General features: G+C 65.0%; 41 protein-coding genes and 4 pseudogenes (2 of these 45 running past the window's edge). 19 read left to right on the plus strand and 26 right to left on the minus strand.

Going from position 1 to position 57,671, the window contains the following annotated elements:
• Positions 1 to 1,145, minus strand: the 5' portion of a protein-coding gene (locus tag DB459_RS26445; protein ID WP_253710199.1) for a glycosyl transferase family protein. 328 nt of this gene lie to the left of the window's left edge; the window shows 1,145 of its 1,473 coding nt (coding positions 1-1,145); its start codon is at positions 1,143 to 1,145; its stop codon lies beyond the left edge, outside the window.
• On the minus strand, positions 1,142 to 4,249 hold the full coding sequence (wecB, locus tag DB459_RS26450; RefSeq protein WP_256519237.1) for a non-hydrolyzing UDP-N-acetylglucosamine 2-epimerase: 3,108 nt from the start codon (positions 4,247 to 4,249) through the stop codon (positions 1,142 to 1,144). The genes DB459_RS26445 and wecB overlap by 4 nt, the downstream gene beginning before the upstream one ends.
• A gap of 583 nt (positions 4,250 to 4,832) precedes the next feature.
• Between wecB and DB459_RS26455 the strand changes: the two genes are divergently transcribed.
• The 4 genes from DB459_RS26455 (at position 4,833) to DB459_RS26470 (ending at position 8,889) form a co-directional block, all read left to right on the plus strand.
• Positions 4,833 to 5,234: a hypothetical protein gene (locus tag DB459_RS26455; protein WP_253710207.1), complete on the plus strand. Its 402-nt coding sequence runs from the start codon at positions 4,833 to 4,835 to the stop codon at positions 5,232 to 5,234.
• A gap of 555 nt (positions 5,235 to 5,789) precedes the next feature.
• On the plus strand, positions 5,790 to 6,794 hold the full coding sequence (gene meaB, locus DB459_RS26460) for a methylmalonyl Co-A mutase-associated GTPase MeaB (protein WP_253713708.1): 1,005 nt from the start codon (positions 5,790 to 5,792) through the stop codon (positions 6,792 to 6,794).
• The gene (locus DB459_RS26465; protein WP_253710210.1) at positions 6,791 to 7,456 is read left to right on the plus strand and encodes a pyroglutamyl-peptidase I; all 666 of its coding nucleotides are present in this window, start codon (positions 6,791 to 6,793) and stop codon (positions 7,454 to 7,456) included. Before meaB ends, DB459_RS26465 begins: the two co-directional genes overlap by 4 nt.
• Positions 7,457 to 7,533: 77 nt before the next feature.
• Entirely contained in the window at positions 7,534 to 8,889 is a 1,356-nt protein-coding gene (locus DB459_RS26470; protein ID WP_253710214.1) for a TIGR03808 family TAT-translocated repetitive protein, read from the plus strand.
• On the opposite strand, the gene DB459_RS26475 is transcribed toward DB459_RS26470, so the two are convergent.
• Together DB459_RS26475 and DB459_RS27670 are read right to left on the minus strand one after the other, a co-directional pair.
• On the minus strand, positions 8,842 to 9,243 hold the full coding sequence (locus DB459_RS26475) for a TIGR03809 family protein (protein ID WP_253710217.1): 402 nt from the start codon (positions 9,241 to 9,243) through the stop codon (positions 8,842 to 8,844). The two genes, DB459_RS26470 and DB459_RS26475, sit on opposite strands and share 48 nt — an antisense overlap.
• A 639-nt stretch (positions 9,244 to 9,882) precedes the next feature.
• Positions 9,883 to 10,269, minus strand: a complete 387-nt coding sequence (locus tag DB459_RS27670; RefSeq protein WP_371926825.1) for a hypothetical protein — start codon at positions 10,267 to 10,269, stop codon at positions 9,883 to 9,885.
• 51 nt (positions 10,270 to 10,320) lie between these two features.
• Here DB459_RS27670 and DB459_RS26485 point away from each other — a divergent pair, with 51 nt between their 5' ends.
• Positions 10,321 to 10,581: a hypothetical protein gene (locus tag DB459_RS26485; protein WP_253710221.1), complete on the plus strand. Its 261-nt coding sequence runs from the start codon at positions 10,321 to 10,323 to the stop codon at positions 10,579 to 10,581.
• On the opposite strand, the gene DB459_RS26490 is transcribed toward DB459_RS26485, so the two are convergent.
• The 6 genes and pseudogenes from DB459_RS26490 to DB459_RS26515 all read right to left on the minus strand — a co-directional run bounded on the left by DB459_RS26490 (position 10,556) and on the right by DB459_RS26515 (position 14,043).
• On the minus strand, positions 10,556 to 10,783 hold the full coding sequence (locus DB459_RS26490; protein WP_253710223.1) for a hypothetical protein: 228 nt from the start codon (positions 10,781 to 10,783) through the stop codon (positions 10,556 to 10,558). The genes DB459_RS26485 and DB459_RS26490 overlap by 26 nt on opposite strands.
• Before the next feature lie 471 nt (positions 10,784 to 11,254).
• Entirely contained in the window at positions 11,255 to 11,926 is a 672-nt protein-coding gene (locus DB459_RS26495; RefSeq protein WP_253710225.1) for a hypothetical protein, read from the minus strand.
• A pseudogene (locus DB459_RS26500) lies at positions 11,923 to 12,269 on the minus strand (sigma-70 family RNA polymerase sigma factor); the annotation flags it as partial. The gene DB459_RS26495 and the pseudogene DB459_RS26500, both read right to left, overlap by 4 nt.
• Positions 12,270 to 12,431: 162 nt before the next feature.
• Positions 12,432 to 12,659: pseudogene (locus DB459_RS26505) on the minus strand (sigma factor); the annotation flags it as partial.
• Positions 12,660 to 12,857: 198 nt separating this feature from the next.
• Complete coding sequence (locus tag DB459_RS26510; protein ID WP_253710227.1) at positions 12,858 to 13,496, minus strand: NrsF family protein; 639 nt, start codon at positions 13,494 to 13,496, stop codon at positions 12,858 to 12,860.
• 1 nt (position 13,497) lies between these two features.
• Positions 13,498 to 14,043, minus strand: a complete 546-nt coding sequence (locus DB459_RS26515) for a sigma-70 family RNA polymerase sigma factor (protein WP_253710229.1) — start codon at positions 14,041 to 14,043, stop codon at positions 13,498 to 13,500.
• A gap of 230 nt (positions 14,044 to 14,273) precedes the next feature.
• Between DB459_RS26515 and DB459_RS26520 the strand changes: the two genes are divergently transcribed.
• From DB459_RS26520 to DB459_RS26530, 3 genes are all read left to right on the plus strand, one after another.
• Complete coding sequence (locus DB459_RS26520; protein WP_253710230.1) at positions 14,274 to 14,987, plus strand: hypothetical protein; 714 nt, start codon at positions 14,274 to 14,276, stop codon at positions 14,985 to 14,987.
• 182 nt (positions 14,988 to 15,169) lie between these two features.
• A complete protein-coding gene (locus tag DB459_RS26525) occupies positions 15,170 to 15,949 on the plus strand; it encodes an enoyl-CoA hydratase (RefSeq protein WP_253710232.1) in 780 nt (259 codons plus the stop codon).
• 250 nt (positions 15,950 to 16,199) lie between these two features.
• Positions 16,200 to 17,612 (plus strand): TolC family outer membrane protein, encoded by a 1,413-nt coding sequence (locus DB459_RS26530; RefSeq protein WP_253710234.1) that lies wholly within the window; start codon positions 16,200 to 16,202, stop codon positions 17,610 to 17,612.
• A gap of 6 nt (positions 17,613 to 17,618) precedes the next feature.
• On the opposite strand, the gene DB459_RS26535 is transcribed toward DB459_RS26530, so the two are convergent.
• The 5 genes from DB459_RS26535 to DB459_RS26555 form a co-directional block, all read right to left on the minus strand.
• Positions 17,619 to 20,735, minus strand: coding sequence for an efflux RND transporter permease subunit (locus DB459_RS26535; RefSeq protein ID WP_253710236.1), 3,117 nt, complete (start codon positions 20,733 to 20,735; stop codon positions 17,619 to 17,621).
• A gap of 107 nt (positions 20,736 to 20,842) precedes the next feature.
• Positions 20,843 to 21,982, minus strand: coding sequence for an efflux RND transporter periplasmic adaptor subunit (locus tag DB459_RS26540; protein ID WP_253713709.1), 1,140 nt, complete (start codon positions 21,980 to 21,982; stop codon positions 20,843 to 20,845).
• Positions 21,983 to 22,296: 314 nt separating this feature from the next.
• Positions 22,297 to 25,614, minus strand: coding sequence for an error-prone DNA polymerase (locus tag DB459_RS26545; RefSeq protein ID WP_253710238.1), 3,318 nt, complete (start codon positions 25,612 to 25,614; stop codon positions 22,297 to 22,299).
• A complete protein-coding gene (locus DB459_RS26550; RefSeq protein WP_253713710.1) occupies positions 25,611 to 27,137 on the minus strand; it encodes a DNA polymerase Y family protein in 1,527 nt (508 codons plus the stop codon). The genes DB459_RS26545 and DB459_RS26550 overlap by 4 nt, the downstream gene beginning before the upstream one ends.
• Positions 27,112 to 27,936: an ImuA family protein gene (locus DB459_RS26555; RefSeq protein ID WP_253710240.1), complete on the minus strand. Its 825-nt coding sequence runs from the start codon at positions 27,934 to 27,936 to the stop codon at positions 27,112 to 27,114. Before DB459_RS26555 ends, DB459_RS26550 begins: the two co-directional genes overlap by 26 nt.
• 127 nt (positions 27,937 to 28,063) lie before the next feature.
• Here DB459_RS26555 and DB459_RS26560 point away from each other — a divergent pair.
• Positions 28,064 to 28,804: pseudogene (locus DB459_RS26560) on the plus strand (UdgX family uracil-DNA binding protein); the annotation flags it as partial.
• Between the two features lie 53 nt (positions 28,805 to 28,857).
• On the opposite strand, the gene DB459_RS26565 reads toward DB459_RS26560, so the two are convergent.
• Positions 28,858 to 30,027: a M20 aminoacylase family protein gene (locus tag DB459_RS26565; RefSeq protein WP_253710242.1), complete on the minus strand. Its 1,170-nt coding sequence runs from the start codon at positions 30,025 to 30,027 to the stop codon at positions 28,858 to 28,860.
• Between the two features lie 214 nt (positions 30,028 to 30,241).
• On the opposite strand from DB459_RS26565, the gene DB459_RS26570 reads away from it, so the two are divergent.
• From DB459_RS26570 to DB459_RS26585, 4 genes and pseudogenes are all read left to right on the plus strand, one after another.
• Positions 30,242 to 31,867 (plus strand): GMC family oxidoreductase, encoded by a 1,626-nt coding sequence (locus tag DB459_RS26570; protein WP_253710245.1) that lies wholly within the window; start codon positions 30,242 to 30,244, stop codon positions 31,865 to 31,867.
• A gap of 181 nt (positions 31,868 to 32,048) precedes the next feature.
• Positions 32,049 to 32,357, plus strand: coding sequence for a type II toxin-antitoxin system RelB/DinJ family antitoxin (locus DB459_RS26575; RefSeq protein WP_253710248.1), 309 nt, complete (start codon positions 32,049 to 32,051; stop codon positions 32,355 to 32,357).
• An 11-nt stretch (positions 32,358 to 32,368) separates the two neighbouring features.
• Positions 32,369 to 32,650: pseudogene (locus tag DB459_RS26580) on the plus strand (type II toxin-antitoxin system RelE/ParE family toxin); the annotation flags it as partial.
• A 375-nt stretch (positions 32,651 to 33,025) separates the two neighbouring features.
• Positions 33,026 to 34,203, plus strand: a protein-coding gene (locus tag DB459_RS26585; protein WP_253710251.1) for an IS3 family transposase whose coding sequence is annotated in 2 segments (ribosomal slippage) — positions 33,026 to 33,340 and positions 33,343 to 34,203 — 1,176 coding nt in all. Because the reading frame shifts where the segments join, the coding sequence is not laid out codon by codon here.
• 689 nt (positions 34,204 to 34,892) lie between these two features.
• On the opposite strand, the gene DB459_RS26590 is transcribed toward DB459_RS26585, so the two are convergent.
• The 8 genes from DB459_RS26590 to urtA form a co-directional block, all read right to left on the minus strand.
• Positions 34,893 to 35,933, minus strand: a complete 1,041-nt coding sequence (locus DB459_RS26590) for an aliphatic amidase (protein WP_253710255.1) — start codon at positions 35,931 to 35,933, stop codon at positions 34,893 to 34,895.
• A gap of 55 nt (positions 35,934 to 35,988) precedes the next feature.
• A complete protein-coding gene (locus DB459_RS26595; RefSeq protein WP_253710258.1) occupies positions 35,989 to 36,336 on the minus strand; it encodes a zinc ribbon domain-containing protein in 348 nt (115 codons plus the stop codon).
• A gap of 83 nt (positions 36,337 to 36,419) precedes the next feature.
• On the minus strand, positions 36,420 to 37,649 hold the full coding sequence (gene fmdA / locus DB459_RS26600; protein WP_253710260.1) for a formamidase: 1,230 nt from the start codon (positions 37,647 to 37,649) through the stop codon (positions 36,420 to 36,422).
• A gap of 31 nt (positions 37,650 to 37,680) precedes the next feature.
• Positions 37,681 to 38,370 (minus strand): urea ABC transporter ATP-binding subunit UrtE, encoded by a 690-nt coding sequence (gene urtE, locus DB459_RS26605; protein WP_253710263.1) that lies wholly within the window; start codon positions 38,368 to 38,370, stop codon positions 37,681 to 37,683.
• An 11-nt stretch (positions 38,371 to 38,381) separates the two neighbouring features.
• Positions 38,382 to 39,137: an urea ABC transporter ATP-binding protein UrtD gene (urtD, locus tag DB459_RS26610; RefSeq protein ID WP_253710266.1), complete on the minus strand. Its 756-nt coding sequence runs from the start codon at positions 39,135 to 39,137 to the stop codon at positions 38,382 to 38,384.
• Between the two features lie 10 nt (positions 39,138 to 39,147).
• A complete protein-coding gene (urtC, locus tag DB459_RS26615; RefSeq protein WP_253710269.1) occupies positions 39,148 to 40,293 on the minus strand; it encodes an urea ABC transporter permease subunit UrtC in 1,146 nt (381 codons plus the stop codon).
• A gap of 16 nt (positions 40,294 to 40,309) precedes the next feature.
• On the minus strand, positions 40,310 to 41,236 hold the full coding sequence (urtB, locus tag DB459_RS26620; protein WP_253710271.1) for an urea ABC transporter permease subunit UrtB: 927 nt from the start codon (positions 41,234 to 41,236) through the stop codon (positions 40,310 to 40,312).
• Between the two features lie 128 nt (positions 41,237 to 41,364).
• The gene (gene urtA, locus DB459_RS26625; RefSeq protein ID WP_253710274.1) at positions 41,365 to 42,624 is read right to left on the minus strand and encodes an urea ABC transporter substrate-binding protein; all 1,260 of its coding nucleotides are present in this window, start codon (positions 42,622 to 42,624) and stop codon (positions 41,365 to 41,367) included.
• 188 nt (positions 42,625 to 42,812) lie between these two features.
• Between urtA and DB459_RS26630 the strand changes: the two genes are divergently transcribed.
• From DB459_RS26630 to DB459_RS26645, 3 genes are all read left to right on the plus strand, one after another.
• Entirely contained in the window at positions 42,813 to 46,181 is a 3,369-nt protein-coding gene (locus DB459_RS26630; protein ID WP_253710277.1) for an ATP-binding protein, read from the plus strand.
• A complete protein-coding gene (locus DB459_RS26635; protein ID WP_253710280.1) occupies positions 46,171 to 47,097 on the plus strand; it encodes a response regulator in 927 nt (308 codons plus the stop codon). The genes DB459_RS26630 and DB459_RS26635 overlap by 11 nt, the downstream gene beginning before the upstream one ends.
• 985 nt (positions 47,098 to 48,082) lie before the next feature.
• Positions 48,083 to 49,711 (plus strand): oleate hydratase, encoded by a 1,629-nt coding sequence (locus DB459_RS26645; RefSeq protein ID WP_253710285.1) that lies wholly within the window; start codon positions 48,083 to 48,085, stop codon positions 49,709 to 49,711.
• A 219-nt stretch (positions 49,712 to 49,930) separates the two neighbouring features.
• Here DB459_RS26645 and DB459_RS26650 read toward each other — a convergent pair whose 3' ends face one another.
• Positions 49,931 to 50,905: an IclR family transcriptional regulator gene (locus DB459_RS26650; protein ID WP_253710288.1), complete on the minus strand. Its 975-nt coding sequence runs from the start codon at positions 50,903 to 50,905 to the stop codon at positions 49,931 to 49,933.
• A gap of 712 nt (positions 50,906 to 51,617) precedes the next feature.
• On the minus strand, positions 51,618 to 52,787 hold the full coding sequence (locus DB459_RS26655) for an acetyl-CoA acetyltransferase (RefSeq protein WP_253710290.1): 1,170 nt from the start codon (positions 52,785 to 52,787) through the stop codon (positions 51,618 to 51,620).
• Between the two features lie 182 nt (positions 52,788 to 52,969).
• Between DB459_RS26655 and DB459_RS26660 the strand changes: the two genes are divergently transcribed.
• The 3 genes from DB459_RS26660 to DB459_RS26670 form a co-directional block, all read left to right on the plus strand.
• Positions 52,970 to 54,325 carry an amidase gene (locus tag DB459_RS26660; RefSeq protein ID WP_253710292.1) on the plus strand — a complete coding sequence of 452 codons (1,356 nt, stop codon included), beginning with the start codon at positions 52,970 to 52,972 and terminating at the stop codon, positions 54,323 to 54,325.
• A 1,636-nt stretch (positions 54,326 to 55,961) separates the two neighbouring features.
• A complete protein-coding gene (locus tag DB459_RS26665; protein WP_253710294.1) occupies positions 55,962 to 57,146 on the plus strand; it encodes an efflux RND transporter periplasmic adaptor subunit in 1,185 nt (394 codons plus the stop codon).
• Positions 57,146 to 57,671, plus strand: partial view of a multidrug efflux RND transporter permease subunit gene (locus tag DB459_RS26670; protein ID WP_253710296.1) — the start only. Its footprint extends 2,642 nt past the window's final position; the window shows 526 of its 3,168 coding nt (coding positions 1-526); it begins with the start codon at positions 57,146 to 57,148; its stop codon lies beyond the right edge, outside the window. The genes DB459_RS26665 and DB459_RS26670 overlap by 1 nt, the downstream gene beginning before the upstream one ends.

Raw genomic sequence — 57,671 nt, forward strand, 5'->3', positions numbered from 1 at the left:
AGATCAATCACGATCAGGTTCGTCATCGCGAAATAGGCCAGCAGCGCGCTCGGAGCCGTGATCAAACCTTTCCGGTCACGCAAGAAGAAATATTTGGCCCCAACGCCGCCGATCCAGCCATGGTGCGACCATCCTTGAAAGATAATGCCAATCAACCAGCGTGCCCTTTGCCTGTACGCGGCACGAAATTCCGCCGGAAAATATTCTCGCGTCGCGATCGGCAGACGCTTCGCGACGTGGACGGGGTGCGCCGCTTCGTCAAGCGTTTCGACTGTAAATTCGATAGGGAAGCGTACGAATATCTCCCGCATCCCCAATCTATGAAGACGGAAGGCGATATCGTAATCTTCGGTCAGGCTGGCTGTGGAAAACACCTCGCCCTCGTTTTCGTCGCGCAAGGCCATTACCGCGCGGCGGCTGAAACACGCGGATACGCCGGCGCACGGAACGACGCCGGTCATGCTTTCACGGACGACGAGATCTTTCGAATGCCATTCGGCGAATTCGTCCATATAGGTGCCGGCGACAAATTCACTGAAGCCACGGTGGAGGGAGTAGACAGGCAATTGAATGAGGTCCATCCTGTCAAGTAGATAATTGAAAAGTTTCAGCTCATACGGATGAATGACATCTTCGCTGTCGTGCAGGGCAATGCCAACGAATTCCCGACCGGTTCTTCGCTCATACCCGACGACCTGCGCCAACACGACGTTGAGACAGTCGGCCTTGTTGGTCGGACCATCCCGCGGAACGATTGCCATGTTGATATTCGGAAAGCGCGCCGCCACCGCCTCGACCTGCGCGATCGTTCCAGGGTCGTTCTGATAGACACCGACGAAAAACTGATAGTCGTCATAGCGCAGGAATTTGGCATTGGTATTCAGCATAGCCGCGATGACGTCCTGCTCCTTCCACGCCGGAACCACGATCGCAATCGGACGTTCAGCTCTGGCTTCGAGGGCCTCGACCTTGAGAGCTGGATATCTGGCCCTGATCCAGTACCAACGGTACAACTCGCGCAGCCAGTACCAGCAATCTATGAACAGGTCATCGATGCTGGATACGAGGATAAGGACTGTCACGGCATATGTCAGAACCTCGGAAACCTGCTGATAGGTGACGAGCGCATAAAGGAACTGGCTCATCGGTCCGCCTTGCCGCGCTGCCGTTTGAAGATGGTCTTGACGATGGCGCGGCTGCCGAACAGCAGGCCAGCCAGACTGACGGCGATGAGTCCGATCGCGAGGCCGCTCGTGCTGAATATGCGCTCGCCAAATTTCCGGACCATGTTGACGGCAGAAGGACCGCCGGCCGCGGCGCTATTCTGCCAGACTACTCCACTATTGGCGATAAGCGCGTTCGAGCCGCTGCCGAGATAGAGTGATCTGGGTTGCGGCAGATTTCCGACGTCAGTCAGTTGAACGAGCAGGGTCCGTCCATCGCTCTCGGCGGACAAGGCTGCCAGAGGTGAGTTGACCTCATAGCGAAGATTCCGTCCCTCGATTTGGTCCGCGATCGGCAGGATGACGCCACCAGGACCGACGGCTTCAAAGCGAAGCATCCCGCCAGCGCGGGACGGAGATGGTGTCCCTAAGACAACGGAAAGCCCTCTGGCATAAGGATTGAACGGCGCCAGGAGCTTCGAGGCCAATTGCAAATATGATCCGACGCTTGATGAATTGGCAGCGTCTTGCGGCAGTGCCACCTGCCCGCCGCCGCTGAATGCACGGGCAATACGGTTAAAGCCGATGCCGTCGCCATCGCCAAGGATCAAGCCGGACCCGGGGAGGATCTGCACCGGCTGTCCTCGGTCCGTCGCGGCACAATAGTGATCGCTGCGTGCGCGCTCCAGCGTCACACGAAGAGCGTTCGTGAAGCGTAACAGCGATGCCGGCAACGACACCGATATGCTGCTTTCGCCGATATCGGGTCGCTCGGCGGCGACGATCTGGTCATTGAGATAGATCGTGGCAATGGGGCGTTCGCCCGACCAGTCAGGTGCAATGAACAGTTTGAGGAAAGCGGAGTCCGGCAGACGGCCGTTGCTTGCGACAAGGGGAAAATTGAGAAGCCATTCGCCATACCGCTGGACACGCTGCGCGGGCGGCAGCGACGAAAATGCCTGAAAATTGTCACCTCTTGATTGTGATGGCGCCGGAGTGCGCGAGACCACAGCTTGTTGCCCCACCAAGGCGGCCGGTGCCGCCTGCAGCAGAAGCCCGAGCGCCGTGAAGTCGCTATTTGGATCGACCACGATGTCGAGTTTGTTATTTTTGCGTTCGATCTGGATGGAAGGGGAGCCGGGCGAGCGGCTCGCATCGAGACGGATGACCACTGTATCGTCGCCACGGGCCGAGGCGAAGCGCGGCTCCTGTCCGCGCGACGTCAAAAGGACCCCAAGCTGAAGCCCGGCCGTGGCCATCTCGGCCGACACCGACGGCTGTTCGGGTAATTGCACAAGCGGATGCCGCGGCAGTAGCGCGACTGCGTCTGCGATGGACCGCACTTGACCAATATCGACGTCGAATGCAATCCGGGTTTGGGGCGAAATAGTAACGGAATTGGCCGGATCGACGTCATCGGTGCAAGGATCGGCGCTTGCTCGCAGATCGGCTTCAAAGCGAATATTGAGGCCATCGAAGCCGCGCAACCTGTCATTGCCAAGCACAATCGAGCGCTGCAGGGGAACCAGACCACTTTTGCCGTTCAGACTCACGCCATCGACAGGCTGACCGTTGACATCAACCGAGAAGCTGCCGCGTTGCAGGGTTGGAGTCGTGGATTGCCCATCGATGATGAGGCGGGCATTGGTCACCTCTGCCTCTCGAGGCAGCGCAACGAAGACGCTCGATGTCGCGCGTCCCTGCAGCACGATGCCGTCCCTGAAACCGCGATCTTGTAGCGTCGATTCGAACGTTACAGTTTGCGCGAATGCGCACACTGGAAACAGCAGTGCCGCAATCGCCGCGCAGGCATCGAATTTCAGGGTCGACCGCCGTGGTTTGACGGTGGAGGTATGTTTATGAGGCTCGTTCGGTTGTTGTTTTGACGGACCGCTTCCTGCTGAACCGATTCGATCATGTTCGGTCGCAGATTTGTCTTCCGGCACCAGTCGCCGGCGCAGCGCACCGACAATATATTCGGCGGCGCGGCCGTTCCCATAGGGAAAGACAGGTCGTGCTACGCGCTGATACGCCTGCACGTCATCGTGCAGTTCACAGATCGCCTGCATGATGCGGTCAGGATCGGTTCCGACAAGCCTGACCGTCTCGGTTCCCAGCGCCTCTGGTCGTTCGGTGGTCTCTCTTATAACCAGGACAGGCTTGCCCAAAGCAGGCGCCTCCTCTTGCAATCCACCGCTGTCGGTGACGATCAGCCAGCTCGCCTGCATCGCCGCGACTAGCGACGAATAGCCCAAAGGTTTGCTCAAGACGATACGCGGATGCTCGCCCAGGAACCGTTGAGCCGTGCGTCTTGTGTCGGGGTTCGGATGAATGGGAAAGAATATCCCGATGTCCGGATAGCGATCGACCTCGGCACGCAGGGTCGAAAATACTCGTTCCAGAGGCGGGCCGAAATTTTCACGACGATGCGCGGTCAACAGAATGGTCCTGGCGGTGGTTGGGAAGTTTCTCGGGAGCGCCGGCTTTCGTTCTGCTGTCTCCAGCAGAGCGTCGATCACGGTGTTCCCTGTCACAAGGCAGTCAGCGGCTGGAACGCCTTCGGCGATCAGCGCGGCCATCGCTCCTGCGGTCGGTGCGCAGTGCAGCGACGTTGCCAGAGTTACAGCGCGGCGGTTGAATTCTTCCGGGAACGGCGCATCCATGTTGCCCGTGCGTAAGCCGGCTTCGACGTGCACGAAGAAAATACGGCGATGGAAGGCAACGAGTCCCGCAGCCAGAACCGTCGTCGTATCGCCCTGCGCGATCATGCAGGCCGGATTGATGGGCTCTAGTCTCGTGTCGAGACCGTCGATCACGCGGGCCAGCAGTTCCGCAAGGGATGACCGCGGGCGCGCGATCTCGATATGCTCGTCGATCCCGATCTCAAAGTCCTTGATTGCGAGATCGAGCAGGTGGGTATGTTGGCCGACGGCGATGACGTAAGGCTTCGCCCAGTGGCTCTCATTCAGGCGCTGGATGATGGGCGCCATTTTGATCACCTCGGGACGAGTGCCAATGATGCAAACGCACAAGAGACGGCCATCCTCTGAACGCCCCAAAGCCTGCTGATTGCGCGTTGTACTCATCTAGTGCCCCGGCTCTAACGCTCGTATCCCTTTGCAGCGAGCGCTCATACGAACGTGAGAACCAAAGGGACACTAGCATAGTTATGATTCTAGTGCGGTTTTGGATCTGACGCTCGTACGACGAATTCGCTGCAATGCTGAAACGAGCGTCGAATCCACCGCACTAGCGTGTCGAAACTATCGTCCCATGATGTACGCCGTCGCGAAAAACGACAATCCCAAGCCTCCACAAAGCCCCACAACTGCGCCGGCACGGTCAGCCAACCAAGCGCCGGAAAGACCGAGCACTATGGGAACGGCGAAACCGAGAAACGTGAATTGAACAGCTTTGAGCATTCAACCTCCGGAACTGCCTGGAACCGAGTTGGATTGGGCATCGACACCAACCTAATGAAGACCACGAATACGTCGGCGCGTTGATCTGCATCAATAGCGCACGTGGCAAGCGGCAGCACCGACCCAAGTGCCCGACCGGCATTCATCGACTGAGCTTGCGCCCCCGATCAGGCACCATTGGCCTGCAGCGAACTCGCGGACCGGGCGGAATTCGAAGCGTCGTCTCCATCCCGCCGTACGAGCCATCTTGCTGGTGGCCCTCCCGATGCAAACGCTCGCCGGGGGCGCGCACGCGGATTGGCCGATCGGCATGCTTAACAATTTGAATGAATTGCCGCTCAAATTGGCGATCGGATTTCAATCCGGTCCTCAGGGCTGGTCCCTAAAAGTCGGATCGTTCGATCTTCGACAGCGGGACGTTGAGATGGCTAGCAAGGGCGCCACAGTATCCACACTCGAAACCCTCATCGCCGATGGCGATAAGGGTTGGGATGCCCCTGTCGGTCTTGGTGTTCGGGGACGGGATGTCGTCTTGGTCGTCCTGGCGTGGGCCGTACTGGCGGGTTTCCTTTTGTTCCCTGCACTTCAGGTGGCGGCCTTGGGCGCTTCTGCGTTGGTAGCGTCGGCGGTCGATCTCGGGGGAGAGTAAGGATAGAATATCTCCTGAGTGGAATCTCGCCGACCAGCGTCGGCCGGTTCTGCACAGAGGAGTGCGCTCAACGCCGATCGCCCTGCATCACACGACGCCCGAGAACGACACGCCGCGATAATCCGGCGCGCGGTATCTCGCTACGTCGAGAATTAGCGATGCGCGCGCTATCGCCGGCGCGGTTCGCACATGGCTTGTTTTCATCTTCGTGGTGACCGCAGCCGATCTGATCTTTGCCTCCGGAATGGCTGACGGCGAAACGCGCCAAACGATGCAACCGGACGTAGGGCGCACCCGGTGACGGCTGGTACGGTGGATCTGACACTCGTATCAGGGATACGAACGTTAGAACCGGGACACCAGCGGGATTTTGGCCCGCGAGCAGTTCGCATGGAGCGACGCCGCACCCGAGCTGAGTGGGACCGGCGGCAATGATCACACCCACCTCTATCCACGCCCGCCCGCCCTGTCTGCCCACCCTGCTCTCTTGTATGGTGGGCACTGAAAATGAGTCCGTCCCGCCCGGCCGGCCCTTCCCCCAACCGCACCCGCCGTATGATCGCCAAACCGCAGCCCCCCGACCTCCCCTCCCTCGCCGCCCGCCTCCGCGCCGGCGACCGGGCTGCATTGGCGCGGGCGATCACGCTGGTCGAAAGCCGGCGGGCCGATCATCAAGCCCAGGCTCGCGAGCTGGTGCAGATCCTGCTGCCCTCGACCGGCGATGCGGTCCGTGTCGGGATCACCGGCTCGCCCGGGGTGGGCAAGTCCACCACGATCGACGCGCTCGGCATGGCGCTGATCGCCGGGGGCCACCAGGTCGCGGTGCTTGCCGTCGACCCCTCCTCGACGCGAACCGGCGGCTCGATCCTCGGCGACAAGACCCGCATGGCTCGCCTGTCTGCGGAACACGATGCCTATATCCGCCCCTCTCCTTCCGCCGGCACGCTGGGCGGCGTCGCCGCGAAAACCAGGGAGGCGATGCTGATGTGCGAGGCAGCGGGCTTCGACGTGGTGCTGGTGGAAACCGTCGGGATCGGCCAGTCGGAAACGGCCGTCTACGACATGACCGACTTCTTCCTCGCTTTGATGCTGCCGGGCGCCGGCGACGAGTTGCAGGGCATCAAGAAGGGCCTGGTCGAACTTGCCGACATGATTGCCGTCAATAAGGCCGATGGTGACAACCTTGCGCGGGCGAAAGCCGCCGCGGCTGAATATCGCGCCGCGCTGCACATTCTCGCGCCGCGTTCGGTCCACTGGAGCCCGCCGGTGATGACCTACTCGGCGCTGACCGGCGACGGCATCATCGAGCTCTGGCAGAAGATCCTCGCGCACCGGGACGCCATGACGGCCTCCGGCGAATTCGCCGCCCGCCGCCGCGAGCAGCAGGTAAAATGGATGTGGGCTATCCTCGAAGACCAGCTCAAGGCCGGCCTGCGCAGCGACGCGTCCATCCGCGCCCAGGTCCGTCAGATCGAGGTGGCTGTAGCGGAGGGCCGCACGACTCCATCGATGGCCGCCGCAGACCTGATGCGTCTGCTGCAGGCGAGCTGGCATCCATGACGGCGCGGCGCCTGCGGCTCCTCCTGACCGGCTTCGGCCCGTTCCCCGGCGCCCCGTTCAATCCGACGCCGGCGCTGGTAACGCGCCTCTTGCTGCTGCGCCGCCCCGCCTTGGCGGAGTTGGATCGTATCGGCCATGTCTTCGAGGTCAGCTACGGGGCCGTCGATCGCGAGCTGCCCACGCTGCTGCGCGCCCATGCTCCCGACGCGATGCTGATGTTCGGGCTCGCCCAGCGGACACCGTTCATCCGCATCGAGCGCCGCGCCCGCAACACCGTGACCGCGCTATGGCCGGATGCGGCCCGCCGGCGCGGCGCGCACGCATCGCTTGCCCCGGGCGGCGCCGACGCGCTCCTCTTCGGCGGTCATACCGATCAGCTGCTGTGCGCGTCCCGGCAGAGCGGCGCCTGGACCGAGCCGTCGCGCGATGCCGGCCGCTATCTGTGCAATTACCTCTCATGGCGGGCCATCGAGGCGACCCGCGTCTCCGATGGCCCAACGCTTGCCGCTTTCGTGCATGTGCCGCTGGTCGCGCGCGCGCCATTCTCGCGCCGCCCGTCCCCGGTACGGCGCGTCGATTTCGAGGAACTGGTGGATGCCGGCGAAGCCATGATGCTGGCCATGATCCGCCTCACCCGCCAGCAGCTGTTGGCCAGCGGTTAACCACACCCGCAGGATCGCCTCACCCGGCAAGGCGGCATCAAGTGCCGGGGCCTATTTTGGCGGGCAGGAGCGCCCGCATGAATCCCGATCGCCGCCGCCTGTTGTCTGTCTCGGCCGCCGCCCTGGCCGGCGCAGCGCTGTCGCGTCCAGCCGAAGCGGCGCCGCAGCAACTCGGGCGCGACGCCGCCCATTACGGCCTGCGCCCCGGCTCACCCGACGACCAGACCCGCCAGTTGCAGCGGGCGATCGACGACAGCGCGGCTGCCGGCGTGCCGCTGGCATTGCCCCCCGGCCAATATCGCACCGGGGCGCTGAGGCTGCCCAACGGCGCCCAGGTCATCGGAATCCGCGGCAAGAGCCGCCTGCAATTCACCGGCGGCCCTTCGCTGTTCGAGAGCCAGGGCGCGGACGGCCTTTCGCTCACCGGCCTTATCCTTGACGGCTGCGCCATTCCGCTGCCGCAGCGTCGCGGCCTGGTGCATTGCCTGCAGAGCCACGCCGTGCGAGTCACCGACTGCGAGATCGTGGCGAGCGGCGGCAGCGGCATCTGGCTGGAGAATGTCGCTGGAGAAATCCGCGGCAACAGCCTGCGCAACATCGCCGTTACTGCGGTGGTTTCGTTCGATGCGCTGGGCCTCACCGTCGCCGCCAACGTCATTCGCAACGCCAACGACAACGGCATCGAGATCCTGCGCACCGCGATCGGCGATGACGGCACGATGGTGCTCGACAATCGCATCGACGGCATTCGCGCCGGCCCCGGCGGCTCCGGTCAATACGGCAACGCGATCAACGCCTTCCGCGCGGGCAACGTCATCGTCCGCGGCAACCGGATTAGCGACTGCGATTATTCCGCGGTGCGAGGCAATTCGGCGTCGAACATCCAGATCACGGGCAACAGCATCAGCAATGTCCGGGAAGTGGCGCTCTATTCTGAATTCAGCTTCGAGGGTGCGGTGATCGCCGGCAATACCGTGGAGGGTGCGGCGGTCGGCGTCTCGGTCTGCAATTTCAACGAAGGCGGCCGCCTCGCCGTGGTCCAGGGCAATATCATCCGCAATCTCGTGCCGAAGCGGCCGATCGGCACGGCGCCCGACGACGATGCCGGCGTCGGCATCTATGTGGAGGCCGACAGCGCCGTCAGCGGCAACGTCGTGGAGAATGCACCATCCTTCGGCATTGTCGCCGGCTGGGGCAAATATCTGCGCGATGTCGCCATCAACGGCAATGTCATTCGCAACGCTCCGGTCGGTATCGGCGTCTCCGTGATCGCCGGCGCAGGCACCGCATCGGTGACCGGCAACATGATTTCGGGGGCGGCACGCGGCGCCATCGTCGGCCTCGACCACGCCCGGATCGTCACCACCGATCTGACCCGGCGGGAATCAGCCGGCTTTGCGCAGATCAATCTCGGCGCCAACACCGTGCGCTGAGAAGCCGATGGCCGGCAGCAGCGCTGCCGAGGATGGCTCAAGACCAAGCGCAGGCACGAGTGTCCCGGTTCTAACGTTCGTAGCCCTTTCCGGCAGCCCCCCTCCATCGCCCTGCAATGGACCGGGATCAGGCGGTACACCACACTGCGCTTCAGGATGCGCAGCGAGACGACGCCAACTCTCCAGCGCCGCCTTCGTCTCGCGGATGTTGGAGAGGAAATCGGCCTCGTCATGGAAGCGACGCCAACGCCCGCTGTCATAAAGCTCACTGAGATAAGCGAGCCGCTGTTCGGCGAGAGCAAGACCTCGAACGGCAAACGGACGGCTGAAGACGATCGCTGTGCGCTGAGCCATAAAATTGTCCGCGAGGGAGAAAACGGACGCACACGCAACACGAATCACTTCACCAAGTTAGGACATTTTGTGGAAAGCCGGCGCCTTGTCCAGCGTGATCATTGACAAACAATGTCGAAAGGCGCCGCGCAATCTCGGTAGCGCGCTTCAGCGCCGGCGACCTGACGTTGCGCGACGGCGCCTTGGCTCACTCAACGAACCTCAAGCATGATCGCCGCGGAAGGACACGCGCTTAGGGAGGCCAGCACCTTGGTGCCGAGCGCGGTGATCCTGTTTTCCAGCGCCTTCAGGTCGGCTTCAGTAACGCCGCCGCATCTTGCCTCGCCCCACACTTGACGTCATAGGGCATTTCCTTGTCGGCGATCTGCCCGACGAATTTGGAAGCGAGCGGATTGCCGGACGGCGCAAGGCAACGTCGCTGCGCCGCCCAACGTGAAGCCCAGCCCCCTCCCATTCCCCTTCCGATATCATTTCGTCTCTCGTCCCGGGAGTTGTGTCGCACCTCAAAAAAAGACCCGCCCGGGGGGACAACCGGGCGGGTCCAGCCGTTTCGGCGCGCGGGTGGATGGGCGCTCACGCCGAACAGCCCGAGAGAGTTGCCCTCTCACGCAGATTGGTGTCGGCAGACGCAGCGGACGTTCAATCTTGCCCGCAAATAGTCATCGAACGCAGCGCCGCAGGATCACCAAGATGCAACCATCGCGCGGGCGGCACACGCGAGAATTGAAGGAAGAGGCGTTCAGCGCGCGCTGGTCTGCGCCGCGTCGTCCGGCGGCAGCCGGCACCGGCATATCGGCGGCGGGGACCGCAGCCAAGGCATCGGCCTTGGCCGCGGTTCGCCGCGGCGAAGAACTTGTCAGCCGCATCGGTCGCAGTCACCGCGATGACATTGCGATCCGCGGCCAGAAACAGCGGCGGCGATTTCGAGCCGGCATTGCCGCTGGCCGCAACCAGAACGATTCCCTTGGCCGCGGCCGCCGCCAGGCCCTTTGCGACAAGCCCGTCCTGCCGACCGGCAAAGCCCATATTGATGACGCGGGCGCCCTGGAGGCGGCGTAATCGAGGTTGCGGAGCACCGTGAAGGACGTGCTCTCGGGCTGGCTCGACGAGGTAGCGCCGAAGGCGCGGATCCGCAGCAGGCTGACGGCGGGCGACGTGCCCATGAGCCGGCCATGGGCGGCGAGCACTGCGGCAATGCCGGTGCCGTGCGAATGTGGCGGCTCACTGCCGCCGATCGGATTGAAGGTGCCGCCGTTGGCGCCGGCAATCTCGGGACAAGTGAAATCGATGCCGGGATCGATCACCGCTACCATCACGCGATCGCCGCGGGCCAGCTGATGCGCCTGGGGCAGCCGCAGGCTGGCCAGTGCATATTGGGCGGGATCGCCCTCGCTCGCCCCACCGCCCGCTGCAGAACGAAGCGATAGTTCGGCTGCGCCGCTCGCGCCGAACCGTCGGCGACGAGCTCACCTACCACGCTCTCCACCGAACGGGCGTCGGGGATGCGCCAGCGAAACAGTGCCCCGTCGACCAACGGCATGCCTGAAACTGCACCCGGGTCAGGCGGTGACGGCGCGCCAATGCATCGGCGTCCGCATCACTCGGCGTACCGGCAATCTCGATCAGTACTTCCCTGGCGACATAGCGGCGGTCCGGTCCGGGCGCGGCGGTCCTGGGGGGCTGCCCGGCATTGCTGTTCGGATTGCTGGTCTTGGAAGCCTTGGCGCCACCGCCCGAGGGCGGCAGCGCGTCACCACCGTCGAGATTGGGCGAGTAGTGAAGATTCGATTGCGCTCGGACCGATGGTGAGACTGGGAACGCGCGGACCAACATTGATGTTGCTGATGGTCGGCCCGCACAATGCCGCCTGGGCGCAAGCGCCGTCCATCGGCGCGATCAGCAGTAGGACCGCATGGATGCCGTACAACTGCAGTGGCGGACAACCGGGGCGACGCCGAGTTGATCTGCCGCGGCATCTTCATCGCGCGCCTCCGGCTTCGAATTGCGGATCTCAGTCCGCGGGCGTGGCGAAGCCGACGATCTCCTCGGCCTGGAGCCTGGCCATCAGCTTGGTCAGTTCATTCCTGGATAGCGCCTTGTCGCCGATCTGAATGCGGATAGTACCTGCCCTCGGACCACCGACGATCACGGCATTATAGGAGCCGAGCAAAGTGCTGACCTCGGCCATGTGCGCATCGGGCTGGAAGCGCACCAGCGCAGTGGCACTGATGGCCTTCGTCGGCTGGTCCGACGCGGTACGATAGCTGCCGGACATATCCTTGACGACCACGGCGCCGATGACGCCGGCCTGCAGCACCAGAAGAAGCGCCGCGGCACCTGCGGCATAGACCAGCGTGCGGGGCGACAACGACGCCAGAAAGTGACCGAGACGTGTCGCCAGGCTCAGCTTGGCGTGCTGGGCACGGGCAGGCTCGGCATCGATTGCTGTGAACAGCTGCTGCATGGCGCGCGACGACGGCACGCCGAGGTTCTCGTTGAGGTGGATGGCATCGGAATATTCTTGCCGGATCGCAGCGTATTGGCGCGCCAGCGCCGGATCGCGCGCCAGTGCCTCCTCGACGCGGCACGCGTCGCGCGGCGCCAGGGTGCCGTTGGCATGCCAGGGCAGCAGCAGTTCAAGATCGTCCGGCAGGTTTTGCGGGCTCCGATCATCCGCGGTCATGGCCAGCCTCGTTCGACACCGGCTGCCTTGAGCAATTCGGCCAGTTTCCTCCGCGGGTAGAACAAGCGCGTCTTGACCGTATTCTCCGGGATTCCGACGATCTCCGCTACCTTTCCCACCGACTTCTCGTGGTAGTAGACGAGATCGACAATCTCTCGGTGTTCTGGCGACAATGCGGTCAAGCATTTCCTGAGAGCCTCGCCCGTGTCCTTGTTCTGGACCGCAACCTCGGGATCGTCGAACCTATCCTCGATCGCCGCTGCGGCTTCATCATCGAGTTCCGCGTCCTTGTGCGCTTAGGCTGCACGGACAGCGCCTTGAACCTCGTCATCGCCAGGAGCCAGTGTCCCGTCTCCGAATTACCGCTACGTTTGCCTCGCGCTCGCACGGTAATTCGGAGACATAGGGACACTAGCAAAATCAAAGTACTAGTGTGGCTTATGTCTCGCAATTGCCTACAGGGGCTTGCCGCAAAGGGCATAGGCAATTGCGAGACGCCACACTAGGTCGACACCGCGGAACGGCCTTCGAACTTGCCCGCCTGCAGCCACACGTCGAGGAACACCTCGCTGATTAGGTCTTCCGCGACTTGCTCGCTGCGCACGAGACGCAACGCGAAACGAAACACTCTTAATTGTAATTGGTGTCGCGCATACAACACCTACACGGCGAGCCGATCAGCGGAAGCGATCCGGGCGATCAGGTCTTGGTCTGATGCCTGGGCCACGCTCATTGTCCGGCTCGCTGGATTGGTCGGCCCCCGCCGATAACTGGTTCGAACCTCACGTTGAAAATTCTTCGCTAAATAATTGGGAAAAATGGGCGTCCAGGACGCGAACGCACGTTGATCCTGAATCGGCGCAAAAGGCCAAAGCGCCACGGTGAGATGCTGAGACTGGTAAAATGACACCTGCGCCGCCGAATACCGACGTCAGAAGCGCAGCAGGCGCGAACCGAGCCAGGCGCCAAGTCCCGCCACCAAGGCCGTTGCCAGCGTATACCAGCAGGCGACGAACAGCGGCGAATCGTCGGTGCAGTGGGCGGCGTAAAGCGTCGCGGCGAAGCCGGCCGACATCAGCCCGGCGACAGAACCTGCCAGCATGGGACGGGTCGTTGCGCCGTGGCGCAGGGCGATCAGACCTGCCGCGAGCAGTGGCAGTGACATCACCGGGATCGCGGTGAGGCAGGTCCGGGCGTTGGTGCCGACGAGGCGCGCCGTCCAGCCGACCCGCTGGGGCACTGCGAGGTCGGCAATGATGCCGAGCGCCAGCAGGCCCACCGGCAGGCCGAGCAACCACAGCCGCCGCCCGACCGGCGCCGCCGGCCGGGCCAGCATCGGCAGCAGGCCGAAGGCGGGTACCGCCAGCGCGAGGGTGACGGCGAATTTGAAGTCGAAGAACGGATTGCGTAGCGCCGAGGTAAAACCAGGCCGCAGATGCAACAGCGTCACGAATATGGTCGAGGACACCGCGGCGGCAATGATCAGGCCGACGACCAGCCACGCGGCCACCGGCTGGCCGCGCCAGTCGTTATCGGCAGCGAGAACGCGGATCAGGCGCTCGGTTTCCATGTCAGTCCTTCCTCAGCCGGGCCGCGAGCCCGGCCAGAGCGCGGTGCAGAGCAACACGTACCGCGCCTTCACTCATTGAAAATTTCTGCGCCGTCTCGCGAATCGAGGCGTTCTCCACCGCAATCGAGGCCAGCACGTCGCGCTGGCGCGGCGGCAGACCATTGACCTCTGCCGCCAGGTCGAACTTCGGCACCGGCTCCTCGCCGGCGTCGCCTGGCAGGATCTCGGTGAATTCGTCGATGTCGACAAAGACCCGGCGTCCGATCCGGCGCAGGGCGTCGATCAGCTTGTTGCGCGCAATCGCAAACAGCCAGGGGGCGAAAGGTGCTTCCGCGTCCCAGGTGTGCCGCTTGAGATGCACCGCAAGCAGGATGTCCTGCACGATGTCCTCGGCCTGGTCAGGGGACTGACCCGCACGTGCCAGCCCCCGCCTCGTCGTCGCCCGCAGCACCGGCGTCACCGCCTTCAGCAGGCGGTGATAGGCGAGCCGGTCGCCTGCCACGGCCGATCGCATCAGGTCGGTCCATTCGTCGTCGTGCTGGCGCACAGGCGCTCCCAACCGCAAATTCGCTCGCCCCTGCTACTTTGTTACGCGCTCCGAGTGCAATCACGCGATCGTGAACAATGCTGGGCTGACCGGCGGGAAGCCATGCGCGGGTGCGACCCCTGCCCCGGTTTTGCCCCTGCCTCGACCGAAGATTCCCTTTTTTCGCCCAGCTACAGACACGGCGGCGCGGCTCCCTTCCCCCACTTGGGGACGACAAAGGGGAGATTGCCATGAAATACCCGGCCAACGGGCGTTGGGCCCTGATCGTCGCTGCGGGAATTCTCGCATTCTGCGCCTCGGAGGCGCAGGCTGGCCTGTTCTCGTTCAGCACCGACACCGCCCAGGCCGATGCCGCGGCGGCGCCCCCGGCGCTGGCGCAGCAGGCGGAAACCAGCAAGCCAGCGAAGCCGAGCCGCCAAACCAAGAGCCGCCGCCACCGCACCGAGCACAGCGCCAAGGCGAAGAAGACCGAGACACCACCAGCAGCTGAAACGAGCGCCGCCGACAGCGCCGCCAAGGCCGGCAGGACCGGGGTCAGCGAGAACGCCAATACCGAAGCCAAGCCGACCATGCCGCCGGCCATCGCCAATGCCAATGCTCAGATGCTGAACCCGGCCCCGGCGCAGAGCGCGGCGGGCCCCGCGCCGACGCCGCCGGCGGCCGCGACCGAGGCCACCCCGGCCGAAGCCGCGCCGCCCGCTGAGGCTGCTGCGCCCGCCGCCGACGGCAACATCGTCGCTTCGGATGAACTCAACGACCTAGACAAGGCCGCGGTCGCCGACAAGCCGGCGCCGAGGGTGCTGCGGCCGGTGTCCGATTCGGTGCAGTCGGCAAGCGCCCCCGGCGAGGACGTCTGGGGCCACACCTCCCTGATCGGCAAGATCTTCATTGCGCTCGGCAGCGTACTCACCCTCGCCTCGGCGGCACGGATGTTCATCGCCTGAGCCTGGCCTTCCGAATCCGGAGTTTGCGTTATTCCCAGCGCCTCCCAAGGGAATTTCTGAACCATCGCACTCGCGCGCAGGCCGTCCCCGCTTGCGGCGGTCCGCCGCCGCAGGCACATTGCGCCCAAAGGTCGCCTGCGGGCCACGCAGGCTTCCAGCGTAATCGCGGGGACGAAACCAACATGGCCACTTTCGAACACATCATCGTCGAACAAAAAGGCGCGGTTGGCATCATCCGGCTCAACCGGCCGAAGATGCTCAATGCGCTGTCGTTCGGCGTCCTCCGCGAGATCGCCGCGGCGGTCGACGACCTCGAGGCCGACGACGCCATCGGCTGCATCCTGATGACCGGTAGCGAGAAGGCCTTCGCCGCCGGCGCCGACATCAAGGAGATGCAGCCCAAAGGCTTCATCGAGATGTTCAACGAGGACTTCACCGCCATCGGCGGCGACCGCGTTGCACGCTGCCGCAAGCCCACGGTTGCAGCTGTGAGCGGTTATGCTCTGGGCGGAGGCTGCGAGCTGGCGATGATGTGCGACATCATCGTCGCCGCCGATACCGCCAAATTCGGCCAGCCCGAGATCACGCTAGGCACCATTCCCGGCCTCGGCGGGACCCAGCGCCTGACCCGTGCCATCGGCAAGTCGAAGGCGATGGATCTGTGCCTGACCGGACGGATGATGGACGCCGCGGAGGCTGAACGGTCCGGCCTCGTCAGCCGCATTTTCCCCGCCGAAAAGCTGCTCGACGAAGCCATCGCCATGGCCGAGAAGATCGCATCGATGTCGCGTCCGGCTGCGGCGATCGCCAAGAGCGCCGTCAACCGTGCGCTCGAGACCACCCTCGCCGAGGGCATGAGCGTCGAGCGCGACCTCTTCCGCTCGACCTTTGCGCTGGAAGATCGTTCCGAGGGCATGGCCGCCTTTGTCGAGAAGCGTCCTCCGCGGTTCAAAAATCGTTGATCGCTCTATCGCCCCGGCTGCCGGCGCGGCGGACGCTCCAGCGCCGCGGTTGATCGGATAAATCAGGGCGCTAGCCATCGTCCGGCACTCAGGTCAAGCGAACAATGGTCGCTGAGCGCAAACGCCACAGTGACAATATTTCTCCACCGCCAGATTTGCGAGATAGGCCAGCCGGTTCTAAACATGCTCCCGTGGCACGGTTCGCGGGATGAGTCCGCGTCGGCCAAATTCTGGGGTCTTGCAGGACATCATGGCCAGGCGCGTGAGGAGAGACGATTCCCGAAGGGAACCGGCCCGTCGGCTTGCGCTGAGCATTCTCGTCCTGGGCGCGACCCTGCCTGGCTTCGCATCCGCCGAGACGCTGCAGGACGCTCTGGCCAAAGCGTACCAGAACAATCCGCAGCTCAACGGCGAGCGTGCGCGACAACGTGCCACCGACGAGAATGTGCCGCAGGCCCTCGCCGGCTACCGGCCGCAGCTGATGGCGAGCCTGTCGATCGGGCTGCAGCAGGTTCGCAACCAGCTCCCCGACAACTCCTTCCAGAGCGCCGGGTTGCGGCCCTGGACCATCGGCGTCACCGTTAGCCAGGTGCTGTTCAACGGCTTCAAGACCGCCAACAGCGTCCGTGTCGCCGAATTCCAGGTGCGCTCGGGGCGGGAGGCGCTGCGCAACGTCGGCCAAGGCGTGCTGCTCGACGCGGTTACGGCTTATATGAACGTGCTCGCCAACCAGGCCCTGATCGAGGCCCAGCGCGCCAATGTGAACTTTCTGCGCGAGACGCTGGCCATCACCCGCAAACGGCTCGATGCCGGCGATGTGACGCCAACCGACACCGCCCAGGCCGAGGCCCGGCTCAATCGCGGCCTCGCCGATCTGAATTCGGCCGAGGTGGCGCTGGCGATCAGCCGCGAGACCTATGCCCAGGTGATCGGTCAGTCTCCGGCCGGCCTCGTCGCCGCCGCCACCGTCGACCGGCTCTCGCCGCCGAGCCTCGCCGAATCGTCCTCGGTGGCACGCAATGAGAATCCGGCGATCCTGTCCGCGAGCTACGACGTTGACGTAGCTACCACGCAGATCAGCGTCGCCGAAAGCAGTCTGTTGCCCCAGGTCAGCGTCCAGGGCAGCGCCAGCCACGCCATCGACACCGATCTCACCCTCGGCACCAAGCGTACCGACCAGGCCTCGATCATCGGCCAGGCCAATGTGCCGATCTATGACGGCGGTACCGCCGCCTCCCAGACCCGCCAGGCTAAAGAGGTCGCGTCACAGAGCCGCCTCGTGCTCGAGCAGGTGCGCAACCAGACCCGCACCGCGGTCGCCAGCGCCTGGGCCACCAACGAAGGCACCAAGGTGGCGCTGCGCGCCGCCGAATCGGAGGTGAAGGCCGCGACCGTGGCGCTCGAAGGCGTGCGCCGCGAGGCTCAGGCCGGCCAGCGCACCACGGTCGACGTACTCAACGCGCAGCAGGACCTGATCAACGCCAAGAGCCGCCAGATCCAGGCGCAGCGCGACCGGGTCATCGCATCCTACACCCTGCTCAACGCCGTCGGCCGGCTCGATGTCCGCACGCTGGGGCTGAACACGCCCGATTACCTGCCCGACGTTCATTATCATCAGGTCCGCGACGCCTGGCACGGCTTGCGCACGCCGGACGGCAAGTAGTCTGGATCAGCCGCGGCGCGAGAAGGCCGCGATCAGCGCCGGCAGCGTCACCAGGATGACGACGGGCGCCAGCATCATCCCCGTCACCACCACGACCGCAAGCGGCTTCTGCACCTGCGAGCCGATGCCGGCCGACATCGCGGCGGGCAGCAGACCAATTCCTGCCACGGCGCACGTCATCAGCACCGGGCGCATCTGCAACTCGCCAGTGCGGATCACAGCGCGAATGCGATCGTACCCCTCGTCGATGAGCTGGTTGTACTGGGACAGGATGATAATGCCGTCCATCACAGCGATGCCGAACAGGGCAATGAAGCCGATCGCCGCCGACACGCTGAAGGGAATACCGCTGACTACAAGTCCCAGCACGCCGCCGAACACCGCCATCGGAATCACGCTCATGGTCAGCAGCGTGTCGACCATCGAGCCAAAATTGAACCACAGCATGACGGCGATCAACGCCAGGCTTATCGGCACGACAATGGACAGGCGTCGGATAGCATCCTGCAGATTGCCGAACTCGCCGACCCATTCCATTCGCGAGCCGGGCGGCAGCTGGACCTGCTCGGCGATCTTGTCCTGCGCCTCCTTGATGGCACTGCCAAGATCGCGCTCGCGCACCGAGAACTTGATCGGCAGGTAGCGCTCCTGCTGCTCGCGATAGATATAGGCAGCGCCCGACACCAGCTGAATGGTCGCGACCTCGCTCAGAGGAATCTGGGTGACGCCATTCGGCCCTTGGGCGCCGATCCGCAGGTTCTGGATCGCTTCGGCGCTTTTGCGGTATTCCGGCGCGAGCCGCACGATGATCGGAAAGTGCCGGTCGCTGCCTGGCTCGTAGAGATCGCCGGCGGAATCGCCGCCGATGGCGACGCGGATAGTGGCGTTGATGTCGCCCGGCGACAGGCCATAGCGCGCGGCACGGGCACGATCGATGTCGATCTGGATGGTCGGCTGGCCGAGCGAGGTGAACACCGACAGGTCGGTGACGCCGCGCACCGTCGACAACACCGACTTGATCTTGTTGGCGGTCTTGGTCAGCGCCACGAGATCGTTGCCGAACAGCTTGATCGAATTCTCGCCCTTCACACCGGATACTGCCTCGGCCACATTGTCCTGCAGATATTGCGAGAAGTTGAACTCCACCCCGGGGAATTTCTCCTGCAGCTCGGCGAGCAGCTGGGCAGTGAGGACGTCCTTGTCCCTGGTCCCGGGCCAATCGCTCGTCGGCTTGAGCGGAGCGAAGAATTCGGCGTTGAAGAAGCCGGCAGCATCGGTGCCGTCGTCGGGACGGCCGTGCTGCGACACCACCGATTCAACTTCGGGCCGGGCCTTGATCACCTTACGCATCTCGTTGACGTAGCTATTGCCGGCCTCGAGCGAGATCGTCGAAGGCAATGTGGCACGAATCCAGAGATTGCCCTCTTCCAGCTTCGGCAGGAATTCGAGGCCGAGCATGCGAATCCCGATCGCGGTCAACACCACGAGACCAACAGCGCCGCCCAGCACGATGCGGCGATTGCCCACAGCCCAGCGCAGCAGCGGCACATAGGCACGGTGCAGGAACTGAACGATTCGGGTTTCGGTCTCGTGCAGATGTGCCGGCAGGATGATGGCGCTGAGCGCCGGGGTGACGGTGAAGGTCGCGATCAGGCCGCCTGCCAGCGCATAGGCATACGTGCGCGCCATCGGCCCAAAGATGTTGCCTTCGACCCCGCTCAACGTGAACAGCGGCAGGAAGGCGGCAATGATGATGGCGGCGGCGAAGAAGATCGAGCGGGCAACGTCGGCCGACGCGCTGAAGATCGCGTGGGTCTTCATGCCCATGATCGTGTCGGGTGAAATCGCCTGCGCCTCGTCCGATGACAGCTCCGTGGTTTGCGACAGCCGTCGGAAGATCGCCTCCACCATGATCACGGTGGCGTCGACGATCAGGCCGAAATCGATCGCGCCGACCGACAAAAGGTTGGCCGATTCGCCGCGCAGCACCAGGATGATCACGGCGAAGAACAGCGCAAAGGGGATCGTGGCGCCAACGATGACCGCGCTACGCAGGTCCCCGAGGAAAATCCATTGCAGGAGGACGATGAGTCCGATGCCCACCACCATATTGTGGAGCACAGTATGCGTGGTCGTTTCGATCAGATCCTTGCGGTCGTAGATCCGCTCGATGTGCACGCCTGGCGGCAACAGGCCGGAGTGATTGATGGTGTGGACCAGTTGCTCGACCCGGGCGATGGTCGGCGAGCTCTGCTCCCCGCGCCGCATCAAGACGATGCCCTGGACGATATCGTCGGCATCATTCATCCCGGCGATGCCGAGGCGAGGCTTCTCGCCAATCGTGACCGTGGCCACGTCCTTGACCAGCACCGGGTTGCCGCCGCTCTGGGAAACCATGGTCTGGGCAAGTTCGTCAATCGAGCGGATCAGGCCAACGCCGCGTACCACCGCCGACTGAGTTCCGATGTTGACGGTGTTGCCGCCGACGTTGATGTTGGCGTTGCCGACGGCCTGGAGCAGCTGGGGCAGCGTCAGCCCATTGGCGATTAGCTTGTTGAAATCCACCTGGATCTCGTAGGTCTTGGTCTTGCCGCCCCAGCCAGTGACGTCGATCACCCCGGGCACGGCGCGGAAACGGCGCTGCAATACCCAGTCCTGCAGGGTCTTGAGATCCATCACGCTGTAATTGGACGGTCCGACCAGCCGATACCGGAAAATCTCGCCAATGGCGCTGAGCGGCGAGATCTGTGGCTGGACGTTGTTCGGCAGTGGCGCGAGCTGCCCGAGCCGGTTGAGGACCTGCTGCAGCGCTTCATCATAAGTGTAGTCGAACGAAAATTGCAGCTTCACGTCCGACAGCCCATAAAGCGAGATCGTGCGAATGGTTCGCAGATTCTTGATGCCGGCGAGCTGGGTTTCGATCGGGATGGTGATGTAGCGCTCGATCTCCTCGGCGGAGAGTCCGGGCGACTGAGTCACGATGTCGACCATCGGCGGAGTCGGATCGGGATAGGCTTCGATGTTGAGCTGACGAAAGGCGATCAAACCGCCGATGAAGACGACCGCAAACAGGCCAACCATCAGGAAGCGGCGCTCAACCGCAAGAGCGACGAGACGATCCATCAGGTGTATGCCTCAATCGGCATGGCAATGCCGGCGCCGGACGGCGCCCTTTTTCGATGCTCATGCATGGGTGATGCGAGCACGCCCCTTCGAAGTCGGACCATGCCCTAGCTGCCGGATGCCGCCCGGTCGATGAAGAGGCTGCCCCGCGTCACGATTTTCTCGTCGCGGGCAAGGCCGTCCTTGACCTCGACGAAATCACGACTGGTGAGTCCGACCTTGATCGGCCGCAACTCGATCGACTTGTCGTCGTTGACGACCCAGACCCGGACCTGGTCGGCCTCGTAGATCAGCGCCCGCCTCGGCACCGCCACTGCGGGCCTGCCGGTGCCGGAATAGATCGTGACATTGGCGAACATTTCCGGCTTGAGCGCGCTATCGGTATTGTCGACGGTGGCGCGCACCAGAAGCCGGCGCGTCGCCGGATCGATTGCCGCGGCGACATAGTCGATCCGCGCGGTGTAGACCCGCCCGGGCGACGACAGCACGGTGAAGCTGAGGTCCTGGCCGAGGGCGACGGCGGCGGCTTCGGTCTCGCGCACATAAGCGGTGAGCCAGACGGTGGAGAGATCGCCGATGACGAAGACCGGATCGGTGGCGCCAGCACTAATGTACTGGCCGGGGCCGACCTTGCGCTGGACCACGGTACCTGCGATCGGCGCCAACACCCGCGTATCCGGGCTGATGCGGCCCTTGTCCTCGACCTGCGATATCGCCTCGTCGTTGAAGCCGAGGATTCGCAGCCGGTTGCGGGCCGCCTCGAGCGCGGTCACCGCCGAACGCATGTCGTTCTGGGCGCCGACCAGCGTCGCCTGGGACTGCTGATAGTCCTTGAGCGGCGCAGCCTTGCCTTCGAACAGGTCCTTGGCGCGGCGGTCCTGGAGCTGGGCGAGCTCGAGTTGCGAGCGCGCCTTGTTGAGCGCAGCGAGCGCCGCGACGAAATCGTTCTGGCTCTGCACCGTGTCGGTGGCTTCGATGACAAGCAGCGGCTGGCCCTGGATCACCTGCTCGCCGGGCCGCGCCAGCAGCTTGGTGACCCGGCCGATGTAGGGCGAAAACACCGGGGTGGAGCGATCCTCGTCCACCGCGATCTTGCCCTCGGTGATGTTCTCGGCGCGGAAGACCCGCTCGGTGACCGGCTCGACCGTCAGGCTGGCCCATTCCGCTGTGGTCGGCGTGTAGCGTGACCCTCGGCCGTTTCGCGACTGGCTGGAAAGTTCGAGCTGATCCTGCGGCGCTCCACTCATACGGGTGAATGCGAATCCAGTGCCCGCCAGCAAAGCCAGCACAGCGCAGCCGGCGGCCAGATGGCGTCGGGTCAGGGGCAGACTGAAGATGAACAAACGTTTATCTGACACGGATCATCTCTGGGTCCGGAATCGCGGTGCGCGACATAGCGTCGCGTCCCGGCTTGGTCTGCTATTAGTGCCGAACGATCGTTACAGACAATCTAAAAAAGCGATTCCTGTGCCCTTGATTTCGTGTGCGCTGCGCCGTGTGGGGCGGTTGGCGGCTGCCGAGGCCGCAATGATGACCATTTGGTGACGCCGCGCCGCCGGATTCAGCGGAAATCTCGCGACGGCGGCAGGACCCGAACGTCCCGCGGATGGCGGGGCATGGGGTGAGCAAGCGGATCGTCCCGGAAATCCGTTCCCCCGCCCTCGCCCGCCCCGCCGGTTGGCGCCCGTCCGGGTGCCGGAGCGAGGTTGTCAGCGAGCAGCGCCAAATCGGGGGAGCGGTCGACCAGGCGCTGGGCGACCAGGTGCACCACCCCCTCGGGACTGCGCTGGATCAGCCCTTCGACCAGCACCAGACGGGCCCCCATCACTTCCTTGCGATAGCGTTCCATAACCTTCGGCCACACCACAATGTTGGCAATTCCGGTCTCGTCCTCGAGGGTCATAAACACCACTCCGCTGGCGCTGCCCGGCCGCTGGCGCACCAAGGTGACACCCGCACAGCGGGCCCGGGCGCCGTGGGCGAGATTGGTGGCTTCCTCGCAGGACAGAGTGTTCTCCGCCCGCAGGCGGTCGCGGAGAAACTCCACCGGATGGCCCTTCAGCGACAACCGCACGGTCTGATAATCGGCGACCACCTGTTCGGACCGCGGCATCGACGGCAGCGGCGCCGTTACCTCGTCCGGCTGCTCGCGCGCCGCGGCGGCGACAAACAGCGGCAGCGGCACGTCATCCGGCAGGCGCCGCACCGCCCACAGCGCCGCTCGGCGATCGAGGCCGAGCGAGCGGAACGCATCCGCATCGGCGAGCAGGACCAGGGCCCGTTTCGGCAGCGCGGTCGCCCGGGCGAACTCCTCCAGTGAACCGAAGGGGCGGCGCGCACGGGCCGCGACGATGCAATGGTCCCAGTCCTCGTCCGACCATCTCCGCGGATCATCTGGATCGCGGACATGGAAACCGTCGATCTGGCGAAAGCCGAGGCGCAGCGCGTGATATTTCCCATAGCGCTCCTCGAGACTGTTCTGGCCGAGGCTGAATGAAACGTCGACCTCGCGCACCTCGACCTCGTGCTTGCGAGCGTCGCCGACGATCTGGGCCGGAGCGTAGAACCCCATCGGCTGCGAATTCAACAAGGCACAGGCGAAGGCGTCGGGATGCTCGTTCTTGATCCAGGACGAGGCATAGACCAGTTGAGCGAAGCTCGCGGCATGGCTTTCCGGAAAGCCGTAGGTGCCGAAACCTTCGATCTGCCTGAAGCAGCGCTCGGAGAAGTCCTGTGGATAGCCACGTGCCACCATGTTGCCAACCATGCGATCGCGAAACTTGCGCACATCGCCCATGTTGCGGAAAGTCGCCATGGAGCGGCGGAGCTGGTTGGCCTCGCTTGGAGTGAATTTCGCCGCCTCGATAGCGAGCCGCATCGCCTGCTCCTGGAACAACGGCACGCCGAGGGTGCGCTGCAGGACATTGCGCAATTCGTCGGCCGGACCGTGGTCGGGATGCGGCGAGGGATAGTCGACCCTCTCCTGGCCGTTGCGACGGCGCAGATAGGGATGGACCATGTCACCCTGGATCGGCCCCGGACGGACGATCGCGACCTCGATCACGAGGTCGTAGAATTTCTGCGGCTTGAGCCGCGGCAGCATGTTCATCTGGGCGCGGCTCTCGACCTGGAAGACGCCGATCGAATCGCCGCGCGAGAGCATGTCGTAAACGGCCTTCTCCTCCGATGGAATGGCCGTGAGATCGAGTCGCTCGCCCTTGTGCCCGGCGATCAGGTCGAAGCTCTTGCGGATGCAGGTGAGCATGCCCAACGCCAGCACATCGACCTTCATCATCCGCAGCGCGTCGATATCGTCTTTGTCCCACTCGATGAAAGTACGCTCGTCCATGGCGGCATTGCCGATGGGGACGAATTCGTCGAGACGATCGCGGGTAAGGACGAAGCCGCCGACATGCTGGGACAGGTGCCGGGGGAAACGCACGAGTTCTGCCGCGAGATCGACGGCGCGGCGAAGCATCGGATTGGAGGGATCCAGCCCGGCCTGACGGACCTGCATGTCGTTGAGACCGTCGCCCCAGCTTCCCCACACGGTATCGGCGAGCGCCGCGGTGACGTCCTCGGTCAGGCCGAGCGCCTTGCCGACATCGCGGACGGCGCTGCGCGGCCGGTAATGAATGACGGTGGCGACGATCGCCGCCTTGTGACGGCCATAGCGGCGATAGACATATTGCATCACCTCCTCGCGTCGCGAATGCTCGAAATCGACATCGATATCCGGCGGCTCGCGCCGCTCTTCCGACACGAAGCGCTCGAACAGGAGGTCGATCTTGGTCGGATCGACCGAGGTGACGCCGAGCACGTAGCATACGGCAGAATTGGCCGCCGAGCCGCGCCCCTGACACAGAATGTTCTGGGACCGAGCATAGCTGACGATGTCGTGCACGGTGAGAAAGTAATGTGCGTATTCGAGCCTCTCGATCAGCGCCAGCTCCTTGGCCAGGGTATCGTGCAGTTTCTGGTCGAGCCCTTGCGGAAACTGCCGGCGCGCGCCTTCCCAGGTGAGATCCTCAAGATGCTGCTGCGCGGACTTGCCCGGCGGCACCGGCTCGTCAGGGTATTGATAACGCAGATCGTCCAGCGCAAAGCGGATACGGTTCGCAAACCGCATGGTCTCGGCGATCGCCTCCGGAAAATCGCGAAACAACCGTACCATTTCGAAAGCGGGCTTGAGATGGCGCTCCGCATTGGCCTCGAGCTGCCGCCCGATGGCCTCGATGGTTGCCTTCTCCCGGATGCAGGTCAGGACATCCTGCAGCGGGCGCCGCGCCGGGTGATGGTAGAGCACGTCGTTGGTGGCGAGCAGCGGCACGTCGGCGCCATCGGCGAGGCCGGCGAGAAGCGCCAGCCGACGCCGGTCGTCTCCGCGATAAAGCAGGCTCGCCGCGAGCCACACCCCATCGGCGCCGGAGGCACGCAATCGCGCCAGCAGCGCGGCGGCAGCATCCGCGTCGAAACGATGCGGCAGCGCCAGGACCAGCAACTGTCCTTCGGCGAAGTCGATGAGATCCGCGAGCGTCAGACGGCACTCGCCCTTGGAAGCGGCACGCTTGCCGCGGGTGAGTAGCCGGCACAGCCGGCCATAGGCGGTCCGCTCGGTCGGATAGACCAGAATGTCCGGCGTTGCATCGGCGAAGACGAGGCGCGCGCCGATCAGCAGCTTCGGTTTGTAGCCAAGTTCCTCGTTGTCGAGTTCGCTATAGGCCCGCACCACGCCGGCGAGGGTGTTGTGGTCGGCGATGCCAATGGCCGAGAGCTTCAGCTTGGAGGCCTGGTGGACATAATCCTGCGGGTGCGAGCCGCCGCGCAAGAAGGAGAAATTGGTGGTGATGCCGATCTCGGCGTAAGCAGGCGCGGTCATGCGAACAGCCCGTGCACGAACCAGCGCGGCGCTTGCGCTTCGCCTCCGTCCTCGCCGCCGTAGAGCCCGTCACGATAGATCCAGAACCGCAGGCCAGCGGCGTCCTCGACGCGGAAATAATCCCGTGTTGCCGCCCCGTCCGCCCGCCACCATTCCGGCGACAGGCGCTCCGGCCCCTCCGCCCGCGCCACCACATGGCCGGCCCGCCGCCATTCGAAACGCGCTGGCGCGCCATCGGGGATTTCGGCGATCACGGCGATCGGTTCGGGCCGCTCGAACAGACGCAACGGCCGGCGCGGCGGCTCGTCCTTGATCGGGGCGGGCCAGTCCGCCTGCTCCGCGGCGGCGAGCGCGGCCTGGGCAGGCACCGCCTCCTCAGCACGTTCGGGAATATGACTGTCGCGCGGCAGATGCACCTCGATGCGCGCGCCGCCGATCCGCGCGGCGATACAGTCGACCAGCGCAGCGACCTCGTCGCTGTCATGGGCCTGGCTGTCGAGATCGCGCTGCTCAGTGACCACCGTCTCGACCCGGCTCGCCGACAGTCGGATCAGATCGAAGCCGAAACCCGGATCGAGCGGATCGGCGAGCGCGTCGAGGCGTTCGCGAAACAGCCGCGCCATGGTCGCAGTACGCGTCACTGGGCGACCGGCATCGAGCGTGATGGTGCGCACGACGCCATCGGTGCGGAAGAAACTCGCCTCCAGCCGGCGCGCGCCCTTGGCCTGACGCTGCATGGCATCGACCAGCATGGCGCCGAGGCGGTCGAGGGTCGCCGCGATGACTCCATCGGAGGCAACCGGCTCGGCAAAACGCTTCTCCACCAGGTAATCCGGCGCCGGCTTGCGCGGCGAGATCGGCGCGTCGCCGTCCCCCAGCGCCTGCCGCAGCAGCGCGGTGAAGGCGGCGCCGAACCGCGCCGTGATCTCATGGGACTCGCGCGCCGCCACCTCCCCGATGGTCTTCAGCCCGGCACGACGCAGGCCGCGGATCACCGTGTCCTCGGTGCCGAGCGCCACCACCGCCAGCCCCGCGACGGCGGCCGCCTCCTTGCCTTCAGGCACGATCCGGCCGGGAGCGGCGCGCGCCACGGTGCGGGCACAGACCGGCGTCGAGGCCACCGCGGCCGTGACGGCAAAGCCCTGGCGGACCAGCAACGCGGATAATTTCCGCAACAATTCGGCTTCGCCGCCAAACAGATGGGCGCAGCCGGTGATGTCGAGAAACAGGCCATGGGGCGGATCGAGCGCCACCAGCGGCGTGAAGCGATCGCACCAGTCGGCAACGGCATTCAGCGTCCGCAGATCGGCATCTTCATCGGCGTCAAAGACGCGCAGATCGGGGCAGATCGCCCGCGCATTGGCGAGTGGCATGCCGATGGTCAGACCGATGGCCATGGCTTCGGAGTCGCAGGCCGTCAGGCGCAGCGCATTGTTCTCCTTCGCCACCACCACCCAGGGAGCTGGCGACGGCGAAGAGAATAATGGAGGCGAGGCGTCAGCCGGCGCGGCGCCAGATTGCATCGCGGCCCGGGCGAGCTGCCGCCGCAGCCGGTCGATCGGAAGGAAGGGCAGACGCAGACTGAGAATACGTCGCCGGTTCACGGAAGAGACACTCATGACAATTCCATTCCATGATCCACTGGCCGGTCTGGCCGTGACGATTGCGAACCAGGGCGGCTTCGAGCACCGGGCTGCCCCAGGCCTCGCGCAGCGAGGTGACGGGAGAACGCGCGCTGCGCACCACCCAGCGCGTCTCGGCGGTGCTGGCGGCGGGCTGCGCCACGCTGCGCAACAGAAAACAGGTCACGCCGGAGGCCTGGGCGGCGAGCGTCAGCTTGCGGCTGGCGACGAGATCGAGCAGGCGCGTCTCGCCCCAGGCATCCATGACCACGGCGCCCAGCGCGTCGCAGGCCAGCGCATCGGCGGCGACCCGCAGCGCCGTGGCGATATCCTGGGCCCGCACCGTGATGACCCGGCGCGGATCGAGCCCGAGTTCGGAAAAACCCTGCATCGACAATGCGCCCTGCTCCCGGGCGAGGAAGTCCTGGCGGACCCAGAGCAGCGGCCGGTGCAGGGCGGCGCGCCAGGCGAGGCCGGCGGCGAAACCGCTCGCCGCCGCATTGTACCGGCCTTCCATGGCGAAGACCTCGTGCAGCGCCCCGCGCACGAGCCCGCCCTGCAGGACGCTGTCCGCCGCCGCATGGCCGAGCGGCCGGCGCGCCGCCGACGTCGGCTGCAGGCCCGCGGCCTCGAGCCGGCTGATGGTTCCCCGCAGGGACGCAAGGGTGGACGCAAGGGTGCGTGTGCGCGCGCTGGTCATTGCGCCGCTCCTCGAATGGGCCGCCGGATCACCAGTTCATAACCAATGACCCCGCCAATTGTTCATGATATGTTCTTATATAAGACCAAGGCGGCCGGCGGAGTCAAGGCGCTTTCCAGCCGCCGGACCGCAGCGCCGGCGGCGGAACTTCGCCAGGGCGTCGCCGATTGGTGCGACGATAAAGCGAGCGCCTGCCCAACGCCCTGCCGCCGCCAACAAGGAGCCGGTGATGCCGTCATCGCGATCGCGCGCCGCAGCCGCGCTGGAGGACCTACGGCAGGAGGCGCGAGCCTGCCGTGCCTGTCCGCTGTGGAAAAACGCCACCCAGACGGTGTTCGGCGAGGGCCCGGCGCCTGCCCCGGTGATGATGGTCGGTGAACAACCCGGCGACAAGGAAGACCTCGCCGGCAAGCCCTTCATCGGCCCCGCCGGGCTGATGCTCGACCGCGCGCTGGAGGAGGCGCAGATCGACCGCGACAAGGTCTACGTCACCAATGCGGTGAAGCACTTCAAATTCGTGCCCCGCGGCAAGCTGCGGCTGCACCAGAAACCGGCGACGCCGGAGATCAGGGCCTGCCGCCAGTGGTACGAGCGCGAGCGCGCCACGGTGAAACCGAAGCTCGTCGTCGCCCTGGGCGCCACCGCGGCGCAAAGCGTGCTCGGCAAGATCACGCCGATCAACCGCAACCGCGGCCGCCTGATCGCGATCGACGACGGCGCCCAGGCCTTGGTGACGGTGCACCCGTCCTACCTGCTGCGCCTGCCGGACGAAGCCTCACGGGCGCGCGAATATGCCCGCTTCCTCGACGACCTGAAGCTCGTCAGTGATTTCCTGCAGAACGGCCGCCGCGGCGCCGATGCGGCGTGAGGCGATTCGCCAGATGAGACGCCGGATGAACGCTGACTTGCCTGGGTGATGGCTCACGCCGCCAGCGTCGTCTCGACGAGGCGGATCCAGTACGAGGTGCCGTAGAGAATGGCCTCGTCGTTGAAGTCGTAGGCGGGGTGATGCAGGCCGGCGCTGTCGCCGTTGCCGACGAAGATGAAGGCGCCCGGCCGCGCCTGGAGCATATAGGCGAAATCCTCCGCCCCCATGATCGGGGTGGTGTCGGCCACCACCTGGGTGCCGCCGGCGATCTCGTTCGCCACCCGCAGCGCGTTGTCGGTCTCCGCGTCGTGATTGACCAGCACCGGATAACCCTCGGCGATGTCGGCCTCGATGCGGGTGCCGGTGAGCTGGGCAACGCCCGCCGCCACTTCGCGCACCCGCTGCTTGATCAGGTCGCGCACGCCGCCGTCGAGGGCGCGGATGGTGCCGAGCAGTTCCGCGGTCTGCGGGATCACGTTGGTGGTATGGCCGGCATGGAAGCTGCAGATCGACACCACCGCGGACTTGAGCGGGTCGATGGTGCGCGAGACGATGGACTGCAGCGCGGTGACGAGCTGGGCGCCGGCATGCAGCGAATCGACGCCCTTGTGCGGCATGGCGGCATGGGCGCCCTTGCCCTCGATGGTGATCCGCAGCTCGTCCATGGAGGCCATCATGGCGCCGGGCCGGATGGCGAAGCTGCCGAGCGCCAGGCCCGGGATGTTGTGCATGCCGTAGACCTGGTCGATGGCGAAGCGTTCCATCAGCCCGTCCTTGATCATGGCCGCGGCGCCGGCACCGCCCTCCTCGGCCGGCTGGAAGATCACCACCGCCTCGCCGGCGAAATTGCGGGTCTCGGCGAGATAACGCGCGGCGCCGAGCAGCATGCTGGTGTGGCCGTCATGGCCGCAGGCGTGCATCTTGCCGGGCGTCGTCGAGCGATATGGCAGGCCGGTGAGTTCCTCCACCGGCAGCGCGTCCATGTCGGCGCGCAGGCCGATGCCGCGCAGCGTAGCCGCCGGGCGCCGGCCGCGAATGACGCCGACCACGCCGGTGCGGCCCAATCCGGTCACCACCTCGTCGCAGCCGAACGCGCGCAGCCGCTCGGCGACGAAGGCCGAGGTGCGGTCGAGATCGTACATCAGCTCGGGGTGGGCGTGGAGATCGCGGCGCCAGGCGGCGAGGTCCGGCTGCAATTCGGCAACGCGATTGACGATCGGCATGTTTTGTCCCTTGAGCTCGGATCCTGCGTCGCGAGCTGCGGCGCGCAGAATGCAGAATAATGCAGCGGGCAGCCTAACATGCCGAGGCCGCCGGCCCAAGCCTTGGAAAGAGCAAAACAATTTGGCGCCGTGCCGCAAATTCAGGCGCTGTACAGCACGACGCGCCGGCGCTATGGCAACCGGAACAACAGCAACACGTCAATCGGGAATGGAAATGCCGGGGGCCATCGAGGGGGATTTCGACTACATCGTCGTCGGCGCCGGCACCGCCGGCTGCATCGTCGCCAACCGCCTGTCGGCCGATCCCCGCCGCAGGGTGCTGCTGCTAGAGGCCGGCGGCCGCGACAACTGGATCTGGTTTCACATCCCGGTCGGCTACCTCTTCGCCATCGGCAATCCGCGCTCGGACTGGATGTTCCGCACCGAGCCCGAACCCGGCCTCAACGGCCGCTCGCTGGCCTATCCCCGCGGCAAGGTGATCGGCGGCTCGTCCGCCATCAACGCCATGATCTCGATGCGCGGTCAGGCCGCCGACTACGATCATTGGCGCCAGCTCGGGCTCGCCGGCTGGGGCTGGGAGGACGTGCTGCCCGCCTTCCGCCGCCTCGAGGATCACTTCCTCGGCGCGAGCGAGCATCATGGCATCGGCGGCGGCTGGCGCATCGAGGCGCCGCGGCTGTCCTGGCAGGTGCTCGACACCGTGGCCGATGCCGCGGCGCAGATGGGCATCCGGCGCACCGCCGATTTCAACACCGGCGACAACGAAGGCATCGGCTATTTCCACGTCAACCAGAAGCGCGGCCGGCGCTGGTCGTCGGCACGCGGCTTCCTCAAGCCCGCCCTGGGCCGCCCCAACCTGCGGCTCGAGACCGGCGTGCTCGCCGACCGCCTGATCATCGAGAACGGCCGCGCGGTGGGCGTGCGCTTCATCCAGGACGGCGTGCCGCGCGAGGCCCGCGCCAGGGGCGAGGTCGTCCTGTGCTCGGGCTCGATCGGCTCGGTCCAGGTGCTGCTGCGCTCGGGCGTCGGCCCGCAGCAATTCCTCGCTGCCGCCGGCATCGACCCCGTCGTCGCCCGCGACGGCGTCGGCCGCAACCTCCAGGACCATCTCCAGCAGCGCGCGATCTACAAGGTCCACGGCATCCGCACGCTCAACGAGACCTACTGGTCGCTGGCGCGCCGCGGCCTGATGGGCCTCGACTACCTGCTGCGCCGCCGCGGCCCCCTGACCATGGCGCCGTCCCAGCTCGGCATCTTCACCCGCTCCGATCCGCGCCAGGAGCGCGCCAACATCCAGTTTCACGTCCAGCCGCTGTCGCTCGACAAGTTCGGCGATCCGCTGCATCGCTTTGCGGCGATCACGGTCGCGGCCTGCAACCTGCGGCCGACCTCGCGCGGCGTCATCCGCCTGCGCGACGCACGGCCCGACAGCGCGCCGATCATCGCCCCGAATTATCTCGCCACGCCGGAAGACCGCCAGGTCGCCGCCGACGCGATCCGCGTCACCCGCCGCCTGATGAAGCAGCCGGCGCTCGCCCCCTATACGCCGGAGGAATATCTGCCGGGGCCGGGCGTCGGCGACGACGATGCTTCGCTCGCCAAGGCCGCCGGCGATATCGGCACCACCATCTTCCACCCGGTCGGCACCGCCAGGATGGGCCGCCCCGACGATCCGCTCGCCGTGGTCGACGAGCGGCTGCGGGTGTTCGGCGTCGCGGGCCTGCGGGTGATCGATGCCTCGATCATGCCGACCATCACCTCGGGCAACACCAACACGCCAACCGCGATGATCGCCGAGAAGGGATCGGCGATGATGATCGAGGACGCGCGGCAGGCGTAAGTCTGCGGTCTCCGTGGCCTGGGCGGCCATCGCCTGCATCAGCCCGATCGAGATGGAACTAAAAGCGGGCTGAACCCTGTCCATTTTTTCGGGGGAAGATCACGCCGGTCACGAGACTGCGACTTATCTGGCGCACGTCATTCAAATGCATCACATTAGCGGCGAAATATGGGAGCTCGCCATGACTTCGAATGCCCTCGTCCAAACCCGCATAGATGCGGACGTGAAGGAAAAGGCCACCGCGATTCTGGAAAATATGGGTCTCACTGTATCCGACGCCGTGAGGATCCTGCTGACGCGCACGGCCAACGAAGGGATGCTTCCGCTCGAGCTCGTGCGCAACAGCCAAGCCTACGATAGCTGGTTCCGTGAGAAGGTGCGCCAGGCGCTGGCGGACACCCGGCCCGATCTTGATGATTCAGAGGTCGAAAAGCATTTCGCGCAACGCCGCGCCGCTGCGCTTCGAAAAGCGGCGGAACAAAAACGGTGAAGCTCGTCTGATCGCGCCACGCGCGGTCCGATCGCGACGGTATCTTCAGCTACATCGACGCCGAGAATCCTCGTGCCGCGATTCATGTTGACGAACAGATCGCCGATGCTGCGCGGCGCTTGCTCGACTTTCCCGAAAGCGGTCGACCCGGGCGTGTCGCTGGCACGCGCGAACTGGTCATCTCGCGCACGCCCTACGTCGCGGCCTACCTGGTCGACAGCGATACCGTTCGCATCCTGCGCGTGCTTCATGGCGCGCAGATGTGGCCCGACGAACTCACCAACGACGATTAAGGCCGACTTTGTACAGAACCCTTGTCGGGGCGAGTGCGGTTTGACGACATTGTCGGTCGCGTGGACCGGGGCTGGTTCCCTTCTGCGGCTTTTCTCGCCGCTTCGGGGATTATGCAGCGACACAGTTCAGCTTACAGTCCCGGTGATCGATGCCTCGATCGTGCCCACCATCACCTCTGGCAACACCAACACGCCGACCGCCATGATCGCCGAGAAGGATCAGCGATGATGATCGAGGACGCGCGGCAGGCATAAGTCTGCGCCCCTTCCCCCTCCCCGCGCGCTCGTCGCCTCGCCCCACGAAAGCGCTATCGCATGAACCTCCTCCGAATTGATGGACACCTGTAGTAGGCTCAGAGAGCCAGGAGGTGTCGGATGGAAACACGTCAACGTCGGTCGTTTACGGACGACTACAAGCGGCAAGCGGTCGATCTGGTCGCTTCGAGCGGCCGCTCGATCGGGTCGGTGGCCAAGGAGCTTGGCCTGCGCGATTCCGTGTTGCGGCGCTGGGTTGAACTTCGTGGGGCTGGGCGAGAACCGACGGCGGCGGCGCGGCGCCCCACAACGCAGGCGACGCTGCCGTCGGCGGATCACGCGGCAGAGATCGCTCGTTTGCAGCGAGAGAACGAGCGGCTGCGCATGGAGCGCGACATTTTAAAAAAGTCGATCGCGATCTTTGCTGGAGTTCCGAAATGAGATTCCGCTTCATCGAAGATCGCCGCGCCGACTATCCGGTAAGACTCATGTGCGACGTGCTCGAGGTATCGCCGGCCGGCTATTATGCTTGGCGCTCGCGCCCGCAGAGCCGGCGGACCGCTGCCAATCGTGAGCTCCTGGACGACATCCAACAGGTCCATCGCGACAACCACGGGCGCTACGGCAGCCCGCGTATCCATGAAGAACTGAAGGCTCAGGGCCATGGGGTGAGCCGTGGCCGTATCGAACGATTGATGCGCCATCACGGGATCAGGGCCATCATGGCGCGGCCGCGCCGGGTGCGGACCACCGACAGCCGGCACGATCTCCCGATCGCTCCAAACCTGCTCGACCGCAACTTCATCGCCGACGCGCCGAACCGGATTTGGCTGGCCGACATCACCTATGTAGAGACCGATCAGGGCTGGCTCTATCTGGCCACCGTCATGGATCTCTACAGCCGCAAAATCGTCGGCTGGGCGATGGAGGATCATCTACGCACCGACCTGCCGTTGGCCGCATTGAAGATGGCCATCGCGGCGCAGCGGCCTGGTCCAGGCCTGATCCACCATTCCGATCGCGGCGTTCAATATGCCTCGGCCGATTACCGAAAGATGCTCCAGTCCGCAGGCTTCAGGGCCTCGATGAGCCGCAAGGGCAACTGCTACGACAACGCTCCGATGGAGAGCTTCTTCCACACGCTCAAAACCGAGCTCGTCCATCACCGCCACTATGCGACACGCGAGGAGGCCAGACGGGATATCTTTGCCTATATCGAGGGCTTCTATAATCGTATCCGTCGCCATTCGGCCATCGGCTACATCAGCCCGATCGCGATGGAACTAAAAGCTGCTTAACCCTGTCCATTTTTTCGGGGGAAGATCAGCATTCACACATCAAAAAAGAGATTCTGATTTCAATAGCTTGCTGAAGCAGATCCTGGGAGCGCGCCACGCTGGCGGTCCTCAGGAAGCGCTTCGACTCCCACCTCGTCGTCACCGGGCTTGTCATCGCAAGTCGGACCTATCCGACTTGCGACATTCAAGAAGGACGCAACTCGGCTGCGCCGAGTTGCTATGGACCTCGCTTAGGGAGGCACTGCGCCCCTCATCGGGGTGGCCGGGACCGGTCTTCGCCTTCGGCTTCGACCCGGCACAAGGCTGGGCGCGCCGAAGCTTCGTAGCGAAGGCGGCAAGCCCGGCCACGACGAAAGAAAGGTTGAATGAGTCGCTTTCCCGGCAGCGAAGCAAATGGGCGAATACGATAGGGTCAAGCCGGGCGACGACAACCCCGGGTGTGGCGGTCGCGCATATATGTGAATCTGAAAGCGGCGAACAGCGGGCAGATCATCGTCCCGGCCGGTCACGCGGCGAGCTCACCCCCAGCATGCATCACTGTCGACTCAACGCCCCTCGAACAGCTCGGCGTGGCGGCCGGCCAGGGGCAAAGCGGGTGGTCTCCAAGCGGAAGCACCCCCGCCGCCCCACCACGTCATCGCACCCCCGCCGCCAAGTCTCTCGCCGTGGCCACCTCGCCTCTCGGTGCCCTAATAGTTTGTCGCAGTCTTCTCGTTCGGAATGCCGTCAATCGGGCATTCGGCCGTTCCCGCGGTCGAGCGGGTCAATCCCTCGACCATCTCGCGCGTGCCTTCGGGGTCCGCGATCCACTTCGCATAGAAGTCGTAGGGACAGGCCGCGAGGCCTTTCGCGCTCTCGCCGGAATTGATCGTGCCGGTGTAGCCGCGATGCAGCAGCTTGAACAGGTGATTCTGCGACTGGTTGTTGCGGCGCGCGTCGCGGATCAGGCTCTTTGACAAGGCCGCGTATTGGATGCCGTATTCCTCCTCGCCGGTCTCGCCCAAGGTGCGGCCATCGAAGCCGATGATCGCGGAGTGACCGAAATACGAGTAGACGCCGTCGAAGCCGGCGGCATTGGCGACCGCGACATAGACGTTGTTGGCCCAGGCCATCGCCTTGGATATCAGCACCTGCTGCTCCTTGGCCGGATACATGTAGCCCTGGCAACGCACGATCAGCTCGGCGCCCTTCATAGCGCAGTCGCGCCAGATCTCCGGAAAATTGCCGTCGTCGCAGATGATCAGGCTGACCTTCAGGCCCTTCGGACCATCGGACACGTAGGTGCAATTGCCCGGATACCAGCCTTCGATCGGCACCCAGGGCATGATCTTGCGATACTTCTGAACAATCTCGCCCTTGTCGTTCATCAGGATCAAGGTGTTGTACGGCGCCTTGTGCGGATGCTCCTCATGGCGCTCGCCCGTGAGCGAGAACACGCCCCACACCTTCGCCTTGCGGCAGGCCTCGGCGAAGATCGCCGTCTCCTCGCCCGGCACCTGCGAGGCGGTATCGTACATCTCCTTGGAGTCGTACATGATGCCGTGGGTCGAATATTCCGGGAAAATCACCAGGTCCATGCCCGGCAGGCCGAGCTTCATGCCGACGACCATGTCGGCGATCTTGCGGGCGTTGTCGAGCACCTCGGCCTTGGTGTGCAGCCGCGGCATCTTGTAATTGACGACTGCGACGCCGACCGTGTCGTTGCTCGAAGAAATGTCACCGTGAAGCATTTGAACGCCTTTCCGTTCCAGTTTGGATCTACCGTCAATCGAACGGCCACGCGTGTCAGTGGCTGATCATCCAGGGCCGCGCCGTCGGGAAGCCGACGGCACCGCTCCTGCTTTTCGCGACGAGCCGTCCCGCTTTCTTGCTGCCCGTGGCGCAACAGCCGCAGCGGGGGCCGTGGTCGGCCTTGTACTGGTCGAGCGTCTTCGGCGCGTGGCGGCTGCGCTCGTTCGTGGCGTGCGCCTTGCGCCTGTCCGCAGGCATGCAGACGAACGCCGGCGCCGTGAGGATCACGCGCGGTGATTCCATCTCGCACCGCGGGCAGACCTGCGGCGCGTCGCATTCGGCCATCGGCCGCATGTCCGTGAACGGGCCGCAGGCGTCGCAGAGATATTCATAGACCGGCATTGGATTTGTCCTTGCGCAATGGCGGATGAGCGGCGAATGCAGGGCGCGAAAGCCGTCGCCGCCCCTGCCCCGTCACGCAGCACTCACTTGTCCGGCGAGATCGGCATCTGGATGTCGCCCTTGATGTGCTGCACCGGACCGGCCGAGGACGGCATGATGTCGAAATCGAAGATCTCGGTCGGCAGCCACAGCGTAGCGCAGGCGTTGGGCACGTCGACGACGCCCGAGATGTGGCCCTGGCACGGCGCGGTGCCGAGGATCGAATAGGCCTGGGCGCCGGAATAGCCGAACTTCTTCAGATACTCGATCGCGTTCAGGCAGGCCTGGCGATAGGCGATGTGAACGTCGAGGTAATGCTGCTTGCCGGCCTCGTCGACCGAGATCCCCTCGAAGATCAGGTAGTCCTTGTAGTTCGGAGTGATCGGCGACGGCTTGAACACCGGGTTCTTGATGCCGTATTTCGCCACGCCGTCCTTGATGACATCGACCTTGATATGCAGCCAGCCGGCCATCTCGATGGCGCCGCAGAAGGTGATCTCGCCGTCGCCCTGACTGAAGTGCAGATCGCCCATCGATAGTCCACCGCCCGGCACATAGACCGGGAAGTAGATTTTCGACCCGCGCGAGAGATCCTTGATGTCGCAATTGCCGCCATGCTCGCGCGGCGGCACCGTGCGCGCGCCTTCGAGGCCGATCCTGGCCTTGGCGTCGCCCTTGGCCTGGCCGGCATGTGCGGTCGGCGCGAACGGCGGATTGGCGAGTCCGGGGACACGGGTCGGATTGGACGCGATCAGTTCCGCCTCGCGTGCGTTCCAGGCCGCCAGCATCTTCGGATCGGGCAGACAACCGATCAGTCCGGGATGGATCATGCCAGCGAAATTCACGCCGGGCACGTGACGCGACAACGTATAGAGGCCCTTGATGTCCCAGATCGACTTCTGCGCCAGCGGGAAATGGTCGGTCAGGAAGCCGCCGCCATTCTGCTTCGAGAAGAAGCCGTTGAAGCCCCACAGGCTCTCCTTCAACGGACCGACATCGAGCAGGTCGACCACCAGGAGATCGCCGGGCTCGGCGCCCTTGACGCCGATTGGGCCGGACAGGAAGTGCACGATCGAGAGGTCGATGTCGCGCACGTCATCGGCGGAATCGTCGTTCTTGATGAAGCCGCCGGTCCAGTCATAGGTCTCGATGATGAAATCGTCGCCCGGACGGACCCACTCGACGATCGGGATGTCGGGATGCCAGCGGTTGTGGACCTTGTCGTTTTCATAGACCGACCTGGTGAGATCGACCTTGATCAGTGTCTCCGGCATCGAGATGCTCCCCTTGGTTGACTGGCTGAGGCTAGACTGAGAGGTATTTCGAGATCTGCGCGGCATCGACGCTGTCGCGCGGATCATCGCGCACGATCTCGCCGTTCTCGATCACGAGCACGCGGTCGGCGATGTCTAGCGCAAAGCTCATGACCTGCTCGGAGACCACGATCGACAGCCCGCGCTCGTCGCGAATGCGTCTGAGGGTCTTGGCAATGTCCTTGATGATCGACGGCTGGATGCCCTCGGTCGGCTCGTCCAGCAGCAGCACCTTCGGCCTCGTCGCGAGCGCGCGCGCGATGGCCAATTGCTGCTGCTGCCCACCGGAGAGATTGCCGCCGCGGCGGTTCTTCATCTCCAGCAGCACCGGGAACAGCTCATAGATATCGCCGGGCACTTCCGAGCCGCCGGACACCACAAGGCCGGTCTCGATATTCTCCTTCACCGTCATGGTCGAGAAGATCATGCGACCCTGCGGCACGTAGGCGAGGCCTTTGGCGACGCGATCATAGCTCGGCAGCGCGCCGAGCTCGGCGCCGTCCACCGTCACCGAGCCGCTGCTGGCCGGCACGATCCCCATCAGCGACTTCATCAGCGTCGTCTTGCCCATGCCGTTGCGGCCCATGATCGCGACGATCTCGCCCGGCGCCACCGAGACGTTGACGCCGTGCAGCACCTCGCTCTGGCCGTAGGCAACGTGGAGATCATTGATAGCCAGCATGAACAGGCTCCTTAATGGCCGAGGTAGACTTCGATCACCCTGGGATCGTTCTTGACATGCTCCATGGTGCCCTCGGAGAGGATCTGGCCCTGGTGCAGAACGGTGACCTTGTGGGCGATTTCCTCGACGAACTTCATGTCATGCTCGATGACCAGCACGGAGCGATTTCTGATGATGCGGTTGAGCAGTTCGGCGGTCTTGGCGCGCTCGCTGACGCTCATGCCGGCGACCGGCTCGTCCAGCATCAGCAGATCCGGATCCTGGATCAGCAGCATCCCGATTTCGAGCCACTGCTTCTGGCCGTGACTGAGCAGCGCCGCGCGCATGTCGAGGCGGTCCTTAAGGAAGATCATCTCCGCGACTTCGTGGACACGCTCGCGCACGGCGGCATCTCGGGTGAAGGTCAACGCACCGAAGACGGTGCGTCCGCACGGAAAGGAGATCTCGAGGTTCTCGAACACGGAGAGATCATCGTAGATCGACGGCGTCTGGAACTTGCGGCCGACGCCGGCCTTCACGATCTCGTTCTCCTTCAGCTTGGTCAGATCCTTACCGCGGAACTCGATCGAGCCCGACGTGGCTTTGGTCTTGCCGCAGATCAGGTCGAGGACCGTCGTCTTGCCCGCGCCGTTGGGACCGATGATGACGCGGATCTCGTTTTCCTCGACATAGAACGACAGATCGTTGACCGCCTTGAACCCGTCGAAGGACACCGTGAGCGCTTCGACCGACAGCAGGAACGGTTTGGGAAGTTGACCGATCAGCATGACGTCCTCCTCATTCGGCCAGCGCGCCGTCGGAGACCGATTTGTCGGTCCAGCCGGCGCCGGACTTCGGCTTGCGCGAGGCGATCAACCGATCGATCCGCGGCTGAACATAGTCCTGCCAGAGACCGGCAAGGCCGTTGGGGAAGGCGAGAACGACGGCGATGAACAATGCGCCCAGGCCGAACAGCCAGAGCTCTGGAAACGATTCGGAAAGGCTGGTCTTGGCGAAGTTGACGAGCATGGCACCATAGACAGCGCCGAGGATCGAAAGCCGGCCGCCGACCGCCGTATAGATCACCATCTCGATCGACGGCACGATTCCGACGAACGACGGCGACATGAATCCGACATTGAGCGCGAACATGGCCCCGCCGATCGCGGCGAACACCGCGGCGATGCAGAAGGCAAAGATCTTGAAATTTGCGACGCTGTAGCCGGAGAAGCGGACGCGGTCTTCCTGATCGCGCATCGCGACCAGGATGCGGCCGAGCTTCGAATGCCTGACGAACTGTGCGATGAAGATGCAGACGAACAGGCAGCCGACCTCGACGAAATAGAGGACCGTCTTGGCGTGGTCGGGACGGATGTCCCAGCCCTTGAGCGTTCGCAGGTCGGTCATGCCGTTGATGCCGCCCGTGTAGCCCTGCTGACCGACGATCAGGATGGTCAGGATCGCGGCGACCGCCTGCGTGATGATCGCGAAATAGGTGCCGCCGACGCGGCGCTTGAACATGGCGGCGCCGATGATCAGGGCAAAGATGCCCGGCACCAAGACGACGGCGACGATGGTGAAGGAAAGGCTGTGGAACGGCTTCCAGAAGAACGGCAGCGCGGTGATCTGATTCCAGTCCATGAAGTCGGGGATGCCCGGGGTCGACTGGATCTTCGTGTTCTCGACGCTGGATGCCTCGAGCTTCAAGAACATCGCCATGCAGTAGCCGCCGAGGCCGAAGAACACGCCCTGCCCCAGGGTGAGAATGCCGCCATAGCCCCAGCAGATCACCAGCCCCAGCGCGACGAAGGCGTAAGTGAGATATTTGGCGATCAGATTGAGTCTGAACACGTCGAGACAGAGCGGCAGGATCACGACGAGCAAGGTAGCGAGCACCAGGATGCCGATCAGCTCCGAACGCGTGATGAAGCGACTGTCGTTCATGGATTGATCCCCCGGCTTATTTGCGGACCTTGAGAGCGAACAGCCCCTGCGGCCGCAGCATCAGAATTCCGACCACCGCGAGCAGCGTCAGCACCTTCGCCATCGATCCCGACGTGAAGAACTCGAGCGTCGACTGCGTCTGCGAGATCGAGAATGCCGATGCGATGGTGCCGAGCAGGCTGGCAGCGCCGCCGAACACGACGACCAGGAAGGTGTCGACGATGTAGAGCTGGCCCGAGGTCGGCCCGGTCGAGCCGATCATGGTGAAGGCGCTGCCGGCGACGCCGGCGATGCCGCAGCCGAGCGCAAAGGTGTAGCGATCGACTTTCGCGGTGTTGATGCCGACGGCGCCCGCCATGACGCGGTTCTGCACGACGGCGCGCACCTGGCGGCCCCAGCGCGACCTGAACATGACGTAGGCGACCGCAATCGTGATCAGCACGGTCAGGCCCATGACGAAGACGCCGTTGATCGGAACCTCGATCGAGTCGGTGACGTGCAGCGATCCCAGCATCCACTGCGGAAGCTCGACACCGACTTCGCGCGCACCGAAGATCGAGCGATAGGCCTGCTGCAGCATCAGGCTGAGGCCCCAGGTCGCAAGCAGCGTATCGAGGGGCCGCTTATAGAGATGCCGGATCACGACCCATTCCACCACCATCCCCAGCGCGCCGGAGGCCAGGAAGGCCAGGATCATCGCGAGGAAGAAGTAGCCGCCGAACAGGCCCGGCAGATAGGACTGGAAGGCGTTCGACGTCATCCAGGTGACGTAGGCGCCGAGGATCATGAATTCGCCATGCGCCATGTTGATGACGTTCATCTGGCCGAAGATGATCGCAAGACCGAGCGCCATCAGCACATAGACGGAAAACAGGATCAGGCCGGCAAAGCCCTGCATCACGAAGATGGAGCCCAGATCACCAATCGAATAGTCGCCAAACATCGATGCTTCTCCGCCGGGATGAAGGTCCCGCGTCGCGAAACAAATCGCGACGCGGGGGCGTGACGCGTGGAGCGACGCTCCACGCCAGGGAGCTCTTGCTCGCCGGACGATCGCGGTGCGCGACGCGCTTACTGGTAGCCCTTCGGGAACGGGTCGGGCTCGACGAGATCCGCGGTCTCGTAGATCAGCTCGAACTGGCCATCGAGCCTGGCGCGGCCGACGCGGGTCTTCGACCAGAGGTGATGGTTTTCGTGGATGCGCACATAGCCTTCGGGCGCACCCTTGAATTCCACGCCCGGCGAGGCGGCTGCGATCTTGTCGACGTCGAAGCTGCCGGCCTTCTCGACCGTCAGCTTCCACAGCCACGGGCCGAGATAAGCGGCCTGCGTCACGTCGCCGATTACGGTCTTCTCGCCCCAGCTCTTCTTGAAGGCGGAGACGAAGGCCTTGTTGTTGGCGTTGTCGAGCGACTGGAAGTACTTCATGCAGGCATAGGCGCCGGCGATATTCTCGCCGCCGATGCCATCGATCTCGTCTTCGGTCACCGAGATCGTCAGCAGCGCCTGCTTGGACAGATCGATGCCGGCCGCCTTGAGCTGCTTGTAGAAGGCGACGTTCGATCCGCCGACCACGTCGGTGAAGATCACGTCGGGCTTGGTCAGCTTGATCTTGTTGATCACCGAATTGAACTGGGTGCTGCCGAGCGCGTAATACTCCTCGCCGACGACCTTGCCCTTGAGCACGTTCTCGACGTGCTTGCGCGCGATCTTGTTCGAGGTGCGCGGCCAGATGTAGTCCGAGCCGATGAAGAAGAACGACTTCGCGCCCTTTTCCTTGGCGATCCAGTTCAGGCCGGCGAGAATCTGCTGGGTGGCCTCTTGGCCGGTGTAAATGACGTTCTTGGACTGCTCGAGACCTTCATAGAAGGTCGGGTAGTAGAGCATGCCGTTGTACTGCTCCACGACCGGCAGCACCGCCTTGCGCGACGCCGAGGTCCAGCAGCCCATGATCGCCGCGACCTTGTCGTTGACGAGAAGCTTCTTGGCCTTCTCGGCGAAGGTCGGCCAGTCGCTGGCGCCGTCTTCCTGGATGAACTTGATCTTGCGCCCGAGCACGCCGCCGGCGGCGTTGATCTGCTCGATCGCGAGCTTCTCGGCCTCGATCGAGCCGGTTTCCGAGATCGCCATCGTGCCGGTGGCCGAATGCAGGATGCCGACGGTGACTTCAGTATCGGTCACCGCAAGTCCCGTGGTGTTGACCGCGGACGTTGCCAGCGCCTGCGCAAAGGAGGAACGCGGAAGCATCGTCAAGGCAGGAATAGCCGCCATTCCCATCAGCAGCTTGCGGCGGAATGCCGACTGCAAGCCGTCGTTTGTTTCGCCAGACATGAGCACCCCATCGGTTCGAGAACGCGCTTATTTGTCAGGCGAGGATTGCCCGGAATTGTGCACCCCACGGATACGCAAGATCGCGTATATTGCACCGCAAAACAGCGACGTAGGCTTCTGGTACGGGATTTGCTGACGAATTTGCCGGCGACCTGAAGGATCGGTCGCTTGCAGCGGGGAGCACGGAAGTGGCAGGGCTGCAGCGAATAGACCGCGTCAGGCGCCAGTACAATCAATGGGTCGCCAACCAGACGCTGGAAGACTACGCGCTACGCTTCACCGCCAAGAGTTCGCGGCGCTGGTCCGCCGCCCGCGTCGCCAACACCGCCCTCGGCGCGATCTCGTTTTTGGCGCTGGAAGCGATCGGCGGCACCATTACACTGAACTACGGTGCCGCCAACGCGACCGCCGCCATCCTGGTCGTCAGCGTCATCATCTTCTGCTGCGGGCTGCCGATCGCCTATTATGCCGCAAAATGCGGCATCGACATCGACCTGCTGACCCGGGGCGCCGGCTTCGGCTATATTGGCTCGACCATCACTTCCCTGATCTACGCCTCCTTCACCTTCATCTTCTTCGCGTTCGAGGCGGTCATTCTCGCCGCCGCCCTGGAGATGTGCTTCGGCATCCCGCGGCCGCTCGGCTATCTCGTCAGTGCGATCGTCATCGTTCCGCTGGTGACCTACGGCATCACCCTGATCAGCCGCTTCCAGCTCTGGACGCAGCCGCTGTGGGTCGTCCTTCACGTCCTCCCCTTCCTGGCGATCGCCTATGCAAACCCGCATTCCTTCACCGAGTGGCGAAAATTCGCCGGCGAGCATGGCGATCCCGGCGGCCATCTCGACCTCTTGTTGTTCGGCACGGCCGCCTCGGTGGTGTTTTCCCTGGTGGCGCAGATCGGCGAGCAGGTCGACTTCCTGCGCTTTCTGCCGCGCGACGGCCGGACCTCGCGGGCCTCGTGGTGGATCGCCCTGCTCGGTGCCGGTCCCGGCTGGATCATCTTCGGCGCGCTCAAACTGCTGGTCGGCTCCTTCCTCGCCTATTTCGCGCTGAGCCACGGCGTTGCGATCGACCAGGCCGCCGAGCCCGCGACCATGTATCTCGAAGCATTCCGCTACGTGCTGTCGCAACCGGACCAGGCGCTGGCGCTCACCGGCACCTTCGTCATTCTCTCCCAGGTCAAGATCAACGTCACCAACGCCTATGCCGGCTCGATCGCCTGGTCGAACTTTTTCTCGCGGCTGACGCATAGCCATCCGGGACGCGTGGTCTGGCTGGTGTTCAACGTCACGGTGGCGCTGCTGCTGATGGAAATCGGCGTCTACAAGGCGCTGGAGCAGACGCTGGCGCTCTACTCCAATGTCGCGATCGCCTGGGTCGGCGCGCTGGTCGCCGATCTCGTCATCAACAAGCCGCTCGGCCTGCGCCCGCAGCAGATCGAGTTCAAGCGGGCCCATCTCTACGACATCAACCCGGTCGGCGTCGGCGCCATGACGATCGCGACCATCGCCTCGATCAGCGCATTTTACGGCCTGTTCGGTCCGTCCGCGAAGGCGCTGTCCGCCTTCGTCGCGCTCGCGGCGGCCTTCGTCTCGGCACCGCTGATCGCATGGGCGACCGACGGCAAATACTACATCGCCCGCAAGCCGAAGCGGAGCTGGCAGAACGTCGAGGCGATCCAGTGCTGTATCTGCGAACATTCGTTCGAGCCGGAGGACATGGCCTCCTGCCCCGCCTATGCCGGACCGATCTGCTCGCTGTGCTGTTCGCTCGATGCCCGCTGCCACGATCTCTGCAAGCCGCACGCGCGGGCCGGCGCGCAGGTATCGGAGACGTTCGGCAAGTTGATGCCCGAGGCGATCCAAGCGCGGATCAACTCGCAGTTCGGACGCTATCTCGGCGTATTCGCGGTCTCGGCCGGCCTGGTGGGGCTGACGCTGGGGCTGATCTACCTGCAGACATCGACGACCGCGCACGCCGACGCGCTGCTGGCGGATGTGCTGTGGAAGGTGTTTTTCGCGCTCATCATCATCATCGGCGTCGTCGCCTGGCTGTTCGTGCTGGCGCAGCAGAGCCGCCGTGCCGCGGAAGAGGAAACACGGCGGCAGACCACGCTGCTGATCCAGGAGATCGAGGCGCACAAGCGCACAGATGCGCAATTGCAGCGCGCCAAGGAGGTCGCCGAATCCGCCAACCTTGCCAAAAGCCGCTACGTCGTCGGCCTGAGCCATGAGCTGCGCTCGCCGCTGAACGCGATCTCCGGCTATGCGCAGCTCCTGGAGCAGGACACCAGCCTGCAGGCCCGCCCGCGCGATCAGGTGCGCGTCGTCCGCCGCAGCGCAGACCACCTCTCCGGACTGATCGACGGCATTCTGGACATCTCGAAGATCGAAGCGGGACGACTTTATCTGTCGCGCGACGAGGTCCGCTTCAGCGATTTCCTCGATCAGCTCGTCGGCATGTTCCGCGTTCAGGCGATGGCCAAGGGCATCGAGTTCGTGTTCAAGCGTCCTGCGGTGCTGCCTGTCGTGGTCTATGCCGACGAGAAGCGGCTGCGACAGATCCTGATCAATCTGTTGTCGAACGCGATCAAGTTCACGCCGGCCGGCTGTGTGCAATTCGTGGTGCATTACCGCAGCCCGGTCGCCGAGTTCGAGGTGACCGACACCGGGCCCGGCATCCGGGCGGACGATCTCGAGCGCATCTTTGCCCCCTTCGAGCGCGGCGCACTCGGCGTCTCGCAGCCGCAGACCGGCACCGGCCTCGGACTGACGATCAGCCGGCTGCTCGCCGGCGTCATGGGCGGCGACATCAAGGTGACGAGCACGGTCGGCCTCGGCAGCACATTCCGCGTCAAGCTGCTGCTCTCCGAGGTGACAAATCCGAGGTGCGACGCTCCGGTGGAAGCGCCGATCTACGGCTATCTCGGCCCGCGCAAGACCATTCTGATCACCGACGACGATCCGACCCATCGCGACCTGCTGCGCGAGGTGCTGGCGCCGCTCGGCTTCATCCTGCTCAGCGCGCCCGACGGTCCCGGCTGCCTTGCGCTGGCGCAGCACTGCCGGCCCGATCTGTTCCTGCTCGACATCTCGATGGCCGGCATGGACGGCTGGACGGTCGCGGAGACGCTACGCGCCAACGGCCATCACCAGGCGCGGATCCTGATGGCGTCGGCGAGCGCGATCGAGGCGCATGGCGCGCCGCTGGCGCAGCCGTTCCACGACGGCTATCTGATGAAGCCGATCGACATCCCGCGCCTCCTGGAAACCATCCGCCAACTGCTCAGGATCGAGTGGCAATACGAGGCCGGCCAGGTCGCCGTGCCACTCTGGCGGCCGGACAGCGGCTCGCGGCCGCCGGTGAAATATATCGAGGAACTGATCGGCCTCGGCCACCTCGGCTATGTCAGGGCGATCCAGCTCAAGCTCGACGAGATCGGCAACAAGCACCCCGAGCATGCCGATTTCGTATCGCAGATGCGCTCGGTGATCGACCGTTTCGATCTCGACCAATACATGGCGACGTTGAAGACATTGCACGCCCATGACCATTGACCCAAAAAAACGCGACGTCGCCCTCGTCGTCGACGATTCTCCCGAGACGCTCCGGCTGCTCACCGACGCGCTCGACGGCGCCGGGATGACCGTCATGGTCGCGCTCGATGGCCTCGCAGCGATGCGGATCGTCGATCAGATCACACCGGACATCGTGCTGCTCGATGCGGTGATGCCCGGCATGGACGGATTCGAGACCTGCAAGCGGCTGAAGCGGGATGCCGGCCTGGGTACGGTGCCGATCATCTTCATGACGGGTCTCGCCGAAACCGAGCACCTCGTCCGCGGGCTGGAGGCCGGCGGCGTCGACTATGTGACGAAGCCGGTCGCGATCGAGGAGATGCTGGCGCGGATCCGCGTTCACCTCGCCAATGCAAGGATGACCCTCAGCGCCCGCGCCGCCCTCGACGTCTCCGGCCGCTACCTGCTCGCGGTCGACAATGCCGGCCAGCTGCTCTGGGCGACGCCGCAGGCGCAAAAGCTGCTGTCGGACACGCTCGCCGGCGCCGCTGACGATTTCTCCCTGCCCGACCCGATGCCGCAATGGCTCGATGAGGTGCAGAAAGGCAATTCAGCGGCCAAGACCGCAACCATGGCGTCGTTTCCCGGCAAGGAGCAATTGCGGCTGCAATACATGGGCAAGCTCGGCGCCAACGAATTCCTGCTGCGGCTCGCCAAGGACACCGGCGGCGATGCGCCGGCGGAATTTTCCAGAGAGCTCGGCCTGACCACGCGCGAAGGCGAAGTGCTGTCCTGGATATCCAAAGGAAAGACCAATCGGGATATCGCCCAGATCCTGGGGTTGAGCCCCCGCACCGTCGACAAGCACCTCGAGCAAATCTATTCCAAGCTCGGCGTCGAGAATCGCACCGCGGCGGCCGCCGTCGCGGTCAAGGCGAGAAACCTGAAGCAATGATCCTGGAGGCCGCGTAGGCGGCTCACCTTGCGCGCGCGGCCGAAGTGCTGGTGAAGTCCGCCAGGCGAACGCCGCGCGACGACATTGTCGGTCGCGTGGACCGGGGCTGGTTCCCTTCGGCGGCTTTTCTCGCCGCTTCGGGGACTATGCAGCGACACATTTCAGTTTACAGTCCCGGTGATCGATGCCTCGATCATGCCGACCATCACCTCGGGCAACACCAACACGCCGACCGCGATGATCGCCGAGAAGGGATCGGCGATGATGATCGAGGATGCGCAGCAGGCGTAAGACTGCGCCCCTTCCCCCCCCCCCGCGCGCTCGTCTCCTCGCCCCGCAAAAGCGAGGGAGAAGTGACGACTCTGCCGCGCCGCTTCTTCACCTCGCGCCACGGCATGCTGGCCTCCCGGAGCCTGTCCATGCCTTCGATGTGTTACCCGTGTCTCCGAACACCCGTTACCCATCTCTCCGGTCCGTACACTGCGCCGGGCAACGACAACGGAAGGTGTGGCTCACGCGCCGCCGACGTCGTGCGATGCGCCGCTACGCCCTTCCACCGTCATCCCCGCGCAAGCGGGGATCCAGTATTCCGCGAGGGTGCGAAAGGGCAGGACGGTGCGTCGGCATTCCATCGATGGCGACCTCGAGCACCGCCATCAACGACACGGAGTACTGGGTCGCCCGGTCAAAGCCGGGCGACGACAACGGAGTGTGTGGCTCGCGCGCCCGCGGGGCGAGGTCGGACCGCGTCAGCGGTCCGGTTGAGGGGCAAGCCGCGGCACGGCCGCACTTGTTGGTTGTGACGACACGAACCGCACCCGACGCGGGAAACGATGCATGTTGCCGCATGCGGTTCATGCGTCCACGCTGCCGCGACATCACACCATCATTGAGACACATCAAGGTCGCCATGGCCGGCCGGTGGAATGGATAGCCGACCCGATGCGCCGGGGGGCGGGGGCATTCACCAATCAAGGGCGACGCCATGAGCAAGACCGTCTCCACTTCACCCAGCCATGCCGACATTCGGGTGCATCGCGCCGACATCAAGGCCTATCTGGTCGGCGGCGGCATCGCTTCGCTGGCCGCAGCCGCCTTCCTGATCCGCGACGGCGACCTGCTCGGTCACAACATCGTCATTCTCGAGGACAGCGACACGCTCGGCGGCAGCCTCGACGGCGCCGGCTCACCGCAGGCCGGCTATGTCCTGCGCGGCGGCCGCATGTTCGAGAGCAAATACCAGTGCACCTACGACCTGTTCTCCTCGGTCCCGACCCTCGACAAGTCGCGGACCGTCACCCAGGAGATCTTCGCCTGGAACGAGACCATGAAGACCTCGTCGAAGGCGCGTCTGGTGCGCGGCGGGCGCACCATCGACGCCCCGGACTACGGCCTCTCCGAAGCTCACGTCTTCGCCCTCGCCAAGCTCGGGATCGAACCGGAAAGCGCGCTCGGCAACAGCCGCATCAGCGACCGCTTCGACGAGGCCTTCTTCCGCACCAATTTCTGGCTGATGTGGTGCACCACCTTCGCCTTCCAGCCCTGGCACAGCGCCGTCGAGCTCAAGCGCTACCTGCTGCGCTTCAGCCACATGGTGGAAGGCTTCAACCGGCTGCGCGGCATCATGCGCACGGTCTACAACCAGTACGACTCCCTGGTCCTGCCGCTGCACAAATGGCTCGACGAGCGCGGGGTCGAATTCCGCCGCAACACCCGCGTCACCGACATCGTCACGGCGACCGACGGCGCGGCCACGCGCATCGAGCGGCTCCTGTGCCGGCGCGACGGCAAGGACGTCGAGATCGCCGTCAGCCCCCAGGACCTCGTGATCGTCACGCTCGGCTCGATGACCGATGCCTCCAGCCTCGGCGACACCGACCATGCGCCGGTGATGAAGACCAAGGCCGACGGCGGCGCATTCAAATTGTGGGAGACGATGGCGGCCGGCCGCCCCGAATTCGGCCGTCCCGCCGTGTTCGCCGACCACATCGACGAATCCAAATGGGTGTCCTTCACGGCGACCCTGCGCGACCCGACCTTCTTCCGGATCGTGCGCGACATCACCGGCAACGTCCCGGGCGAAGGCGGCCTCGTCACCCTCACCGACTCGGCCTGGCTCGCCTCCTTCGTGCTACCCCATCAGCCGCATTTCATCGGCCAGCCCGCTGACGTCCAGGTGTTCTGGGGCTACGGCCTCGCCGTCGACCAGCCCGGCGACTTCGTCAGAAAGCCGATGACGGCATGTTCGGGCCGCGAGATCCTCACCGAGGTGCTCGGCCATCTCGGCGTCACCACGGAAACGGCGAAGATCCTCGACAGCGCCATCGTCATCCCCTGCATGATGCCGTTCATCACCAGCCAGTTCCTGCGCCGGGAGATCGGCGACCGGCCGCAGGTGCTGCCGAAGGGCTGGCGCAATCTCGCCCTGGTCGGGCAGTTCTGCGAGATTCCGGACGATGTCGTCTTCACCGTCGAGTATTCGGTGCGCGCGGCGATGCTCGCCGTCGACGGCCTGCTCGGCCTCGATCGGCCGCCGCCCGCCGTCTACAAGGGGCAATATGATCCGCGGGTCCTGTTCAAGGCGTTCCGCAGCCTGCACGATATGGCGGGCTGAAGCGCAACAGAGTCCGTGGCCGAGCGCCGACCGCTCCGCGCGGGAAGTGGTCGGATCGCGCAAGCGATCCGGCTGAGGGGCACGCAGGTTCACGGGCGCGGCCGCGCGATCCGTACACAACTTCAACGAAGGAAGGCACCTGCCGTCATCCTCCGCGAAAAGCAGTCGCGGAGGATGCGGCAGAAACCGTAGCAGACTCGCCGACGGCGCGAGCCGCTTTCAGCCCGCCTCCACTTCCCGGCGCCGCACATCGGCGGCGCGAATGCCTGCCGCGGCGCGCGTGCGCCCGGCGGCCGCTTCCAGTTCGCGACGGCAGCCCACGCCGGCCGCCGCCGCCGGCTTTCGCTTCTGCGGCGACACGCTGGGCTCGACGAAGGGATTGTCGTCGGCGCTGTCGGAAATCCGCAGGACGGATTGCGCCAGCTGCAGCAGCCGCGGCGCGACCTCGGTCCGCAGCCGCGGCTCGTCGTACATGGCGCCAAGCAGGCCGATGGTGAGGACGAGATAGTCGCGGTAATGCGGCGACCACAGCGGCACCGAGATGCCGGTGATGTGGGAATTCCACAATCCGGCGGAGATCACGTAGCCGCTCTCGCGCAGCGAACGGCGGTTGGAGTCGAGCTTCTGGCGCAGGATGCGGGCGTCGTCCGGAATCTCCCGTTCCATGTCGGCGAGCAATGCGGCGCAGACGTCCGGATCGAGCGCCGCCGTATAGGCATGCCCCGACGCGGTCCGCGCGATGTCGATGCGGCTGCCCGTCGTCGACTGCAGGCCGACCGCGTCATGGGCCCGGGCGCATTCCAGATAGACCATGTGGAAACGATCCGGTGCGACGAAGCCCACCGTGCCCGGGAACTCCTGGGCCAATTCGTCCATCAGCATCCGGACGAGACCGCGGAACCGCAGGCCGCGCATCATCGCGGTGCTCATGGCGATGGCCCCGGCTCCAAGCCGGTATTTCTGGTCCTGAGGCAGATAGACGAGTTGCCCCATGCGGGTCAGCGTGTGGGTGAGCCGCGACACCGTCGACCGCGGCAGTCGGCAGCGGTTGGCGATCTCGAGATTGCCGAGCCGCGTGTCGTGGCCGCCAAAGCAGCGCATCACCTCGAAGGCGCGCGACACCACCTGGATGACATCGCTTTCACCGCCGGCGTCTCCCGCCGGCCGACCAAGACGTTCCGAACGGCGTCCCATCAGCAACCTCGCGCGGTAACGGCGCGTCGTCGCGCCCGACCACCCCACATCATGGTCTCCTCCATTCGTCTGATTTTCAGTTTCGCTGTGCGGAATGAAATTCCACTTGTGGAAGACGCTACCTCAGACCATCGCGATCTGACAAATGCAAAGCCGCGGGAGCGCTGCGGCAAAAGGTGGAGGGTCGCCCGATCGTTTTAAACGGATGTTTGAAAAATGACTCTGTACGCCGTGGCAGTGGTGACGGGCAGAACGTCCGCGCGCGGCCCGATGGCGACGACACGGAGGACTGGATTCGCCGCTTTCGCGGGGAATGACGGCAGAGGATGTGGCGGCGCATCGCACGACGTCGGCGGTGCGCCTCGTCATCGCTGCCGTTGTTCTGGCGCATGGTCGGCCCATGCGGCCACCGCACTCTCTGCTGTCATCGCCCGCTTCAAGCGGGCGAACCAGTACGCCGTGGCGGTGGTGACGGGCGGAGCGTCCGCCGCGGTGCCCGATTGCGACGACACGGAGTACTGGGTCCTCCGCGTGAAGCGGAGGACGACGGTGTGTGGTTGGGGCCGGCGTCTCGGCCGATCCATCGCTGTTGTTATCGACGCCTGACTGGCACAGCGCGCCTGCCGCGCTCTCCGCCGTCATCGCCCGCTTCAAGCGGGCGAACCAGTACGCCGTGGCGGTGGTGACGGGCAGAGCGTCCGCCGCCGCATTGTCAACGCGACGGCTCGAGGATCGAGACGTAGTTCGCAACGGCCGCGCCGCCCATGTTGAAGATGCCGCCGAGCTTGGGCGCCTTGAGCTGCATGCCTTCCGGCGCCTCGCCGGCGAGCTGCATCGCGGTCATCACATGCATGGAGACGCCGGTCGCGCCGATCGGATGGCCCTTGGACTTGAGGCCGCCGGAGACATTGACCGGCAGCTTGCCGCCGACCTGCGTCCAGCCTTCCTTGACGGCGCAGGCGCCCTGCCCCTTGGCCGTCAGCCCCATGGCCTCGTATTCGATCAGCTCGGCGATGGTGAAGCAGTCGTGGGTCTCGACGAAGGAGAGGTCGGCGAGCGTGACGCCGGCGCGCTCCAGCGCGCGGCCCCAGGCCACCGAACAGCCTTCGAATTCAAGGATATTGCGCTTGGAGAGCGGCAGGAAATCCTGGGCATGCGCGGTGGCGCGCACCGTCACCGCCTTGCGCATCGACCTAGCGGTCTCGGCATCCGCCAGAATCAGGGCCGCGGCGCCGTCGGACACCAGCGAACAGTCGGTGCGCTTCAGCGGACCGGCGACGAAGGGATTCTTCTCGCCCTCGGAGCGGCAGTAATCGTAGCCGAGATCCTTGCGCATCTGGGCGTAAGGATTGGCGACGCCGTTCTTGTGGTTCTTGGCCGCGATCATGGCGAGGGCGTCGGACTGGTCGCCATAACGCTGGAAATATTGTTCGGCGATCTTGCCGAAGACGCCGGCGAAGCCGGCGGGGGTGTCGCCATCCTCGAGCAGATAGGACGCCTTGAGCAGGTTGCGGCCGATCTCCGGCCCAGGCGTCCTCGTCATCTGTTCGACGCCGACGACGAGGACGAGGCGCGCCGCTCCTGCGGCGATGGCCTTGAGCCCCTGATGCACGGCCGCCGAGCCGGTGGCGCAGGCATTCTCCACCCGCACCGCCGGCTTGAAGCGCAGCGCCGGATCGGCCTGCAGCACCAGTGCGGCGGTGAAGTCCTGGGGCGAGAAGCCGGCATTGAAGTGGCCGAGAACGATCTCGTCGACATCGCCCGGCGCAATGCCGGCGTCGGCAATGGCGTCGCTCGCCACCCGCACGATCAGGCTTTCGACCGTTTCGTTTTCCAGTTTGCCGAAGGGCGAATGGGCCCAGCCGACGATCGATGCGCTCATGAGATCCTCCCGGACATGATTGCCCCGACTTTAAGCACTCCGCCTTGCCGGCATCAACTCGGCCGTCATGCGCGGGGCGGGATGGCACCCTGTGCGCGGATGCGTCACGGCCGCCTTGCCTTCCCCATGACAGTCAGTAGCATCCGCGCTCCTTTTCTTTCGGATTCTCGTGGAGTTCCGCCGTGTCCACCGCCCTTCCCACCCTCGACGCGCTTGCCGCTGCCCTGGCTGACGGCCGTACCACCAGCCGGGCGCTGGTTGAAGATTGTCTCGCCCGCATCGCCGATCAGGGCGGCGAAGGCGCGCGCGCCTTTGTGTCGGTCGATCCCGCGCGGGTGCGTCGCGCCGCCGACGCCATGGACGGCCTGCGGGCGGCGGGCGCCGCGCCCTCGCGCTTCGCCGGCATTCCGATTTCGGTCAAGGACCTGTTCGACGTTACCGGCGAAGTCACCCGCGCCGGCTCGAAGGTGCTGGCGGATGCCGCACCGGCGGCGCAGGACGCCGAGGTGATCGTCCGGCTGCGGGCCGCCGGCTTCATCGTCATCGGCCGCACCAACATGACCGAGTTCGCCTATTCGGGGCTCGGCATCAATCCGCATTATGGCACGCCCGCCGCCCCCTGGCAGCGCGCGACGCCGCGGGTGCCCGGCGGCTCGTCCTCGGGCGCGGCGGTCTCGGTCGCCGACGGCATGGCCCATGCCGCGATCGGCACCGACACCGGCGGCTCGAGCCGGATCCCGGCGGCCTTCACCGGCATCGTCGGCTACAAGCCCACCGCGCGGCTGATGCCGCAGGACGGCATCGTACCGCTCGCCCCCTCGCTCGACGCCGCCGGGCCGCTGGCGCGTTCGGTGCGCTGCTGCGCCAGCCTGCATGCGCTGATGAGCGGCGCCAAGGAGTCAAAAGTCGATGAACTGCCGCTCGGCGGGTTGCGCCTCGCCGTGCCGCAGACGCTGGCCATGGACGATCTCGACCCCGAGGTCGCGACCACGTTCAAGGCCGCGCTGTCGCGCCTGTCGTCAGCGGGCGTGCGGGTCAGCGACGTCGCCTTCGATGCATTCGCAAAAATTCCGCCGATGAGCAGCAAAGGCGGCTTCCCGGCGATGGAAAGCTATGCCTGGCACAAGCCGCTGATCGAAACCAGGCGCGACCTCTACGATCCGCGGGTCATCAGCCGCATCATGCGCGGCGCCGACGCCACGGCCGCCGATTATCTCGCGCTGCTCGCCGACCGCAAGACGCTCGTCGCCGCCGCCGAAGCGCAGCTGGCGCCATTCGACGCCCTAGTGCTGCCGACCGCCGCCATCGTGCCGCCGCGCATCGCCGATCTTTCAACCGACGAGGCCTATGCCAGGGCCAACATCCTGGCGCTGCGCAACACCACGCTGATCAACCTGATCGACGGCTGCGCCGTCTCGCTGCCGGTTCACCGCGCCGGCGAGGCGCCGGTCGGCCTGATGCTGGCCTGCCGCGGCGGCGACGATGCGCGCCTGTTCGCGCTGGCGGCGGCGGTGGAGCAGCTGTTCGCTAGCAGCTGACAGCATCCGCGGCCAGCCGCGCTCTCCGCCGTCATCGCCTTCTGCAGAGATAAAGTCAGGACCGAGGCGCCGACATAACCTCCGCCGTCATCGCCCGCTTCAAGCGGACGAACCAGTACGCCGTGCCGATGGCGAAGGGCAGAGCGTCCGCCGCGGTGCCCGATTGCGACGACACGGAGTACTGGGTCCTCCGCGTGAAGCGGAGGACGACGGTGTGTGGTTGGGGCCGGCGTCTCGGCCGATCCATCGCTGTTGTTATCGACGCCTGACTGGCACAGCGCGCCTGCCGCGCTCTCCGCCGTCATCGCCCGCTTCAAGCGGGCGAACCAGTACGCCGTGGCGGTGGTGAGGGGCAGAGCGTCCGCCGCGGCGCCCGATTGCGACGACACGGAGTACTGGGTCCTCCGCGTGAAGCGGAGGACGACGGTGTGTGGTTGGGGCCGGCGTCTCGGCCGATCCATCGCTGTTGTTATCGACGCCTGACTGGCACAGCGCGCCTGCCGCGCTCTCCGCCGTCATCGCCCGCTTCGAGCGGGAGAACCAGTACGCCGTGCCGATGGCGAAGGGCAGAGCGTCCGCCGCGGTGCCCGATTGCGACGACACGGAGTACTGGGTCCTCCGCGTGAAGCGGAGGACGACGGTGTGTGGTTGGGGCCGGCGTCTCGGCCGTCCCATCGCTGTTGTTATCGACGCCTGACTGGCACAGCGCGCCTGCCGCGCTCTCCGCCGTCATCGCCCGCTTCGAGCGGGCGAACCAGTACGCCGTGCCAATGGCGAAGGGCAGAGCGTCCGCCGCGGTGCCCGATTGCGACGACACGGAGTACTGGGTCCTCCGCGTGAAGCGGAGGACGACGGTGTGTGGTTGGGGCCGGCGTCTCGGCCGTCCCATCGCTGTTGTTATCGACGCCTGACTGGCACAGCGCGCCTGCCGCGCTCTCCGCCGTCATCGCCCGCTTCAAGCGGGCGAACCAGTACGCCGTGCCGATGGCGAAGGGCAGAGCGTCCGCCGCGGTGCCCGATTGCGACGACACGGAGTACTGGGTCCTCCGCGTGAAGCGGAGGACGACGGTGTGTGGTCGGGGCCGGCGTCTCGGCCGATCCATCGCTGTTGTTACCGACGCCTGACTGGCACAGCGCGCCTGTAGGCAATTGCGAGACATAAGCCACACGAGATTTTTGATTTTGCTAGTGTCCCGATGTCTCCGAATGACCGTGCGAGGGTGAGGCAAACGAAGCGGTCATTCGGAGACGGGACACTCGCCGGCGATGCTGGTGACGGCAATACCGCTGCCGGCAAGCCTGCCGCGCCGGAGAGAGTTAATGGTCTCGCGGAAATTTGAAGGCGTCCACATCCGGATCGCTACGCCGTGAGCGCCATTCACCCCGGCAACCGGAGCGCCTGGTCAGGCCGGCTGAAACCGGATTAAAGACTAAATAATATTACATCTTCGCAAGAATCGACCTTTGGCCGTTTCGCATCGCAGCGAGATCAGATTAATGTCCGGATGCGGGCACGCGACTGCTGCAACGGCCCGCAGGCCCGCAATGTGACTGGCGTATGATCGGGATGCTTGTCATCCCGCCAAGCGTCATCTTGATGCGACGTCTTCTGGTGAGATGGTTGGATAGACGGTCAATGACGGCTCGACGTTGGTTTTTCATCGCCCTCCTCCTCGTGGTCTGCGCCGGCCTCTATGCCGGCTATGGGCGACTGTATGGACCGAACAAGTCCGCCGACAGCGCCAAGGGCCGCGGCCCGGCGCCGGTACCCGTCACCATTACCACCGCCAGGCCGACCTCCTTTCCCGTGGTGCAGAGCGGCCTCGGCACGGTGCAGGCCTTCAACTCGGTGACGGCGCGCACCCGGGTCGATGGCGAAGTCATCAAGATCCTGTTCAAGGAAGGCCAGATCGTGAAGCAGGGTGACCTGCTGGCGCAGATCGACCCCCGCCCCTACAAGGCCGCCGTCGACCAGGCCGCCGCCAAGAAAGCCCAGGACGAGGCGACGCTGCACAATGCGCAGCTCGATTTGCAGCGCTATTCGACCCTCGCCCAGCAGAGCTTCGCCTCACGCCAGCAGCTCGATACCCAGACCGCGGCCGTGGCGCAGAACACCGCGCTGGTGGCCGCCGACGCCGCGGCGCTGGAGAACGCCCAGACCCAGTTCGACTACACCAACATCCGCTCGCCGATCACCGGCCGCGTCGGCTTCCGCCTCGTCGACCAGGGCAACATCGTCAATGCCTCGAGCCAGAACGGCATCGTGACCATCACCCAGGTCCAGCCGATCACCACCGTCTTCACCTTGCCCGAGAAGCAGATCAGCGACATCAACGCCGTCATGCAGAAGGGGCCGGTGCAGGCGATCGCCTATTCGGCCGACGGCGCCCGCAAGCTCGCCGAAGGCACCCTCGCCGTCGTCAACAACCAGGTCGACGCGACCACCGGCACGATCCAGATCAAGGCCACCTTCGAGAACCAGGACAACGCCCTGTGGCCGGGCCTCGCGGTCGTCGTCAAGGTGCCGGTCCACACGCTGGACAACGTGATCGCGCTGCCGCAGTCGGCCGTGCAGCACAGCCAGCAGGGGCTGTTCGCCTATGTCATCGACGACAAGCAGAAGGCGAATTTCCGCAAGGTCGAGATCGGCGAGCAGAACAATGACAGCGTGGTCGTGACCAAGGGCATCTCGCCCGGTGAAAACGTCGTGGTGTCCGGCCAGTATCGGCTTCAGAACGGGGTGACGGTGACCGCCACCAGTGCCGATCAGGCCACGGTGGGCAGCGCCCAGCACCAGACCACGGTCGGGAGCGCCCGGTAATGAGCGACGGCGGTCTCTCCAGCCCCTTCATCAAACGCCCGATCGCCACCTCGCTGATGATGGCGGGCGTGCTGTTCGTCGGCCTGATCGCCTATCCGCAGCTGCCGGTGGCGCCGCTGCCGCAGATCGACTTCCCGACCATCCAGGTCAGCGCCAGCCTGCCCGGCGCCAGCCCCGACACCATGGCCTCGTCGGTGGCCCAGCCGCTGGAAACCCAGTTCGCGCAGATCGCCGGCGTCGCCGAGCTGACCTCGACGAGCTCGCTCGGCTCGACCTCGATCACCATCCAGTTCGACCTCAACCGCAATATCGACGGCGCCGCCAACGACGTCGGCGCGGCGATCAACGCCGCCAGCGGCCTGTTGCCCAAAAACCTGCCGAGCCCGCCGACCTACCGCAAGGTCAACCCCGCGGATTCGCCCATCTTGCTGCTGTCGGCAACCTCGGACTCGATGCCGCTGATCGAGACGGACGACAATGTCGAGACCAAGATCGCCCAGCAGATCAGCCAGCTGCCCGGCGTCG

Source organism: Bradyrhizobium sp. WD16 (assembly GCF_024181725.1).
Classification (GTDB): Bacteria; Pseudomonadota; Alphaproteobacteria; order Rhizobiales; family Xanthobacteraceae; genus Bradyrhizobium_A.

Coding starts and splice junctions, on each gene's coding strand:
- DB459_RS27670 (WP_371926825.1), bottom strand. CDS start 10,269: ATGGGCTTTGCCGGTCGGCAGGACGGGCTTGTCGCAAAGGGCCTGGCG.
- urtD (WP_253710266.1), bottom strand. CDS start 39,137: ATGCTGATCGGTCAACTTCCCAAACCGTTCCTGCTGTCGGTCGAAGCG.
- DB459_RS26470 (WP_253710214.1), top strand. CDS start 7,534: ATGAATCCCGATCGCCGCCGCCTGTTGTCTGTCTCGGCCGCCGCCCTG.
- DB459_RS26570 (WP_253710245.1), top strand. CDS start 30,242: ATGCCGGGGGCCATCGAGGGGGATTTCGACTACATCGTCGTCGGCGCC.
- fmdA (WP_253710260.1), bottom strand. CDS start 37,649: ATGCCGGAGACACTGATCAAGGTCGATCTCACCAGGTCGGTCTATGAA.
- DB459_RS26465 (WP_253710210.1), top strand. CDS start 6,791: ATGACGGCGCGGCGCCTGCGGCTCCTCCTGACCGGCTTCGGCCCGTTC.
- DB459_RS26545 (WP_253710238.1), bottom strand. CDS start 25,614: ATGACCGCGCCTGCTTACGCCGAGATCGGCATCACCACCAATTTCTCC.
- DB459_RS26530 (WP_253710234.1), top strand. CDS start 16,200: ATGGCCAGGCGCGTGAGGAGAGACGATTCCCGAAGGGAACCGGCCCGT.
- DB459_RS26635 (WP_253710280.1), top strand. CDS start 46,171: ATGACCATTGACCCAAAAAAACGCGACGTCGCCCTCGTCGTCGACGAT.
- urtA (WP_253710274.1), bottom strand. CDS start 42,624: ATGTCTGGCGAAACAAACGACGGCTTGCAGTCGGCATTCCGCCGCAAG.
- DB459_RS26645 (WP_253710285.1), top strand. CDS start 48,083: ATGAGCAAGACCGTCTCCACTTCACCCAGCCATGCCGACATTCGGGTG.
- DB459_RS26650 (WP_253710288.1), bottom strand. CDS start 50,905: ATGGGACGCCGTTCGGAACGTCTTGGTCGGCCGGCGGGAGACGCCGGC.
- DB459_RS26590 (WP_253710255.1), bottom strand. CDS start 35,933: ATGCTTCACGGTGACATTTCTTCGAGCAACGACACGGTCGGCGTCGCA.
- DB459_RS26550 (WP_253713710.1), bottom strand. CDS start 27,137: ATGCAATCTGGCGCCGCGCCGGCTGACGCCTCGCCTCCATTATTCTCT.
- DB459_RS26655 (WP_253710290.1), bottom strand. CDS start 52,787: ATGAGCGCATCGATCGTCGGCTGGGCCCATTCGCCCTTCGGCAAACTG.
- DB459_RS26475 (WP_253710217.1), bottom strand. CDS start 9,243: ATGGCTCAGCGCACAGCGATCGTCTTCAGCCGTCCGTTTGCCGTTCGA.
- meaB (WP_253713708.1), top strand. CDS start 5,790: ATGATCGCCAAACCGCAGCCCCCCGACCTCCCCTCCCTCGCCGCCCGC.
- DB459_RS26490 (WP_253710223.1), bottom strand. CDS start 10,783: ATGCCGTTGGTCGACGGGGCACTGTTTCGCTGGCGCATCCCCGACGCC.
- urtE (WP_253710263.1), bottom strand. CDS start 38,370: ATGCTGGCTATCAATGATCTCCACGTTGCCTACGGCCAGAGCGAGGTG.
- DB459_RS26495 (WP_253710225.1), bottom strand. CDS start 11,926: ATGACCGCGGATGATCGGAGCCCGCAAAACCTGCCGGACGATCTTGAA.
- DB459_RS26535 (WP_253710236.1), bottom strand. CDS start 20,735: ATGGATCGTCTCGTCGCTCTTGCGGTTGAGCGCCGCTTCCTGATGGTT.
- urtB (WP_253710271.1), bottom strand. CDS start 41,236: ATGTTTGGCGACTATTCGATTGGTGATCTGGGCTCCATCTTCGTGATG.
- DB459_RS26540 (WP_253713709.1), bottom strand. CDS start 21,982: ATGAGTGGAGCGCCGCAGGATCAGCTCGAACTTTCCAGCCAGTCGCGA.
- DB459_RS26520 (WP_253710230.1), top strand. CDS start 14,274: ATGAAATACCCGGCCAACGGGCGTTGGGCCCTGATCGTCGCTGCGGGA.
- wecB (WP_256519237.1), bottom strand. CDS start 4,249: ATGAGTACAACGCGCAATCAGCAGGCTTTGGGGCGTTCAGAGGATGGC.
- DB459_RS26665 (WP_253710294.1), top strand. CDS start 55,962: ATGACGGCTCGACGTTGGTTTTTCATCGCCCTCCTCCTCGTGGTCTGC.
- DB459_RS26565 (WP_253710242.1), bottom strand. CDS start 30,027: ATGCCGATCGTCAATCGCGTTGCCGAATTGCAGCCGGACCTCGCCGCC.
- DB459_RS26525 (WP_253710232.1), top strand. CDS start 15,170: ATGGCCACTTTCGAACACATCATCGTCGAACAAAAAGGCGCGGTTGGC.
- DB459_RS26555 (WP_253710240.1), bottom strand. CDS start 27,936: ATGACCAGCGCGCGCACACGCACCCTTGCGTCCACCCTTGCGTCCCTG.
- DB459_RS26595 (WP_253710258.1), bottom strand. CDS start 36,336: ATGCCGGTCTATGAATATCTCTGCGACGCCTGCGGCCCGTTCACGGAC.
- DB459_RS26575 (WP_253710248.1), top strand. CDS start 32,049: ATGACTTCGAATGCCCTCGTCCAAACCCGCATAGATGCGGACGTGAAG.
- DB459_RS26510 (WP_253710227.1), bottom strand. CDS start 13,496: ATGGAAACCGAGCGCCTGATCCGCGTTCTCGCTGCCGATAACGACTGG.
- urtC (WP_253710269.1), bottom strand. CDS start 40,293: ATGAACGACAGTCGCTTCATCACGCGTTCGGAGCTGATCGGCATCCTG.